Source organism: uncultured Dokdonia sp. (genome assembly GCF_947496725.1).
Taxonomy (GTDB): domain Bacteria; phylum Bacteroidota; class Bacteroidia; order Flavobacteriales; family Flavobacteriaceae; genus Dokdonia.
The window spans coordinates 1-54,345 of sequence record NZ_CANMDS010000008.1 but is presented as its reverse complement, the minus strand read 5'-3'; the positions used below and the strand labels follow the sequence as shown (position 1 = coordinate 54,345).

Annotated in this window: 48 protein-coding genes; 29 read left to right on the top strand and 19 right to left on the bottom strand. The window is 38.5% G+C overall.

What is annotated here, in order from left to right; genetic code table 11:
* Nucleotides 1-594, top strand: a 594-nt coding sequence (locus Q0948_RS14720) for a T9SS type B sorting domain-containing protein (RefSeq protein WP_298354387.1), incomplete at its 5' end; no start/stop codon positions are given.
* A gap of 305 nt (nt 595-899) precedes the next feature.
* Here the strand turns inward: Q0948_RS14720 and Q0948_RS14715 are convergent.
* Nucleotides 900-1,928 (bottom strand): PorV/PorQ family protein, encoded by a 1,029-nt coding sequence (locus tag Q0948_RS14715; protein WP_298354405.1) that lies wholly within the window; start codon nt 1,926-1,928, stop codon nt 900-902.
* Between the two features lie 162 nt (nt 1,929-2,090).
* Here Q0948_RS14715 and Q0948_RS14710 point away from each other — a divergent pair, with 162 nt between their 5' ends.
* Nucleotides 2,091-2,813, top strand: coding sequence for a CDP-alcohol phosphatidyltransferase family protein (locus Q0948_RS14710; RefSeq protein ID WP_298354384.1), 723 nt, complete (start codon nt 2,091-2,093; stop codon nt 2,811-2,813).
* Between the two features lie 46 nt (nt 2,814-2,859).
* Nucleotides 2,860-4,323: an aminoacyl-histidine dipeptidase gene (locus tag Q0948_RS14705; RefSeq protein ID WP_298354381.1), complete on the top strand. Its 1,464-nt coding sequence runs from the start codon at nt 2,860-2,862 to the stop codon at nt 4,321-4,323.
* Nucleotides 4,324-4,397: 74 nt separating this feature from the next.
* Here the strand turns inward: Q0948_RS14705 and Q0948_RS14700 are convergent, their stop codons facing one another.
* From Q0948_RS14700 to Q0948_RS14690, 3 genes are read right to left on the bottom strand one after another with little or no spacing between them, the layout of a single operon-like run.
* Nucleotides 4,398-5,570 carry a peptidylprolyl isomerase gene (locus Q0948_RS14700; protein ID WP_298354376.1) on the bottom strand — a complete coding sequence of 391 codons (1,173 nt, stop codon included), beginning with the start codon at nt 5,568-5,570 and terminating at the stop codon, nt 4,398-4,400.
* 14 nt (nt 5,571-5,584) lie between these two features.
* Entirely contained in the window at nt 5,585-6,139 is a 555-nt protein-coding gene (gldI, locus tag Q0948_RS14695) for a gliding motility-associated peptidyl-prolyl isomerase GldI (RefSeq protein ID WP_298354373.1), read from the bottom strand.
* Nucleotides 6,139-7,152 (bottom strand): bifunctional oligoribonuclease/PAP phosphatase NrnA, encoded by a 1,014-nt coding sequence (locus tag Q0948_RS14690; protein WP_298354370.1) that lies wholly within the window; start codon nt 7,150-7,152, stop codon nt 6,139-6,141. Before Q0948_RS14690 ends, gldI begins: the two co-directional genes overlap by 1 nt.
* A gap of 242 nt (nt 7,153-7,394) precedes the next feature.
* Between Q0948_RS14690 and Q0948_RS14685 the strand changes: the two genes are divergently transcribed.
* From Q0948_RS14685 to Q0948_RS14660, 6 genes are all read left to right on the top strand, one after another.
* On the top strand, nt 7,395-7,811 hold the full coding sequence (locus tag Q0948_RS14685) for a nucleoside-diphosphate kinase (protein ID WP_035329086.1): 417 nt from the start codon (nt 7,395-7,397) through the stop codon (nt 7,809-7,811).
* 372 nt (nt 7,812-8,183) lie between these two features.
* Complete coding sequence (gene typA / locus Q0948_RS14680; RefSeq protein ID WP_035328112.1) at nt 8,184-9,980, top strand: translational GTPase TypA; 1,797 nt, start codon at nt 8,184-8,186, stop codon at nt 9,978-9,980.
* A 125-nt stretch (nt 9,981-10,105) separates the two neighbouring features.
* The gene (locus Q0948_RS14675; protein ID WP_298354365.1) at nt 10,106-11,107 is read left to right on the top strand and encodes a GNAT family N-acetyltransferase; all 1,002 of its coding nucleotides are present in this window, start codon (nt 10,106-10,108) and stop codon (nt 11,105-11,107) included.
* Nucleotides 11,104-12,210 (top strand): DegT/DnrJ/EryC1/StrS aminotransferase family protein, encoded by a 1,107-nt coding sequence (locus Q0948_RS14670; RefSeq protein ID WP_298354362.1) that lies wholly within the window; start codon nt 11,104-11,106, stop codon nt 12,208-12,210. The genes Q0948_RS14675 and Q0948_RS14670 overlap by 4 nt, the downstream gene beginning before the upstream one ends.
* Complete coding sequence (locus Q0948_RS14665) at nt 12,204-13,484, top strand: O-antigen translocase (protein ID WP_298354359.1); 1,281 nt, start codon at nt 12,204-12,206, stop codon at nt 13,482-13,484. The genes Q0948_RS14670 and Q0948_RS14665 overlap by 7 nt, the downstream gene beginning before the upstream one ends.
* Nucleotides 13,477-14,007: a DapH/DapD/GlmU-related protein gene (locus Q0948_RS14660; protein WP_298354356.1), complete on the top strand. Its 531-nt coding sequence runs from the start codon at nt 13,477-13,479 to the stop codon at nt 14,005-14,007. The genes Q0948_RS14665 and Q0948_RS14660 overlap by 8 nt, the downstream gene beginning before the upstream one ends.
* On the opposite strand, the gene Q0948_RS14655 is transcribed toward Q0948_RS14660, so the two are convergent.
* Nucleotides 14,008-15,144 carry a glycosyltransferase gene (locus Q0948_RS14655; RefSeq protein ID WP_298354353.1) on the bottom strand — a complete coding sequence of 379 codons (1,137 nt, stop codon included), beginning with the start codon at nt 15,142-15,144 and terminating at the stop codon, nt 14,008-14,010. It lies immediately after the preceding gene.
* Between the two features lie 32 nt (nt 15,145-15,176).
* On the opposite strand from Q0948_RS14655, the gene Q0948_RS14650 reads away from it, so the two are divergent.
* Nucleotides 15,177-16,256 (top strand): glycosyltransferase, encoded by a 1,080-nt coding sequence (locus Q0948_RS14650; protein WP_298354350.1) that lies wholly within the window; start codon nt 15,177-15,179, stop codon nt 16,254-16,256.
* Nucleotides 16,253-16,642: an FdtA/QdtA family cupin domain-containing protein gene (locus tag Q0948_RS14645; protein ID WP_298354347.1), complete on the top strand. Its 390-nt coding sequence runs from the start codon at nt 16,253-16,255 to the stop codon at nt 16,640-16,642. The genes Q0948_RS14650 and Q0948_RS14645 overlap by 4 nt, the downstream gene beginning before the upstream one ends.
* Here the strand turns inward: Q0948_RS14645 and Q0948_RS14640 are convergent.
* From Q0948_RS14640 to Q0948_RS14630, 3 genes are all read right to left on the bottom strand, one after another.
* Nucleotides 16,631-17,563, bottom strand: coding sequence for a glycosyltransferase family 2 protein (locus Q0948_RS14640; RefSeq protein ID WP_298354345.1), 933 nt, complete (start codon nt 17,561-17,563; stop codon nt 16,631-16,633). The two genes, Q0948_RS14645 and Q0948_RS14640, sit on opposite strands and share 12 nt — an antisense overlap.
* Nucleotides 17,556-18,434 (bottom strand): glycosyltransferase, encoded by an 879-nt coding sequence (locus Q0948_RS14635; RefSeq protein ID WP_298354342.1) that lies wholly within the window; start codon nt 18,432-18,434, stop codon nt 17,556-17,558. Before Q0948_RS14635 ends, Q0948_RS14640 begins: the two co-directional genes overlap by 8 nt.
* Nucleotides 18,435-18,518: 84 nt before the next feature.
* On the bottom strand, nt 18,519-19,202 hold the full coding sequence (locus Q0948_RS14630; protein ID WP_035329092.1) for an ATP-binding cassette domain-containing protein: 684 nt from the start codon (nt 19,200-19,202) through the stop codon (nt 18,519-18,521).
* 282 nt (nt 19,203-19,484) lie between these two features.
* On the opposite strand from Q0948_RS14630, the gene Q0948_RS14625 reads away from it, so the two are divergent.
* The 7 genes from Q0948_RS14625 (at nt 19,485) to Q0948_RS14595 (ending at nt 27,877) form a co-directional block, all read left to right on the top strand.
* Complete coding sequence (locus tag Q0948_RS14625; RefSeq protein ID WP_298354339.1) at nt 19,485-22,505, top strand: tetratricopeptide repeat protein; 3,021 nt, start codon at nt 19,485-19,487, stop codon at nt 22,503-22,505.
* A gap of 64 nt (nt 22,506-22,569) precedes the next feature.
* The gene (locus Q0948_RS14620) at nt 22,570-24,348 is read left to right on the top strand and encodes a TonB-dependent receptor (RefSeq protein ID WP_298354336.1); all 1,779 of its coding nucleotides are present in this window, start codon (nt 22,570-22,572) and stop codon (nt 24,346-24,348) included.
* 67 nt (nt 24,349-24,415) lie between these two features.
* Complete coding sequence (locus tag Q0948_RS14615; RefSeq protein ID WP_298354333.1) at nt 24,416-24,886, top strand: hypothetical protein; 471 nt, start codon at nt 24,416-24,418, stop codon at nt 24,884-24,886.
* 11 nt (nt 24,887-24,897) lie between these two features.
* Nucleotides 24,898-25,338 carry a hypothetical protein gene (locus Q0948_RS14610; RefSeq protein WP_298354330.1) on the top strand — a complete coding sequence of 147 codons (441 nt, stop codon included), beginning with the start codon at nt 24,898-24,900 and terminating at the stop codon, nt 25,336-25,338.
* A 59-nt stretch (nt 25,339-25,397) separates the two neighbouring features.
* On the top strand, nt 25,398-25,952 hold the full coding sequence (locus tag Q0948_RS14605; protein WP_298354328.1) for a hypothetical protein: 555 nt from the start codon (nt 25,398-25,400) through the stop codon (nt 25,950-25,952).
* A gap of 48 nt (nt 25,953-26,000) precedes the next feature.
* Nucleotides 26,001-27,635, top strand: coding sequence for an amidohydrolase (locus tag Q0948_RS14600; RefSeq protein WP_298354325.1), 1,635 nt, complete (start codon nt 26,001-26,003; stop codon nt 27,633-27,635).
* Nucleotides 27,635-27,877, top strand: a complete 243-nt coding sequence (locus tag Q0948_RS14595) for a DUF3820 family protein (RefSeq protein WP_298354322.1) — start codon at nt 27,635-27,637, stop codon at nt 27,875-27,877. The genes Q0948_RS14600 and Q0948_RS14595 overlap by 1 nt, the downstream gene beginning before the upstream one ends.
* A gap of 5 nt (nt 27,878-27,882) precedes the next feature.
* Here Q0948_RS14595 and Q0948_RS14590 read toward each other — a convergent pair whose 3' ends face one another.
* The 4 genes from Q0948_RS14590 to Q0948_RS14575 form a co-directional block, all read right to left on the bottom strand.
* Nucleotides 27,883-28,608, bottom strand: coding sequence for an SAM-dependent methyltransferase (locus Q0948_RS14590; RefSeq protein WP_035328140.1), 726 nt, complete (start codon nt 28,606-28,608; stop codon nt 27,883-27,885).
* Nucleotides 28,609-28,729: 121 nt separating this feature from the next.
* Nucleotides 28,730-29,188, bottom strand: coding sequence for a low molecular weight protein-tyrosine-phosphatase (locus Q0948_RS14585; protein ID WP_298354316.1), 459 nt, complete (start codon nt 29,186-29,188; stop codon nt 28,730-28,732).
* A gap of 148 nt (nt 29,189-29,336) precedes the next feature.
* Entirely contained in the window at nt 29,337-30,617 is a 1,281-nt protein-coding gene (locus tag Q0948_RS14580) for an ammonium transporter (protein WP_298354399.1), read from the bottom strand.
* A 48-nt stretch (nt 30,618-30,665) separates the two neighbouring features.
* Nucleotides 30,666-31,709: a porin gene (locus Q0948_RS14575; protein WP_298354313.1), complete on the bottom strand. Its 1,044-nt coding sequence runs from the start codon at nt 31,707-31,709 to the stop codon at nt 30,666-30,668.
* Nucleotides 31,710-32,149: 440 nt separating this feature from the next.
* Here Q0948_RS14575 and gltB point away from each other — a divergent pair, with 440 nt between their 5' ends.
* Nucleotides 32,150-36,688, top strand: coding sequence for a glutamate synthase large subunit (gltB, locus tag Q0948_RS14570; RefSeq protein ID WP_298354309.1), 4,539 nt, complete (start codon nt 32,150-32,152; stop codon nt 36,686-36,688).
* A 3-nt stretch (nt 36,689-36,691) separates the two neighbouring features.
* A complete protein-coding gene (locus Q0948_RS14565; protein WP_298354306.1) occupies nt 36,692-38,155 on the top strand; it encodes a glutamate synthase subunit beta in 1,464 nt (487 codons plus the stop codon).
* Between the two features lie 89 nt (nt 38,156-38,244).
* Here the strand turns inward: Q0948_RS14565 and dnaA are convergent, their stop codons facing one another.
* Nucleotides 38,245-39,672 (bottom strand): chromosomal replication initiator protein DnaA, encoded by a 1,428-nt coding sequence (gene dnaA / locus Q0948_RS14560; protein WP_035328159.1) that lies wholly within the window; start codon nt 39,670-39,672, stop codon nt 38,245-38,247.
* Between the two features lie 203 nt (nt 39,673-39,875).
* On the opposite strand from dnaA, the gene Q0948_RS14555 reads away from it, so the two are divergent.
* On the top strand, nt 39,876-40,268 hold the full coding sequence (locus Q0948_RS14555; RefSeq protein WP_298354301.1) for a thioesterase family protein: 393 nt from the start codon (nt 39,876-39,878) through the stop codon (nt 40,266-40,268).
* Here the strand turns inward: Q0948_RS14555 and Q0948_RS14550 are convergent, their stop codons facing one another.
* Together Q0948_RS14550 and Q0948_RS14545 are read right to left on the bottom strand one after the other, a co-directional pair.
* Nucleotides 40,269-40,883, bottom strand: coding sequence for a YigZ family protein (locus tag Q0948_RS14550; RefSeq protein WP_298354396.1), 615 nt, complete (start codon nt 40,881-40,883; stop codon nt 40,269-40,271).
* Nucleotides 40,884-40,909: 26 nt separating this feature from the next.
* Nucleotides 40,910-42,484 carry an ABC transporter substrate-binding protein gene (locus Q0948_RS14545; RefSeq protein ID WP_298354394.1) on the bottom strand — a complete coding sequence of 525 codons (1,575 nt, stop codon included), beginning with the start codon at nt 42,482-42,484 and terminating at the stop codon, nt 40,910-40,912.
* Nucleotides 42,485-42,609: 125 nt separating this feature from the next.
* On the opposite strand from Q0948_RS14545, the gene mtaB reads away from it, so the two are divergent.
* The gene (mtaB, locus tag Q0948_RS14540; RefSeq protein WP_298354298.1) at nt 42,610-43,953 is read left to right on the top strand and encodes a tRNA (N(6)-L-threonylcarbamoyladenosine(37)-C(2))-methylthiotransferase MtaB; all 1,344 of its coding nucleotides are present in this window, start codon (nt 42,610-42,612) and stop codon (nt 43,951-43,953) included.
* A 35-nt stretch (nt 43,954-43,988) separates the two neighbouring features.
* Here mtaB and Q0948_RS14535 read toward each other — a convergent pair whose 3' ends face one another.
* The gene (locus tag Q0948_RS14535; RefSeq protein ID WP_038600287.1) at nt 43,989-44,579 is read right to left on the bottom strand and encodes a GNAT family protein; all 591 of its coding nucleotides are present in this window, start codon (nt 44,577-44,579) and stop codon (nt 43,989-43,991) included.
* Nucleotides 44,580-44,645: 66 nt separating this feature from the next.
* Nucleotides 44,646-45,179 (bottom strand): hypothetical protein, encoded by a 534-nt coding sequence (locus Q0948_RS14530; protein WP_298354293.1) that lies wholly within the window; start codon nt 45,177-45,179, stop codon nt 44,646-44,648.
* A 79-nt stretch (nt 45,180-45,258) separates the two neighbouring features.
* On the opposite strand from Q0948_RS14530, the gene Q0948_RS14525 reads away from it, so the two are divergent.
* The 5 genes from Q0948_RS14525 to Q0948_RS14505 all read left to right on the top strand — a co-directional run bounded on the left by Q0948_RS14525 (nt 45,259) and on the right by Q0948_RS14505 (nt 49,965).
* Nucleotides 45,259-45,678, top strand: coding sequence for a hotdog fold thioesterase (locus Q0948_RS14525; protein WP_298354290.1), 420 nt, complete (start codon nt 45,259-45,261; stop codon nt 45,676-45,678).
* Nucleotides 45,678-46,805, top strand: coding sequence for a chorismate-binding protein (locus tag Q0948_RS14520; RefSeq protein WP_298354287.1), 1,128 nt, complete (start codon nt 45,678-45,680; stop codon nt 46,803-46,805). Before Q0948_RS14525 ends, Q0948_RS14520 begins: the two co-directional genes overlap by 1 nt.
* A gap of 94 nt (nt 46,806-46,899) precedes the next feature.
* Entirely contained in the window at nt 46,900-48,618 is a 1,719-nt protein-coding gene (gene menD / locus Q0948_RS14515; protein WP_298354284.1) for a 2-succinyl-5-enolpyruvyl-6-hydroxy-3-cyclohexene-1-carboxylic-acid synthase, read from the top strand.
* 79 nt (nt 48,619-48,697) lie between these two features.
* The gene (locus Q0948_RS14510; RefSeq protein ID WP_038600301.1) at nt 48,698-49,039 is read left to right on the top strand and encodes a DUF2853 family protein; all 342 of its coding nucleotides are present in this window, start codon (nt 48,698-48,700) and stop codon (nt 49,037-49,039) included.
* A 92-nt stretch (nt 49,040-49,131) separates the two neighbouring features.
* Nucleotides 49,132-49,965, top strand: a complete 834-nt coding sequence (locus Q0948_RS14505; RefSeq protein WP_298354278.1) for a S1-like domain-containing RNA-binding protein — start codon at nt 49,132-49,134, stop codon at nt 49,963-49,965.
* Between the two features lie 40 nt (nt 49,966-50,005).
* Here Q0948_RS14505 and Q0948_RS14500 read toward each other — a convergent pair whose 3' ends face one another.
* Nucleotides 50,006-51,145: a C1 family peptidase gene (locus Q0948_RS14500; RefSeq protein ID WP_298354390.1), complete on the bottom strand. Its 1,140-nt coding sequence runs from the start codon at nt 51,143-51,145 to the stop codon at nt 50,006-50,008.
* Between the two features lie 43 nt (nt 51,146-51,188).
* Here Q0948_RS14500 and Q0948_RS14495 point away from each other — a divergent pair, with 43 nt between their 5' ends.
* Complete coding sequence (locus Q0948_RS14495; protein ID WP_298354275.1) at nt 51,189-52,028, top strand: 1,4-dihydroxy-2-naphthoyl-CoA synthase; 840 nt, start codon at nt 51,189-51,191, stop codon at nt 52,026-52,028.
* 97 nt (nt 52,029-52,125) lie between these two features.
* On the opposite strand, the gene Q0948_RS14490 is transcribed toward Q0948_RS14495, so the two are convergent.
* Complete coding sequence (locus Q0948_RS14490; protein ID WP_298354272.1) at nt 52,126-53,214, bottom strand: M42 family metallopeptidase; 1,089 nt, start codon at nt 53,212-53,214, stop codon at nt 52,126-52,128.
* Nucleotides 53,215-53,322: 108 nt separating this feature from the next.
* Between Q0948_RS14490 and Q0948_RS14485 the strand changes: the two genes are divergently transcribed.
* Nucleotides 53,323-54,003, top strand: a complete 681-nt coding sequence (locus tag Q0948_RS14485; RefSeq protein WP_035336335.1) for a DUF4294 domain-containing protein — start codon at nt 53,323-53,325, stop codon at nt 54,001-54,003.
* Nucleotides 54,004-54,345: the final 342 nt, after the last annotated feature.

The following is a 54,345-nucleotide window of genomic DNA, read 5'->3' as shown; positions in this document are numbered from 1 at the left end:
CAGGTGCTGGTCACAGCTACGTATGTAGATGGTACGGAGTGTGATTACCTAGCAGAGGCGGTATATACGGCAGAGAGCGCACCGGTGTTTGAGGCGATTGTACTAGAACCTTCTTTTAACAGTAGCGGATTGTACACGGTAGAGGTGATAAACATCACAGGCGTAGATCCTACCTCTGAGTATGAGTTTGCACTAGATGATGGGCCGTTCCAGAGTAGTACAACTTTTACAAATGTGACTCCGGGGACGCACACCATTTTTGGGAGACTAGCAAGTGGTAACTGTTCGATCTCTGAGTTTGAGATAGGGATTATCGATTACCCTCGTTTCTTTACACCTAATGCAGATGGTTTTCACGATACGTGGAATATCATAGGGCTAGGGGTAGATCCTAACCTGAATGCGAAGATCTTTATCTTTGATAGATACGGGAAGCTCTTAAAACAACTGAGTCCTACAAGCCCAGGATGGGACGGTACCTTTAATGGCCAACCGATGCCGAGTAACGACTACTGGTTTAGAGTAGAGTTTACAGAGGTAGATGACCTAGGGACACAGAGAACGGTTAATGGTCACTTTACGTTGAAGCGATAAGAAATATATAAAACCGATTATTAAAAGCTCTCAGTATTTAATACTGAGAGCTTTTTTAGTTATGGTATGAGGTGTAAATTATAATCTAGTCGCGGAGTAATTCGATTGTTGTGATACTGATTTGGCAATGTGCAATGAAAGTTAGCAGCGATTATTTTTTTGCGTGAGGGATAGTAGTGGTTACCCTGCAGTGTTGTGGAGCGATAGCGTAGCATCACGAAGCGTATGAACGTATAGCCCGGTCACTATACTTGAAGAATGAAATGATGAAAGAATAGGGGCACGCCCTAGAAGGAAGAAAGAGACTATCTAAAAAGTTCCCAATCTAGTTTTACAGAAAATACGTTAGAATATATAGCAGCGCTCTGATCACCTATGTCTGTGAGTGCATAATCTACGTGAATGCCTTTGTACTTAAAACCTACGCCTATATTAGGCTGGAAGCCCACTGTAGTACTATTATCTAGTGCTGTGAGTTCTTGAAAATTACCTATACCTGCTCGCACATACACCAGCTCTGCATAACCAAATTCAAGGCCTAGGGCAGGAGTAGCACTTACAGACGAGCTAGAGATGATATCATTAGTTTGAGTAAATCTAAAATTCATATCCAGTTCTGCTCTTAAGGAGTAGTCGTAATGGAAAATCCACTGTCTACCCATACCTATTTGAAGTTTTGGGATGGTGATTTCTGTTTTTTCTGGAAGTTCTTGATTTTGCCCTTCTACGGCATCGCTTATGGTAGCAAACTGCTCTTCATCTATGCTCCACGCATTTACGGTAGTGGTAATATCACGCGCCATAAGTCCAAAATCCCAGTCGCCTCTCTTAAATTGTAGTCCCACATCAAGGCCAAAACCCCAACTATTTGCAAAGTCGCCTATCACACGACGTACCACCTTTGCATTCACCCCTAGATTTAAACCATCTAGTGGCAGCGCGCGTGCATAAGAGACCGTAAAGGCATAGTCCGCAGTAGAAAATAAGCTTATACGATTGTAATCTATATTACCTTGATCATCTATGAGCTGTGTGGTGTTTAAAATATCGTCTACCCCAAACCTTATGATAGAAATACCTACGGCACTTTTATCATCTAGTGGTTTTGCAAAGCCTATGTAGTCGTAGTTTGCAATGTTTGCAAAGTAAGAAGCGTGCATTAAAGAGATCTGGTTATCTTCTAGATTCACTAGCCCTGCAGGATTCCAGTAGCCCGCATTTACATCACTTGTACTTGCCACAACCGCATTACTCATACCAAGAGCGGCAGCGTCTACACCAATATTCAAAAACTCATTTGAGTATGAACGTACCGCTTGAGAAGCAGCAGTCATTGTAATAAGTATAGATAGTATGGTAAGCGATTTTTTCAATAGCAGGATTTGTGAGACAAATATCTCACTTTTAGTACACATTGTAAACAATAAAACCGTCTAGATATTGCCTGTAGTCACATTAGTATAGATATCTTCCCTATTTTTACCGAAAATTATAAAATGTCTATAAAGAGTTACGTACCTAATGCCATCACAATGGGCAACCTTTTAAGCGGTTGTGTCGCAGTCGTATTTGCTGTAAATGACAGGCTTGAACTTGCTGCAATATTTGTAGCTCTTGGGATTTTCTTTGATTTTTTTGATGGATTTTTTGCGCGTATTCTCAATGCCTCTAGTGAGGTAGGATTGCAACTAGACTCACTGGCAGATATGGTGACTAGTGGTGTAGTGCCTGGTGTGGTGATGTATCAACTGCTAGAAGATGCTAGCGGTATCCCTTGGGGAGCGGCACTTGAAGAGCAGCACTTTCACTTAGGGTATATAGGCTTTGCAATAACGATGGCTTCGGCATATAGGCTAGCAAAATTTAATGTAGATGATCGTCAGACTAATTCTTTTATAGGACTTCCTACGCCTGCAAATACCTTATTTATACTAAGCTTGCCGCTTATAATAATGTTTGAGGAGTACGCTTTCGCGAAAGCGTTATTAGAAAACCCATATGTCCTTATATTACTTACCGCATTAAGTTGTTTTATGCTCAATGCAGAACTTCCTTTATTTGCGTTGAAGTTTAAAAACTGGTCTTTTGGCCAAAATAAAGTGCGCTACTTATTCTTACTAGCCAGTGTATTATTACTGGTGTTCTTTCAATTTTTAGGAGTTCCTCTTATTATTATCTTATACATTCTTCTTTCCTTAGTTTTTAGGGAGCAATCATAGGTCTAGCTTATTTCAAGCTATTATCTTTGTGAAAAATTTGAACACAATGGATAATCAAGAAATAAGAAATCTCGAGCCAAAAGCACTCTGGAATAAATTTGCCGATCTTAATGCCGTACCACGACCTTCTAAAAAGGAGGAACGTGTGATTGCGTTTATGAAAGATTTTGGGACTAAGCTTGGCCTAGAAACGATAGAGGATGAAGTAGGGAATGTGATCATAAGAAAACCAGCTACTGCAGGTCACGAAGATAAAAAGATGATTGTGATGCAGTCACACCTTGATATGGTGCATCAAAAAAATAATGATACCGAGTTTGATTTTGACAATCAAGGTATTGAGATGTATGTAGATGGTGACTGGGTACGTGCAAAAGGCACTACACTAGGAGCAGATAATGGTCTTGGAGTGGCAACCATAATGGCTGTGCTTGAAAGTACTACCATAGAGCATCCTGCTATTGAGGCGCTTTTTACAATAGATGAAGAGACTGGGATGACAGGAGCAATGGGTCTTAAAGGAGGAATTCTTAAAGGCGATATCTTACTTAACCTTGATACAGAAGAAGATGATGAGATAGGTGTAGGTTGTGCAGGTGGTGTAGATATCACGGCTACACGTACCTATACAGAAGAGGGACTAGATGACGGTCTTGTAGGTTATGAAGTAAAAGTGGCAGGTCTTAACGGAGGTCACTCTGGGATGGATATTATAAAAGGCCTAGGTAATGCAAATAAGATGATGAACCGTCTGTTATACAATGCCGCAGAAAATTTTGAAATACGTATATCTAGTATAGATGGCGGTAGTTTGCGTAACGCGATACCAAGAGAAAGCGTAGCTATCATAGCTGTAGACGAAAATCAGAAAGCTGCTTTTGAAGCAGATTTTACAGATATGGCGGCAGCAATACACGGTGAATATGCTTCACTAGAAAAAGAGCTAGAGCTTTCTATCAAGCAAATAGATCTAGATGATAATGTGATGAGTCTTGAGTCACAAGCACAGTTGCTCAAAGCTATCTACGCGGCACATAATGGTGTGTACAGAATGAGTCCAGATATAGCAGACCTAGTAGAGACATCAAATAACATAGCAAGAGTTATAGTAAAAGATGGAAGTATAAAAATAGGATGTCTTACTCGTTCATCTGTAGATAGCTCTAAAGATGATCTTGCAAATACACTTACAGCTACTTTTGAGCTTGCAGGTTTTGATGTAGCGCTTTCTGGAGATTATCCAGGATGGGCGCCTAATATGGATAGTGCCATTTTAAAAGTGCTTGAAGCAAAGTATAAAGAAATAAATAATGAAGCTCCGCACGTAGCTGCTTGTCACGCAGGATTAGAGTGTGGTATTTTAGGTCAAAACTATCCTGAGATGGATATGATATCCTTTGGGCCTACTATAAAAGGAGCGCACTCTCCAGATGAGAGAGCAAGTATTTCAAGTGCTCAGAAGTACTGGGATTTTGTTATTGAGATATTAGAGGATATACCAGTGGCTTAGTAGGTTACTTGTGTTTATATATAAAAAGGGAGTCATAATTATGACTCCCTTTTTTATGCTTGTAAGATTTATGCTTACTTAACAATTTCTAATAATTCTATTTCAAAAACTAAGTCAGACTTAGGAGGTATAGCTCCTGGATAACCTTGTTCTCCGTATCCTAAGTGATAAGGGATAAACAATGTTGCTTTGTCACCTACAGACATTTTTTGGAGTCCTTCCTTAAAACCAGCTATGAGTCTAGCTTCTGGACTGTATACAGTCTCTAGCGGGTTGTATTGCCCTACGGCTTTACGACGCTCGTCTAGTTTATTGTTTTTCTCTGCGATTTCTGCACTACTTGTGTCAAAAAGTTCTCCCGTTGTAAAATACCCAGCGTACTCAACTTTAACTTTTTGTCCTGTATTAGGTTGTACACCTCTTCCTTTTTTGTCAAAGAAGATGGCAAGACCACTTGGTAAATCTTCTGCCTTGTCTCTTTTTGCAAAGATTTCGGTTTTCTTTCCTGCAAATTGTTTTGCTCTTTCTGCAGCTTCTGCTACTTTTCTATCTTCAAAAGCAGCTAGTTCTTTTGTAAATGTTTCTGCAGCGTTATAATTTTTTACAGCGCTACCTTTACGTATGATGTTTACTTCTTGAATATAAACAGGGTCTTTAGGTTTTCCTGCCCTTGGATCATTCATAGATACACCAGCGATAGCATCTACCACTTTAAGACCATCTACTACCTGCCCCCATACTGTATGACAGCTTACGCGTGGGTTCTCACAGTTTTTAAGATCGCCATTTGCATCATACCCATCAAGGTGTGGTGTTGCTTTATGAGTGATAAAAAACTGACTACCGTTTGTGCCGTAACCAGAGTTTGCCATAGAGAGTGTCCCTACAGAGTCGTGACGACGCTCTGGAGATAACTCGTCAAAGAATTTGTAACCTGGCCCGCCAGAACCTGTTCCTTGTGGGTCACCACCTTGTATCATAAAGTCCTTTATAATTCTATGAAAGGTAAGACCATTGTAAAAAGGCTTCCCAGCATAAGCACTATCTACTAGAGGGTGTGTACCCTCTGCTAGTGCAACAAAATTTGCTACAGTAGCTGGAGCATCTTCATAATAAAGCTCTGCAACGATGGTTCCCTTATCTGTTACAATCTCTGCATACAGACCATCGTTTAGATCTGGATACTTGTCGTTGCAAGAGAAAAGTGATAAAATGACTGCAATTAATAACATACCTGTTTTTTTCATTGTTAATGATTTACTTAATCGTTTGATTGGTTTTTAATTTCTAGCAAAGTAACGGTACTACGCACCGGAGTATTGCTGGGCACTCTATTTTCAACACCATAATAGCCATAAGCTTTATGGCTAGGAAAAAGAAAAGTTACTGTCTCTCCTTCTTTCATAAGTTTAAGACCTTCTCTTATACCAGAAATGAGGTCTTGATTGCTTTGGTCTATTTGAGTAACCGTATTACCTATCTCTTCTTGAGATACAAGTACCTTGCCATTTATAGCGGCAATATTGTAATTAAATAATACGAGGTCTCCTACCTGAGGTGTAGGTTTTGATAAGGTGTCTTTTTGTACGTATGTATACCAAAAACCACTAGCCGAACTTTGATAATCATTTATGGTATCAGACTCAATAACTTTTTTTAAAGCTTTCTCTTCTTGAGCAACACGTTCTATATTACGGGTGATAGTTTTTGTCTTAACATAAGACCCAGACTTTTGAGTAACTGGCCTTCTTGCTACAGTTTCTGAACAAGAGATGGTAAGCAGTGCTATACAAAGTATTACAAATATGTATCTCATTATGTTAACTGTTCTTTATACGTAGGTAATAATGCTTTAAACTGCGCTACGGTTTCTTCAAGAGATTCATCACTTTTACCTCCCGCTGCATTTGTATGTCCTCCACCGTGGTAATGTGCTCTTGCAAGTTCATTTACAGAAAAATCACCTTTAGAACGCAGTGACATTTTAATGATACGATCTGCTTTATTTTCTATAAATATAACGGCAAATATAATGCCCTCTAGTGAAAGACAGTAATTTACAAACCCCTCTGTATCTCCTTTTTGAAATTTATGATCATCTAGTTCCTTTTGTGATATGGTGATGTATGCCGTACGATATTCACGTAAGACTACAAGATTGCTTAGTGCAACGCCTAGTAGTTGCAGTCTAGACTCACTATTAGTGTCATAAATGTTTTGATGTATCTGGTCATTATTTGCTCCTTTCTTAATAAGGGCTGCAATTACCTCGTGTGTTGTAGCTGTGGTAGACGGAAATCTAAAAGATCCCGTATCTGTCATAATACCTGTATACAGACAGCTAGCCATATCTGCAGTAATCACATCCTCATCGCCTAGTGATTTTATAAAGTGATATACCATCTCACACGTACTACTCATACTTGTGTCACTATAGGTTACAGCCGCATAAGTGTCTGGCTGCTGGTGATGGTCTATCATTATAAAGGGAGCACTTACTTTATCTAGTTCTGCCTCAAGGTCGCCTGCACGAGAGAAGTGGTTAAAGTCTAGTGTAAAAATAAGATCTGCTGTTGTGATAGCTTTTCTCGCATTGCCTGTATTTGAGGTGTAAAATAATACATCACTATCTCCCGGAAGCCATTTTAAAAAATGTGGATACTCATTAGGAGCAACGACTACAGCCTCGTGTCCCTTTTTATTAAGGTATGCTGCAAGGGCAAGTGTGCTTCCCATAGCATCTCCATCTGGGTTTTTGTGGGGTATAATGGCAATTTTTGTTGAGTTAGAAAGTAACTCTTTTGTGGTTGTGATTTGCGTAGGATTCATAGATAGCGAAGATACAATTTCTCTTGTGCTTGTTTTCTGCTTGTGATTAATTATTTGGGATTTTAGGTAGTTGTAAACTTAATATTGTGATAACATTAAAAATCGGTATTTTTGCACGCGATTTCAAGAAGGTATTTACGCTTTCGCGAAAACAAATAAGTTATTCTCACATATGTGAGGGTTTTTGACAACACAAATTGCTTAGGCACATAAACGTACAGCCTTTGCAGAAAATGAAAGATATGACAAATAGAACTTTTACAATGATTAAGCCTGATGGCGTTGAGAATGGACACATCGGAGCAATTTTAGAAAAAATCACTGCTAGTGGTTTCCGTATCGTAGCGATGAAGCTTACTCAAATGACAAAGGCAGATGCTGAGACGTTTTATGCTGTACACAATGAGCGTCCATTCTTTGGAGAGCTTGTAGAGTTTATGACACGCGGACCTATCGTTGCAGCGGTACTTGAAAAAGAAAACGCAGTAGCAGATTTCCGTACTTTAATAGGAGCTACTAACCCTGCAGATGCTGCCGAAGGTACTATACGTGCACTTTATGCAACTTCTATGGGAGAAAATGCAGTACACGGTTCTGATAGTGATGAGAATGCAGCTATAGAAAGTGCTTTTCACTTTGCTGGACGTGAGATGTTTTAATTGCTAGCGCAGTTACAAACTACCATATAAGGTGTTTTACACCATACTTTAAAAGCCTCTCTATAAACGAGAGGCTTTTTTTGTGCCTTGATTTTTTTGCGTTAAGGATAGCAGCGGTTACCCCACAGGAGTGCAGCAAGTGGAGGGACGACACTTGTGTAGCGACGAGGAGTATGAGCGTATAGCCTGCCTCGTAGAGGAACGCCCAAAAGTGTCAAAACAACTTCATAACTGTGGGTTATAGAACGATAAAAATGAGATTTACAACGTTTGAAATTGCGTTAATGTATATCTATTAATGTAATAGCAAATAAATTAATTAATTATAGCTATTTTTGCACCGCCAAAAACACGGCATTAATACAACCTATTATGGACATAAGGAATATCGCGATTATCGCCCACGTAGACCACGGTAAAACAACCCTGGTAGACAAAATTATGTATCACTGTGAGCTTTTTAGAGAAAATGAGTCTAAAGGTGAGCTTATATTAGATAACAATGACCTGGAGCGTGAGCGCGGGATTACTATTACTTCAAAAAACGTTTCTGTAACCTACAAGGGTACTAAGATTAATATCATTGATACTCCTGGTCACGCCGATTTTGGTGGAGAGGTAGAGCGTGTTTTAAATATGGCAGATGGTGTGTGTCTACTTGTAGATGCCTTTGAAGGACCTATGCCACAAACACGTTTTGTATTACAGAAGGCAATAGACCTTGGTCTTAAGCCTTGTGTGGTTGTAAATAAAGTAGATAAAGAAAACTGTACTCCAGAGGAGGTACACGAGAAGGTTTTTGACCTTATGTTTGAACTAGGTGCCGAAGAGTGGCAACTAGACTTCCCTACTGTATACGGAAGTGCAAAAAATAACTGGATGTCTGACGACTGGCAGAAGGAAACAGACTCTATCGAGCCATTATTAGAAATGGTGATGGAGCACATCCCAGTACCAGAAACTAAAGAAGGAAACACACAGATGCTTATCACATCTCTAGACTTCTCTTCTTTTACAGGGCGTATCGCAATAGGACGTCTTAACCGTGGTGAGCTTAAAGAAGGTATGCAAGTATCTCTTGTAAAGCGCGATGGTACTATCAAGAAAACTCGTATCAAAGAACTTCACACTTTTGACGGTTTAGGTCGTATTAAAGTAGAGTCAGTACAAGCAGGTGATATCTGTGCGATTGTAGGTCTTGAAGGATTTGAGATAGGTGATACTGTAGCAGATTTTGAAAACCCAGAAGGTCTTGCAACGATTGATATTGATGAGCCTACAATGAGTATGTTATTCTCTATTAACGATTCTCCTTTCTTTGGAAAAGACGGAAAATTTGTAACATCACGTCACATTAAAGATCGTCTTACTAAAGAACTAGAAAAGAACCTTGCCCTACGTGTAAACGATACAGATAGTGCAGATAAGTTCTTAGTATATGGTCGTGGGGTAATGCACCTTTCTGTACTTATCGAGACAATGCGTCGCGAGGGGTATGAATTACAGATAGGACAGCCTCAAGTAATTATAAAAGAAATAGACGGTGTAAAATGTGAGCCGGTAGAAGAGCTTACTATTGACCTTCCAGAAAATGTTTCTGGTCGTGCAGTAGAGTTTGTAACAATGCGTAAAGGTGAGATGCTTTCTATGGAAGCAAAAGGTGAGCGTATGATTATAGAATTCTTAATCCCATCACGTGGTATTATAGGATTACGTAACCAACTTCTTACTGCTACTGCTGGAGAAGCAATTATGGCACACCGCTTTAAAGAATACCAGCCTTTTAAAGGTGATATCCCTGGACGTATTTCTGGATCACTTGTATCTATGGAAAACGGTACAGCTATCCCTTACTCTATAGATAAACTTCAAGATCGTGGTAAGTTTTTCGTATCACCAGGTGAAGATATCTATGAAGGTCAAGTAATAGGTGAAAACTCTCGTCAGGATGATATGAATATCAATATCACAAAAGCAAAGAAGCAGTCTAACGTACGTTCTTCTGGAGCAGATGATAAGGCTAAGATTGTACCTGCAATTAAGTTCTCACTAGAGGAAGCACTAGAATATATTCAGAAAGATGAGTATGTAGAGGTAACTCCTAATCACTTAAGACTACGTAAGATTTACTTAAAAGAAGTAGACCGTAAGCGTAACAAGATTGCTTAAGGATTTAGTATTCTTATAAATCATAAACCCCGCTTTATAAGAGTGGGGTTTTTTTATGCGCTTTCGCGAAAGCGTAATTTAATCTCTTACCATATCCTATAGAATTAAAAATAGTTTTACTTTTATTGAAATATCCTAAAACTCGCAACCAAACTATCTATACTGTAAAAAAATATCAATCCGCAGATGTCCAGCGCTGGAACAAATTTGTAGCACAGGCAAAAAATGCGACCTTTCTACACGACCGTTCCTTTATGGAGTATCACAGCGATAGGTTTACAGATTACTCGCTGCTGGTTTATAAAGGTGAAAAACTTATTGCGCTCCTTCCGGCTAATGCAGACGGGAATGATCTATACAGTCATCAGGGATTAACGTATGGTGGTATTTTGCTTTCGCGAAAGCAAAAACTACAAGATGTCATAGCAATTACTCAAGAAATATTAAAGTATGCGCAGCAGCAAGGCTTCATATCTTTATATCTAAAACAGCTTCCCACGTTTTATGCGGTGATGCCCAGTGATGAGTTTGAGTATATCGCACAATTACTTAGTGCTAGCTGTTACCGGGTAGATACTGCGTCTGTGATAAATTACAGGAATAAATTATCCATACAATCTAATCGTATGGAAGGAGTAAAAAAAGCAGACAGAGCAGGTCTGGTTATAAAAGAGGAAGTAGGTTTTGACAACTTTTGGAACGAGATACTCGTACCTAACCTAAAGCAAAAACATCAATCACAACCCACACATACACTAGAGGAAATAAAAAAGCTACAAGCTTCTTTTCCAGAAAACATAAGGCAGTTTAATGTCTACCATAATAATACGATAGTAGGAGGAGCAACTATATTCGAGACTAAAACCACGGCACACGTTCAATATATTTCGGCAGGAGAGAATAAGCAGGAGTTAGGAACGCTAGACTTCTTGTTTTATGAGCTCATAGAGCAAACCTTTGTACATAAAGACTATTTTGATTTTGGTATTTCAAACGAAGAGGGCGGCACAAAACTCAATAGTGGCTTATCTTACTGGAAAGAATGTTTTGGAGCACGTACCCACGTTCACAAATTCTATAAAGTTGCCGTACAGAATCATTCACTACTTAAAGATGTCTTGATATGATTCCAATTTTAGACTTAAAAGAGATAAACGCACCTTATGAAAAGGAGCTTAAAAATAAGTTCGATTCTTTTTTAGAGAAGGGATGGTACATTCTGGGCAACGAGGTGACTGCTTTTCAAAAAGAGTACGCGGCTTACTGTGGCACTCAATTTTGTATAGGTACAGCAAATGGTCTTGACGCCTTGAGACTCATTCTAGAAGGCTATAAAATACTAGGTAAACTACAAGTGGGCGATGAGGTGCTTGTTGCGAGTAACACCTATATCGCAACCATCATTGGTGTTAAACAAGCGGGATTAATACCTATACTAGTTGAGGCAAATCTTGATACATTCAACTTTGATTATAGCGATTTAGAACAGAAGCTCACGTCAAAGACAAGAGTGATTATGCCTACACATTTGTATGGCAGACTTACAGATATGGATAGGGTTAACGCTTTCGCGAAAGCGTACAACCTACTCACCGTTACAGATTGTGCACAATCACACGGGGCAATTACAGCTTCTGGTAAGCGCAGTGGCTCTCTGGCAGATGCGAGCGGTCATAGCTTTTACCCCACAAAAAATCTAGGTGCTCTAGGTGATGCGGGAGCAATCACCACAAATGACAAAGCGCTAGCCGAAGTTGTAGAAAAATATAGAAATTACGGTTTTAAAGAGCGTTATGTCGCACAATATACTGGAGTAAATAGCCGCCTCGACGAACTGCAGGCTGCTTTTTTGAGAATAAAACTTAGAGATCTAGACACGCAGAACAGTAAGCGTATTGCGATTGCAAAGCAATATCTTGAAGGGATAAATAATGAACACATTATTTTGCCACAATGGTCTGAGGGTAAGGATCACGTCTGGCATCTATTTGTAGTGCGCTGTGCACAGAGGGATGCGTTACAAGAACATCTCAAGGCAAATGGTATCGCAACGATTATACATTATCCTGTGCCTCCACACAAGCAAGAGGCTTTACAAGAGCTTGCATCTATGTCCTTACCGGTTTGCGAGCAGTTGCATAGTGAGGTGCTCAGTTTACCTATCAGTCCATCGCTTGCTAAAACGGAGATTACCCAGATTATAAAAGCCATAAACGACTTTAAATGCTAGGTAAACTACGTAGCGGCATTGCAAATAATCTTTTACTTAAGATTACTTCTTTTAATGCAATAAGTGTGGGCTTACAAATACTGGGAGGCCTTATCACGTCAAAGCTTATCGCTATTTACCTGGGAGAACGCGGTATGGCATTGCTGGGTTATTTGCGCAATTTTATGACTACCACGCAAGCGGCCGGTAATCTAGGTTTGTCTAACGGTATAGTAAAGTATATTGCTACAGGTGATGAGGAGCGTCATCCATTATCAAAGTTATTGTCTACTGCTGTCATCGTTAGTTTTATTGCTACCATAATTGTTTCGACGATTTTATATGTAGGGGCTGCTTATTTTAATACTCAGATTTTTGGCGATGGGGCACAGTACACATATGTGTTTAAATGGCTGGCAATAGCGCTACCTTTTATAACACTTAACGGAATTTTGCTGGCTGTTATTAATGGGCAGTCGGCTTATAAGAAGGTGGTGAAGATTCAAATCTTTTCTAACTTGATAGGTCTTGCCATAACTATCTTAAGCATCATATACTATGGTGTACAAGGAGCACTAGTTGCGCTTGTTGTTAGTCCGGCGGTGATACTAGTGATTACGCTAGTTGCTTTAGGAAAAGAAGGTAGCGTATTGAAAAACATCTCATTCTCAAAATTTGACACAGGCGCTTTGCGCAAACTAGGGTCTTACACGCTTATGGCCTTATTCTCTATGATTGTGTTACCGCTTGTATATATCGCGATACGTAGAGAAATAGGAGAGGGAGCTGGTTACTGGGATGCTATGACGCGTGTGTCAGATTACTATTTTAAGTTTGTAGCGACATTAATGACCCTATATATTTTGCCTCAATTATCAAAAGCCACCACAAGCAGTGCTTTTAGAAAAGAGATTTTCGGGTTTTATAAAACCATCTTACCCCTGTTTGGGCTCGGGTTGTTGCTTATTTATTTTTTGCGTTCATTTATTGTTCAGTTATTATTTACTGAAGATTTTATGCCTATGACCTCATTGTTTAAATGGCAGTTGCTAGGAGATTTTTTTAAGGTTGCCTCACTAGTGATAGGCTACCAAATTATTGCCAAAAATAATCTCAAATTATTCCTCATTACCGAGGTGATCTCCCTAGTTATAATCTATACTTCTGGAATATACTTTGTACAAAATTTTGGTGCAGAGGGTGCTACAATGGGACATTGTTTAAGTTATTTTATGCATTTATTGGTATTACTGTTTATCTTTCGGGAACCGCTTTTTACAAAAACGAATGAGTAGCCTAGGTAACATATTGCAATCATTTAGAATCTGGAAGTACAAGTTGCTCTCACAGACTACCTATGTAGACGGCAAACCTATGCTTTATCAACCCGCACAACTTAATGGGAAGGGTGTGATACGCTTTCGCGAAAGCGTACAAATAGGTGTCATTAATTCTCCATCATTTTACAATACCTATGCTTATATAGAGGCAAGAAAGGAGGGAAGTGAGATTGTTTTTGGGAACAACGTTGCGATAAATAATAATTTTTGCGCCATAGCAAACGAAGGAACGATTGTGATAGGAGATGATACAACAATAGGGCTTAATTGCTCCATTTATAATTGTAATTTTCACAGTCTTGACCCCACCAGACGCCGAACCGATGCTGGACCAAGTGCCGCAGTAACGATAGGTAAAAACGTTTTTATAGGCAATAATGTGAGCATCTGGAAAGGTGTGTCCATAGGTGATAATGCCGTGATTGCTGCTGGAAGCGTTGTGACATCCTCGGTAGCTGCGGGAGTTACATTCTTTTAGTTAGGTAGCTTGCCAGGTCTTAAGATATTGCTGGGCGACTTTTGTGTAGTGGTGATGGGTTTTTATAAAGTGATGTGCGTTCTCACTTATCTCTTCAAGAAGCGCAGGTGACGCTATGAGCTTTTCTAGATTTGCCACAATTTCATTTACATCTGGTGTCGCATCTATTGCCACCGTTTTATCTAATTGATATTGTGCTTTAAAATGCGGGCCAGCACCAGTAAAGACCACCTTACCTTTTGCCATAGACTCCAGCGCATTGTAACCTTGATCGTGGGCATAAACTTGATCTAGCACAATATGTGCTTTATTGTAAGCGGTAATATATTCATCATACGGTAGATTTTCTGTGGTGATGATGTTTACTTTTTCGTTGTACTTCTTGTTTATAATAGCAAGCGCTTGCTCAAAAAGGTCATTTCCTTTTTTGTAATAGTTATTTCTATTAATCCCGTGGAAGATGGTAATAGGATACGTAAATGCAATCTCCTGCTTAGGTATCTTATCTATGTTAATAGGGTTTGGGATGAGCCCTTTGTATAAACGATGAATTTTAAGAGGGAAATGATAATCAAGATCTGTAGCAATCACACCATCTACAAGCTTATATAGTGCCGTGTGTAATTTTTTATAAGCGGGTGCTAGGTACTTAAGTGCTGGGGCAAACGATGTTTTTGTGAGTTTACCCTCCATATAAGGTGTGGCAATTGTGTATGGCAGTTCGTCTGTAAAAGCGTGGGTAACACTTATGTGATCTGTACCGCAAGAGAGGAGAAAGAGTTTTTTATTATGCGCCTTGAGATACTTTGCTATCTCAAGTTCTAATGACGGTGTGGTGTTAAAACTAGACTCGTTAATAAGTTGCACCACGTCATAACCAGAAAGTTGAGGTTTTAATTTTGTAAAGTGGTTATGCAGTGATTTTTCTGAAATATCAATGCCGGCTAATTTAAGAATGCTCAGTTTTAGCTTCTTTTTCCAGCCAGAGGTGTAACCTCTTTCTAGTGTAATGTCTACGGGAAACTTTTTAAAACCATCACCAGAACCCACAAGGGTAACCTCGTGACCTAATGCGGTGAGACCTTCTTTGAGAGAATTATGAAGTCGGCTGTATTCGCCTACGAGTAAGATGCGCATTGATTATATTTGGTAAACAAAAACTCCTTCTGTTGCCGAAAGATACTCATAAAAAAATTGCACTTGTTACAATCTCCCTATCTGGGGGTGGTGCAGAGCGGTCTACGGCATTTTTATCACAAGTACTCACAGGTCTTGGGCATACGGTACATATCATCTGTATAAGAGATGGAGTTTCTTATCCCTATGAAGGGACATTATTTAATCTAGGCGCAGATAAGCGTAAGGACGACGGCCTAGTAACAAAGTATAAGCACCTCAAAAGATTAAAGAATTACTTACATAATGAGCAGTTTGATCTTGTTATAGATAGCAGGTCTCGATCTTCTGCCTTAAAAGAATGGGTATACATAAAGTACATTTATAAAGCCCAAAGGATACTTTATATGGTGCGAAGTGCTCGATTAGAAACATATTTTCCAGCACCAGATATGCTTGCAAAATGGTTTTATGGTAAGAGTCACTTTGTAGGAGTTTCAAAAAGTATTGCTGCAAGAATTAAAGCGAGATACGGCTTTAAACATATTCACCAGGTGTATAATCCTATACCAAAAATGACTTTTGGCAAGAGCAATGTAAGTCTTCCAGAGACGTATCTTTTAGGGTATGGACGACTGGTAGATGATGTGAAGAACTTTAGTTTGATGATTTCCGCTTTCGCGAAAGCGAACTTAAAACTACCTCTCGTGATTATGGGAGATGGTCCAGATGCCAAAAAGCTAGCAACACTCTCAAAATCTCTTGGAATAAATGATAAAGTCATCTTTATAGGGTATCAATCTAATCCCGCGCCTGTAGTGGAGCGAGCCTTGTGCACCTTACTCACTAGTCATTACGAAGGCTTCCCAATGGTACTTGTAGAGTCACTAGCGCTAGGTACTCCGGTTATAAGTGTGGATTGTGACTCAGGACCAAAAGAGATTGTGCAAAACGGTATAAACGGTATGCTAGTAGCAAATTATGATGAGGTGGCTTTAAGTACCGCCATTCGTACATTTGTGCTAGATGGCGAGCTTGCTAGTAGATGTGAGAAAAATGCGCAAAAAAGTGTAAAACATCTAGCCGCAGAACACATTGCTCTAGACTGGAAAAAATTACTAGATAGCTTATGAAAAACCTTATTGAAATACCAAGAATTACAGACCCTAGAGGTAATCTAGCCGTGATAGAAAAAGAGGTGTTACCTTATGCTATTAAGCGTGTTTATTATCTACACGATGTGCCTAGTGGAGCATATAGAGGAGGTCACGCTCATAAGGAGTGTAAGGAGTTGCTCATTGCTGTAAGTGGGAGTTTTGAAGTAGTGCTTGATAATGGAAAAGAAAAGGAGCGTGTAATGCTTAATAAGCCAAATCAAGGTTTACTCATAGATGTAAATATCTGGCGAGAGTTAGAAAACTTTTCTTCTGGAGCAGTATGTCTCGTGCTGGCATCTCACGAGTATGACGAAGATGACTATATACGTAACTATGAGAATTACAAGTCCCTAAAAAGCTGAGAATTTGAGTCCAGCTCTTTCAAGCAAGCTTTGACTCTTAAAAGCAAGACGTAAGGCGTAGGTGGGTAGACTTAATAAAAACCGTTGTTTATTATTAAGGTTATTTATATCAAGATGCTCTAGATAGGTATTTACTTCTTTCTCTTGACCCCAAAGTCGCGCTCTTATGATGAGCGAGTACCTATTGAGATCTATGAATCTTTTGAGGCCTTTGTTTGTTTTTTCTTCTTCTAAATATGCTAGATAGTCTGGTCTATCTTTTACATAGCGAGTTCCTTTATAAAGGCTTTGTGGAGCATAGCGATAGGTTGCACACGCTTTTGTGCTAAAGGCTATTCTGTATTGTAAACCTATGCGTATCCACAAGTCGGTATCTTGACCGCTTTTTATCTTTTCATTAAAATAGCCTACATCCTCACATACAGAACGGTGAAAAACTGTTGAGCTGCTTGTAAGAAGTGTGTTTTTATAACTGCTTGTAAAGTAATCAAGGTCTAGAAAAGGTTTGTTGTCTGGATTTTCAAAGCTATAACTGTTAGGTCTTGTTGAGTTTTTATATTCCTTAAGCACGGCTGTTGCAAATACATAGTGCTCGGGATATACATTAATAAGAGCTGTGATTTCTGCTAGGTAGGAGGGAGCCCATAAATCATCACCATCTAGCAGTGCGATAAACGATCCTCTGGCAGATTTTATGCCTATGTTGCGTGCAGCACCTGCTCCTACATTTTCTGCAAGCGGGAGATATGTAAGTTTTTCTGAGGCTATAGATTTTATGACAGTATCACTACCATCTGTAGAGCCATCGTTTACTACTATAATCTCAAAGTCTTGAATGCTTTGATTTAGTACACTCTCTATGGTCTCCTTTACAAAAGAGGCTTTGTTATATACTGTAATGACCACAGAGAATTTAGGCATTTTTTCGACTTTTTATATAGTAGTTGAGCCTGAATAAGTCAAATAGAAATAACGAAGGTCTATTACTCACGATGTTGTTTTGTATGCCTAATTTAAAGAGACTAAAAATTGTAGGATATACAAAGTCTAGACGGAGTTTTTTTAATTTTTGATACGCTTGTTGTAGTGATGTGAAGTCTCTGCTTACACTCCCGCTACGCTCATAATGTATGAGTGTGTCAATAGCCTGTAGTGACTTGTCTAGAAATATCAAATTCTCTTCAAGACCCGTATGTACAATAGGATTATCTATGTGTAAAACAGTAATTTTTTGATGATAAATCTGGTAAGAGAATATATTGTCAAGTCCGTAGCGCCTGCTCTCTACAATGTTTAGATTAAAGAATATTTCTTTTTTTACAAGTATATTTTGAGAGATAATATACGATGGGTTTTCCATTCGTATTTTGGCATTTTTTGCCTCTCGTTTTATACCGTATTTCCAGCGTAGCTCTTTGTTTTTTGGTGGTACGTCTATATATGAAGTACCACCTACTATGATAGAGTCATCGCTTGGTAATGCTGTCAGGTAGTTTTTGATGAATTGATCGTTATCTATAAGCACATCTGCATCAAGAAAGAGAAGCCAGTCATACTGTGCGTTTTTGGCAAGCTTTGACCGTGTGGCTGTTCTTCCTAGGTTGGTTTTATTTATAAGTGCTTGAACGTAGGGTTGTGCGGTGAGTGCACTATTTTGCTCTTGGTATAAGGTTGAGGCATCCTCACAAAAAATAAGTTCATAGACTACTCCTGCCTCTCGTGTCTGATCAAGAAGTGATGTGACAAGTGCAGTAATGTCTGTATTATATGTAGGGATAAGAATGGAAAGCATACCTGCAAACGAAAATACAATATTAAGATGATGTATGACTACGCTTATAAAAACGATAGCCGGTAGCTTGTTTTGATAAAAAGATTATACTGTCTTCTGTACAACCTCAAAAACCTTGTTACCGTCACACTTTAATGTCTTAGAAGGGTATTTAAGTAAAAGTGCATAGTCGTGTGTTGCCATAAGGATGGTATTGCCGTTTTTATTAATCTCCTGCAATACTTCCATAACCTCTACACTTGTTTGTGGGTCTAGGTTACCTGTAGGCTCATCTGCCAGAATAAGTTCTGGGTCATTAAGCAAAGCACGAGCAATGGCGATACGTTGCTGCTCACCTCCAGATAGCTGGTAAGGATATTTAAAGCCTTTACTTTTCATCCCTACTTTATCAAGAACGGCATCTATTTTTGCCTCCATAGCTGTTTTATCTTTCCAGCCGGTAGCCTTGAGTACAAATTTTAAATTATCTATTACCGTACGGTCATTAAGCAATTTAAAATCTTGAAAAACAACGCCCAGTTTACGACGTAAGAAAGGAATATTCTTTTCTTTAAGTCCGTTAAGGTCTACGCCTACTATGTTTCCTTTACCCTCTGTAAGTGGGAGGTCACCGTAAAGCGTTTTCATAAAACTACTTTTTCCAGATCCCGTTTTACCTATGAGGTACACAAAGTCACCTGGCTCTATGGTAACATTTACTTCAGAGAGAATGAGGTTTTCTCGTTGGTAAATTGCGGCGTGTGATAATTGAAGTACGGGTTGTGACATAAGTTTTGGTCTGAGTTTCAAAGTAACGGAATTTAGATGAAAGTGTTTTATGACCTTCTAAAAATTTCTTTAAGTATCTCAGTTATATGATGCTCAGCGCTATTTTGAGCTATTAAACAAGATTGTTAAAAACCCTTTTTACAACTTCACATAATTAACAAAGATTTAGGTCGTTATCTTACTGTAAGAAAGATAACTTTGAACAGGCTAGAAAAGGGCGTTTTTACGCTTTCGCGAAAGCGTAATTCTTCCCACATAACATCAATAAAACAACTCATAACTATGCACAAAATCAAGTACGTACTTGTTGCATTATTTTTATACACCAGTATTGCGGTAGGGCAACAATCTGCAATTTATACAAATGACCTCGCTCAGTTTAATAAAGCACTGTCGTTATACAATAGCAAGCAGTACCTAGCATCTCAAACACTTTTTGAAGAAGTAAAAGCACAAACTGATGATACAACAGTACAAGGTGACTGTGCTTATTATATTGCAAATGCCGCTGTGAGACTTAACCAGCAAGGAGCAGATAATTTGATGCTTGCTTTTGTGACAGAGTACCCTACAAGTACAAAACGCAATAGTGCTTTTCTAGACGTAGCGCAGTATTATTTTGAAAATGGCAAATTTGCTTATGCACGTAAATGGTATGATCGTGTAGATGAGGCAACGCTCACAGAGGGAGAGAAGGAGACTTTTTACTTTAATAATGGGTATGCTTATTTTAAGAGTAAGCGTTTTGACGAAGCAAAAAAATACTTAAATCGTGTGCGCGATTCTCAAAAATACGGGGCACAGGCTAAGTATTATATCGGTTTTATGGCATATGAGGGGGATGACTATGAGCAGGCAAATGAACTTTTTGATGAGGTAGAAGCAGAGAGTGGTGGTGCATATAATGAAGACCTTGCCTATTTTAAAGCAGACCTCAATTTTAAACTAGGAAAATTTGACCAAGCCATCTCAGAAGGTAAATCTCAGCTCGCAAATGCAAACCCAAAAGAGAAGTCTGAGCTTAACAAAATAATAGGTGAGAGTTACTTTAACCAGAATAAATACAGCGAGGCATTACCATATCTTAAAGAGTATAAAGGTAAACGCGGGAAGTGGAATAATACAGATTACTACCAGCTAGGATATGCTTATTACAGGCAAGGAGATTATGCGAGCGCTGTAAATGAGTTTAATAAAATTATAGACGGTAATAACAGCGTTGCACAAAATGCTTACTATCACCTTGCACAATCGTACATAAAGCTTGATAAAAAACAAGAGGCACTTAACGCATTTAAAAATGCGAGTGAGATGGACTATAATGAGACTATAAAAGAAGACAGTGGTCTCAATTATGCAAAGCTTAGCTATGAGATAGGTAATGCATATAAGCCTACACCTACTGTTATAGCAGATTATATGGAGGCGTACCCAAAATCTCCAGCAAAAAGCGAGCTAGAGTCATTACTTATAGATTCTTACATCACCTCAAAAAACTATAAGGAGGCAATGCAATTGCTTGAGAGCAATAACAGCTTTGATAACAAGAAAGCTTACCAGAAGGTAGCCTTCTTATATGGGCTTGATTTATATAACGAAGGAAAATTTCCAGAGGCTAGCGCAGCCTTTACAAAGTCGCTTAAAGAACCACAAGATCCATTATACGTTACAAGAGCAACCTACTGGAAAGCAGAGAGCGATTATATTGCAAATGATTTTAAGGAAGCCATCATAGGGTACAAACAGTTTTTGGGAAGCAGTAATGCTGCCAGTACTCCAGAATATGGTGATATAAACTACAACCTGGCCTACGCATATTTTTCTGATAAAAATTATGAGCAAGCAGCCAGCTATTTTGAAAATTATACAAAAGGAAATGTACAAGATAGAGCACGACTTAATGACGCCTTTCTTCGTCTGGGAGATAGTCGCTTTATAAGCAGTAAGTACTGGCCAGCGCTAGAGGCATATAATAGTGCGATTGCACTTAATGAGACAGATCAAGATTATGCGACTTTTCAAAAGTCTATGAGCTACGGTTTTATAAAAAAGAATAGTGACAAGATAGCGGGTCTTAAAAGTTTTGCAACTAAGTTCCCGAGATCTACCTATCGTGATGACGCTTTATACGAGCTAGGTAATATGTATGTCTCACAAAATAATAATGACCAGGCCATTGCGGCTTATGATAAACTTGTAAGGGATCTACCGGGAAGCTCATACGTGTCAAAAGCACTGCTCAAAAAAGCACTTATTCTTGATAATAACAATAACTCAGATGAGGCGTTGCGTATACTACGTGGCGTTGCGGCAGATTATCCTGGTACGCCAGAAGCACTACAAGCAGTGACTACTGCAAAGCTTATTTATATAGACCTAGGTCGTGTAGATGAGTACGGCCAGTGGGTAAGCACGCTAGATTTTATAGATGTTGAAGATGCAGAGCTAGATGATGCTGCATATGCCTCTGCAGAGAAGCAGTATGTAGAAAATAATATAAACCAGGCATCACGACTCTTTGAGGAGTACCTTACTAATTATCCTAATGGTCAGCACGCGTTACAAGCTCATTTTTATGTAGGTCAGATCGCTTTCGCGAAAGCGGAATACCAACAAACCATACCACACTACAAGTTTGTAATAGACAAAGAGCGTAGCGAGTTTACAGAGCAGGCACTGGCAAGACTGGGACAAGTATACCTTACTGCCGAAAATTATGTAGAAGCCATCCCAGTATTACAAAGACTAGAAAGAGAAGCAGACTTCCCACAAAACATCATTTTTGCACAATCTAACCTTATGAAATCATACTATGAGGGCGATGATTATAATCAAGCGGTAATCTATGCTTCAAAAGTGCTAGCAAACTCAAAAATAGACAACACTGTAAAAAGTGATGCTCAAATTATTATTGCACGTTCTTCTATAAAAACAGGAGATGAGGTAAGAGCAAAAACAGCCTATGCAGAGGTGCAAAAAATTGCAACAGGTTCTCTAGCGGCAGAGGCTTTGTATTATGATGCTTATTTTAAAAATAAAGCAACAAGCTATGAAGCGTCTAACGTTGCTGTTCAAAAACTAGCAAAAGATTATAGTGGTTACAAAGAGTATGGAGCAAAGGGTCTTGTTCTTATGGCAAAAAACTTTTATGCGCTAGGTGATGCTTATCAAGCTACTTATATACTTGAGAGTGTAATCACAAACTTTGCAGATTATCCAGAAACGGTAGAAGAAGCACAAACGCAACTTGCTATTATAAAAGAGGCAGAGGCAAGAACAAATGCTTCGGTAGAGAAAGGATAATAGTAGTAGTACAATATATATTTAAACACGTTAGTCTAACAACGTAAAAAATAAAACACATTTTATGAATAGTTCATTTCATACATCATATAAACTTATAGTTGCTGTGATAGCACTTCTAGCTGTGCAAGTAAGTTATGCTCAAGAAGAAGAGTCTACTATAGGTACAGAAGTGGTAAATGTGGTAAAGGCATACACGCCTACCATACGCGACGCTTTTAAGGTAAAGGCTACGCCGCAGCTTAACGACTCTATTACTACAGCAAAGAAAAAAGTGACTTACAGTATCTTTTCTGTACCTGTAGCGAGTACGTTTACACCAGCAAAAGGTAAGGCGGCTGTTGTAAAAAAAGCAAAAAAAGAAAAGTTATATGATAACTACGCAACCTTAGGTTTTGGAAGTTTTACATCTGTACTAGCAGAGTTTTACAGCAATTTTCAAATAAGCCGTACAGAAGATTTTGGAGTATTTTTAAATCATAACTCTTCACAAGGAGGCATAGATGGTACTGTGGTAGACGATTTCTTTTACGATAGTCGTCTCAATCTCAATTATGGAGCAAGAGAGCGTGATCTTACTTGGCGTGCAGATCTAGATGCTAAGCATCAAGTGTATAACTGGTATGGTATACCGGAGGAGCTTAAGGAATTACAAGGCCCAGCAGATGGTCCTTTATTTACAGAAGATTTTGATGTAACACATTCATATCTCACAGCTGGTCTTAATGGTTCTATAAGTCTTAAAGATTCTTTCTTTAAGGAGGCTACGGGAATGGTGCGTTATTTTGGTGATGACCTAGAGAGTACAGAGCTTAGAGCAGTGGTAGCACCTACGGTTGAGTTTCCTATAGCAGGTGAGTTAATTACAACAAAACTGTCTGTAGATTACCTGAGTGGTTCTTTTGCAAATAGCTTTGGTACCACAGGGACAGAGATTAACTATAGCTTTTTAAACGCAGGTATTAACCCAAGTCTAGTAATTCTAAGAGATGACCTAGAGGTAAAGCTAGGGGTAGAAGGTGTTGTATCTCTTGATACAGAAAATAGTGAGACAGACTTCTTTATTTACCCAAAAATCGCTGCATCTTATAGAGTAGCGGGCGATTACTTTATTGCTTATGGAGGACTTGAAGGAGGTCTTATACAGAATAACTACCACGACTTTGCTCAAGAAAACCCTTTTATATCACCTACACTTATAGTAGCCCCTACAAATAAGCAGTATGATGGATTTTTAGGTATGAAAGGAAAACTCTCTGAAGCCCTAAGTTATAACTTACGTGCTAGCTACGCATCAGAGAGTGGGAAGGCGCTATACCAGCATAACCCTTACTCGCAGAGTGGTAACAACTTTGGGCAAAATGGCTATGAGAATGGAAACTCTTTTGGTATCGTCTATGATGATGTTAATACATTAGGTGTTTTTGCAGAGCTTAACTTTGATGTAAATGCAAATTTTAAAATGAAGCTCAACGGGCAGTTTAACTCATATACTACAGATATAGAAGCAGAGGCTTGGAACCTTCCAGACCTACAAGCCTCATTATTTGCAGATTATCAGATTACAGAGCAATGGTTTGCTGGAGTAAACTTATTTTTTACAGGAGAGCGTCAGGATCTTGTATTTAGTCAAGACCCGGTAGATATATTAACGCCTAGCTCTATAGAAACATTAGAAAGCTATTTTGATGCAAATGCGCACGTAGGTTATCGCTTTAATAATCGTCTATCTGCCTTTGCTAGAGTTAATAACATACTAGATAGTAACTACCAGAAGTGGCTTAATTATGAAGTGCAAGGACTTCAAGGTATGGTAGGTGCTACTTATAAGTTTGATTTTTAGTAAAAATAACACCCATCACAAAGCAACCTTTCTCTAGTACCTGCATCCTTTATGTAAACCCTATATAATGAAAAGAATGTTAGGCATTGTTGCCTTGTTTATAGCTACTGTTTCTTGCAGTTCTGATTTAGATTCTGCTAGTCTTTCAGATTGTAGTCTTGTAGATTGTGCCTCTGGTAATTTACTATTACAATTTTTAGATAGTGAGACAGAAGAAGATGTGTTTTTTAACGGCACTTATAATCTTGAAGATGTAGTTATAACAGATCTAGAAACTAATGAGGATTTTGTATTCTTTACAGGTACCTCTCAAGAGTTTGAAACTGCACAAATAGCGCTTAATACTTTTTTTGAAAGTCGTAACAATGTGATGCTTCGTATAGCCGTGCCAGATGGCTTTGAGACTACCTTATCATTTGATGTGACATTTATAGAGGGAGAATGTTGTAATGTAAATAACTATACAGACGTATCATTTACAAATGTGACTAGCGTAGATGATAGTGATGGAGATCTCATATATAAAATATTCTTATAAAACACTTAGGTATGAAAAAGCTACTTGTTCTTATCATATTAAGTTTGTCACTAGTTACTTGCGACTCAGATGATCTAGATTGTGCAAACGTACTCTGTGCGCCAGGCCCAGCGATGGTAATAACCTTTTTTGATGCCGAAACTGGAGAGCAATTATACACAGATACAGATGGAGAAGCTCCAGAGGGATTTGCTGTAACCGTACAAAATGACTTAGAGCTTTTATATAACCAAGGTTACGTTTTTCAAAATGGAGAGCTTGTCATATATGTTTTTCCAGAGGTGGCTACCATCGTTCAAGAAGGTGTTTTTGATGTGACAATAAATGCAACAGTACAAACACAAGAATCTTCAGGGTGTTGCCCAGATTATAGCATAAGTAACATTAATTCTACAGGTGGGGATATTACCATAACACAATTACCAGAGTTGAGGTTGCGCATAGATTTTTAGAAAAAAATCGAAACTAAAAAACAAGAGGTTTTGTACATTAGTGCAAAACCTTTTTTCTTTTGAATAACACTTGGCACTGCGAGCTCTGTAACCACCAGCGTAAAAACCTAAAAGAAGGTTCTATTTGCAATCTTACAAAGCAAAAACCAGCCTTTAATCGTACCTGCTCAAAAAAACTGTTTTCTACAAAATTTAAGAACCAACTTAGAGAAGTAAACGTTGTTTATGAGCACGCTATAAAAGATAAATGGTGGAACTACAGCTATACTATAATATTTGGCTTGCTAGGTGTGGGAGTCACTTGTTTGGCTGCTTATTCTATAGTTTACATAAATGATCTTAATAATTCATTTCATTCATCAAGCTCTTATAGTTTAAGAATATACTTAATACCATTTATAATTTTTGGAATTGCCCTTAAGATTATATCACAAGCAATAGGGATGTACAATATGTACGTACTAAAATCTCGAGAGGCAAAACTTAAAAAAGATCGGGTAGATGCCGTGCTTGCTTTATATGGTATCACCTATGATATAGACGTACAACTACACTCTAATTATAGGTTTCCTCAAGATGCTCAAGTAGATTTACAAATTAATAATCTTAGGTAATCACTTATAACTTCTCTTTCGTATTTTTATGCTTTAAACCATATTTTGATGCGTAAACTTTTATTTTCTTTATCAGTTCTTAGTCTTTTCATTTCTTGCGATAACAAGCAGGAGGCAGACCTTATTGTCACAAATGCAAATGTGTATACGGTTAATGACGCTTTCGCGAAAGCGGAATCCTTTGCCGTAAAAGATGGAAAGTTTATTGCCGTAGGAAGCACAGCAGATATAACAACACAATATCAAGCCACCGAAACTATAGACGCTACAGGTAAAACCGTTTTACCAGGTCTTATAGACGGGCACTGTCACTTTTATGGACTGGGGCAAAACCTACAAATTGCAGACCTCGTAGGTACCGAAAGTTATGATGAGGTTATAGAAAAGGTAACCGCTTTTGCCAAAGCAAATCCAGAAGCAACCGTTATACGAGGAAGAGGTTGGGATCAAAACGACTGGGCGGTAAAAGAATTTCCTACTAAAGATAGGCTAGATGCTCTTTTTCCAGATACACCAGTGGTACTAGAGCGTGTAGATGGTCACGCATATCTTGTAAATCAGAAAGCGCTTGATCTCGCAAAAATAGATAACACCACAAAGGTAAGTGGTGGAGAGATTGTGCTGGTAGATGGTAAAGTGACTGGCGTACTTATAGATAACCCACAAACGCTTGTAGATGCCGTAATGCCTCAAGCCAGCGTAGCCGAAAATGCTCAAGTATTACTAGAGGCGCAAGAACTTTGTTTTTCTTACGGGCTTACTACGGTAAATGACGCGGGTCTTAATAAAGATATAGTAGAGCTTATAGACAGCTTGCAACAGCAGGGAGACTTAAAAATGCGCATCTACGCGATGTTGTCTAACAATAAAGAAAACCTAGATCACTACTTAAGCTCTGGTAAGATTAAAACAGATCGTCTTAATGTGCGTTCTGTAAAGGTGTATGGTGATGGTGCTTTAGGGTCTAGAGGTGCTGCGATGCGAGAGTCATATAGTGATAAAAAGGGTCACTTTGGGGCAATGGTAACACCAGTAGATGAAATTAATGAACTTGCAGAGCGTATCGCTGCTGCAGACTTCCAGATGAACACGCACGCCATAGGTGATAGTGCAAACGTGGTTGTACTACGAGCATACGATAAGGTTCTTACTTCAAAAAAAGATCCTCGCTGGAAGGTAGAGCACGCTCAAGTAGTGTCTACAGAAGATTTTGACGTTTTTAGTGATAAAATTTTACCTTCTGTACAGCCTACGCACGCGACAAGTGATATGTACTGGGCAGAAGATAGAGTAGGAGCAGAACGTATAAAAGGCGCTTATGCTTATAAAGACTTACTTAAACAATCTGGGCTTGTTATTTTAGGAACAGATTTTCCGGTAGAGCAGGTGTCACCTTTTTACACATTTTATGCAGCAGTGGCTCGTAAAGATTTAAAACAATATCCAGAAGGAGGCTACCAGATGGAAAATGCATTGTCTAGAGAAGAAACCTTAAAAGGAATGACTGTATGGGCAGCCTACTCAAACTTTGAAGAAGCAGAAAAAGGAAGTATCGAGTCAGGTAAGTTTGCAGACTTTATCATTATGGATCAAGATATTATGACCGTAGATGAAGATGCAATACCTAATCTTGAAGTGGGTGCAACATACGTAAACGGCGAAAACGTTTATAACAAGCTATAATGAAGTCACAACAAGATCACCTCATTGAGCTTGCTCATTACAGAATGCCTTTTGGGAAATATAAGGGTAAATACCTGGTAGACCTGCCTGAGTCGTATTACGTATGGTTTAGGCAACAAGGCTTTCCAGAAGGGAAGCTAGGTAGGTTGCTACAAGAAATGATGGAAATAAAAGTTAATGGACTAGAGCCTATGGTGCGTAAAATACAGCGCGGTTTCCCTAAGCCTATTAATTTGAGTTAGCTAAATTAAAACCCTTTGTGTATTATAAAAATAGCAGGTCTTTTATGTAGGTCTGGCGCATTAGATTTCCAGAAAGAAGCACTTTTTGTGATAATATATTCCGTAGGTAAGGTGATATCACAGGCTATACAAACTTGTGTATCTGGGTGTACTGTAGCACAAATATCTTCTAGCATTTTATTATTACGATACGGTGTCTCTATAAAAAGTTGCGTCTGGTTGTGCTCAAATGAGAGGCGTTCCAGTCTTTTAAGCTCTTGTTTGCGCTCTTTTTGATCAATGGGAAGGTAGCCGTTAAAGGCAAAGTTTTGTCCATTCATACCACTACTCATCATTGCCATAAGTATAGAAGACGGCCCTACTAGTGGTACTACTTGTATTCCTTTTTGATGGGCTATTTTTACCACTTCTGCACCGGGATCTGCAACCCCAGGAACGCCAGCCTCAGAGAGTAAACCTACAGACTCACCTTGTAAACAAGGCTCTAAGTATGAAGGTATCTCAGATACGTCTGTGTATTTATTGAGTTGAAATAGCGTGAGTGACGGCTGTGACTTGCTAGGCGAGATAGCCTTAATAGAACGGCGTGCCGTTTTTTCATTTTCTACTATATACGTATCTATAAGTTCTACCACTTTCTTTACAGAGATAGGCATCACCTCTAGAGCACTTGTATCGCCTAGAGTAGTAGGTATGAGATATAATTTTCCGGTAGTTGTAAATGTGCTCATAGATAAGTCTACGGTCAGTCATATGGTTGGGGAGCTGATCGTGATAGACGCAATATAAATAGCTTTACCTAGATGCACAACCTTAAGCGCATATTCTATTGCTGCTCACAAAGAAGATTTATTACTGTAGCTGTCCTACAATCTCTTCACAGGCTTGGTCTAGCATCTCATAAACTCTTTCAAAATCTTCTTGCATACCATTATAAGGATCTGGAACATCTACCTTCTCACCGGGAAAAACGGTGTCCAAAATCATTATAACCTTTCGGCGTTCCTCATCTGTACTGGCAAGCGTTAGTACATCTTCTAGGTTGTTTTGATCCATCACATAGATATGGTCAAATTTTTTAAAATCGCTCTTTGCTATTTGCCTCCCTTTTAACTGTGAGATGTCTAAACCATTATCTCTAGCTACTTTTATGCTTCTAGTATCTGGAGCATTTCCTACGTGCCAGTCACCAGTACCGGCAGAGTCTATTATAAATTGCTCGCTATCTAGTTTGTTACGTAAGATACCTTCGGCTAGGGGAGACCTACATATATTACCTAGGCACACCATAAGGATATTTGTTTTTGACATCTGTAAAATTTTGAGCCGAAAGATAATTATTTTGAGTGCGCTTTCGCGAAAGCGTACCCCGTTTTATAAAAAATATAAAGCCCCGACTGTATATAGTCGAGGCTCTATGATTAAGGTTAGTTAGTATTAAATGTAAGTGAGAATTTTGTTACTCACCTCTATTTCTTTTTCCTGGGTATGCAATAGTACCGTGCTCTGCTAGATCTAGTCCTAGCTCTTCTATCTCCTTACTTACACGTAAACCGATAGTTTTCTTGAGTATAAATAGGATAACAAATGATAGCCCTATAGACCAAGCAGCATAAGCAAAAGCTCCTAGAGCTTGAACACCTAGCTGGCCAGCGCCACCACCGTTTAAAAGACCTATGCCTGTATCTCCATCTATACCCCAAAGACCAATAACAATAGTTCCCCATACACCTACAACACCGTGTACAGAAACAGCACCTACTGCGTCGTCTATTTTAAGTTTTTTCTCAATGATTTCAATAGAGAAAACAACTAAGATTCCTCCAAGAAGTCCTGCTAAAGCTGCTCCGCCAGCACTCATATTACCACATCCTGCGGTAATACTTACTAAGCCTGCTAGGGCACCATTTAAAGTTTGTGCAAGGTGTGGTTTTCCATACCAGATCCACGTAGTGATGAGGGCACCAAGTCCACCTGCAGCGGCAGATAGGTTTGTAATTAATACCACATTTGAAGCTCCTATGGCATCTGCACCACCCCAAGCGAGTTGTGATCCACCATTAAAACCAAACCATCCTAACCAAAGGATAAATACCCCTAGCGTTGCAAGTACTTGGTTATGTCCTGGAATTTCCAACACTTTTCCATCAACAAATTTTCCAATACGTGGTCCTACTAGTATAGCAGCTACTAAAGCAGCCCATCCACCTACAGAGTGTACAATAGATGATCCAGCAAAGTCTATGAAGCCTAAGTTAGATAACCAGCCTTCTCCTTGCCATTGCCATCCACCAGAAATAGGGTAGATAACTGCTGTCATTATTAAAGAGAATATGATATAGGTAGAGTATTTTGTTCTACCAGCAATCGCTCCAGAAACGATAGTTGCGGCAGTTGCGGCAAACATAGTCTGGAAGAAAAGATCTGCACCTTCACCTTGAAAAAGACCACTCCAGAAAAACCATCCGTTAGAAGTGTCTCCATACATAAGTGAGTATCCTACAATCCAGTAGGTTAAAGAACCTACACAGATGTCTAGTAGGTTTTTCATAGCAATGTTTACAGCATTTTTTGATCGGGTCATCCCAGATTCTACGAGTGTAAAACCAGCTTGCATAAAGAATACGAGTATTCCAGATAAGAGCATCCAGAGCATTCCTAGGTCTCCATTAATCCCTGAGATGGCATTTTCCAAATCTTCAGGGCTCACAGTATCTTGTATTAACAGGAGGTTAGGCATTATTGAGTTTAATAGTTGTAACATAATTAGTAATGAGTAGTTAGTTTATTAAAATTTATATATTCCGGCAATTACAAAAGATGATAAAGAATTGCTAGGATCTTGATCTGTGTCTAAAAATGTGTCTTCACTAGCGCTATCTAGACGAAATTCTGGTTTTATAGTAAGATCTCCTACGCTGTAGCTACCTGTAAGTGTTACTGCCACTACAGAGGCATCACCTTCTAGGTCATAACCTCCTATTGCTCCAGCACCACCTTCACCTTCTGCAAAGTACTCACCACGTAAACCTAGGGTGAATGCGTCAGAAGTTTTGAACTGTGGGTATAGTGCTACGCCATAAAAAGAAGCACCATCTGTATCATTATAAGTTGCGTTAAGTCCTAAGAAAAAGTCGTCAGATAAGTCATATCCAGTAGTAAGGTCTACTTGAAAAGTACTTTCTGAGCTACCACCTTGCTTACCGTATAAAAAGTTTAAGTACGTGCTCTTGTATCCTAGTTGAGCTCCTAATGTATAGTCGTTATCAAAGTTAAACTCTGTTGCATCTGTCTGGTTAAGTACTGCAAGCATCGCACTAAAATCTTCAGAGAGGGTGAAGTCTGCCTTAATACCCGTGTGAGAAAAAGGTCCATAAGAAAACATATACGAGGTAGAGTAGTTGAAGTTTGCAGTAGGTGATATCACCTCATACCCTAAGAAGGTATTAAAGTTACCCAGTGTAAGTTTTACTTTTTCTGATACGTTCCAGTATACATAAAGTTGGTTTACAATGTTAGAAGAAGGTCCAGAGAGGAAGACTGCTTCTTCACCACGAGGTCCAAAGACAAGATCTGCCACGGCACCTACTTTTCCGTTTTCACTTTCAAAAGAGCCTATCACATTTGCCATACCTAGTGCAAATCCATTTCGGTTTGCAAAAGATGTGTTTGGAGCGATAGCATCTTCACCATTGGGTCCAGAAATATTTTGTCTAAAATAGACATCGACACTACCTTCTACGGTAAATTTTTTCTTGTCTTCTGTTTCTTCTTGAGCAAACATAAATGTTGTGCTTATGGTTAGTAATAAAAGCGTGCAAATAGATTTCATAAAAATATAATTTTCAGTTGATTTGACGTTAAAAGTATCTTAAAAAAATATTAACATATTAATTTTTAGGGGTTATGTGTAAATTTTTATCATAATTTCAAATTGACCCCCTTAATTTTAGGGGTATCATAAATAAATACTGTTTTTACTGAATATTTGTTCTTCTCAATTTTCTATTTTTATTAATAAATAGCCTTTTTTAATGTGAATAATTCATAATTTTTAGAAATAGATTGAAATTGCGATAACGTTTTCGCATATTTTAACAAAAATTAAGGTTTGCAAATTCTCAATTTTGCAAGGCAAAAAATATGTAATTAGAAATTTGACTAGGGTCAAAATGTGATAGTCATAATTATGATTACCATTTTTTGAGACTTCAATAAGTAAATTTATCTTGAGCATAAGTAATAATGGTTTTACCATATAAATAAGGAGTTATGCTAAGAGATCAAGGGTTATATTTAAGGGAGTTTGAGCACGATGCGTGCGGTGCAGGATTTATATGTAGTCTTAAAGGAGTAAAGTCTAATGATATTATTCATAAGGCACTTGAGATACTAGAAAAACTTGAACACAGAGGAGCTGTAAGTGCAGATGGTCGCACAGGAGATGGAGCAGGTATATTAATAGACATCCCTCACGATTATTTTCAAGCCACTTGTGACTTTACATTGCCTAAAGAAGGAACGTATGCCGTGAGCAATGTTTTCTTACCTCGTAAAGAAAATCAACGTGCATATTGTATTTCGGTTTTTGAAAAAAGCCTTACAGATCAAGGTATCAATATTTTGGGCTGGAGAGATGTGCCGGTAGATCAATCTATACTGGGCGAGATTGCCCAAGTTTCTGAGCCTTTTGTAAAGCAAATCTTTGTGAGTTATGAGAGTAAGGGAGATAATTCCGCTTTCGCGAAAGCGCAACAAAAACCTACACCAGAGTTTGAGTTTAACTTAAAACTATTTACTGCTCGTAAAATCGCCGAGCATACTATCTACAACTCAAAGTTATCTGAAAGCTCATTCTTTTACTTACCTAGCTTCTCAACCAAGACCATTATTTATAAAGGACTATTAATGCCCCAACATATTAAGGTATATTATAAAGACCTTATGGATCCTCGTGTGGTGACTAGACTAGCGCTTGTACACCAGCGGTTTTCTACTAATACATTCCCTACTTGGGATCTGGCGCAACCTTTTAGGTATATGTGTCACAATGGAGAGATCAATACCTTAAGGGGTAATGTGACCAGAATGTATGCGCGTGAGGAACTTATGGAAAGTGCACTATTTGGGGAGGAGATAAAGAAAATACTTCCAGTTGTATTACCAGGTAAGTCAGACAGTGCCTCTATGGATATGGTGGTAGAGCTCTTACTTATGACGGGTAGATTATTACCAGAAGTAATGATGATGCTCGTGCCAGAAGCGTGGGAGAAAAATGATGATATGTCTCCGGCAAAGCGTGCTTTTTATGAGTTTAACTCTTGCCTTATGGAGCCTTGGGATGGTCCAGCCTCTATACCATTTACAGATGGTAATTATATAGGTGCCGTTTTAGATCGTAATGGATTGAGACCTTCTCGATACTCTGTCACAAAAGATGGTTATGTGATAATGTCTTCAGAAATTGGAGTGGTAGAGATAGAACCACAAAATGTACAGATGCACGGTCGTCTCGAGCCAGGTAAAATGTTTCTGGTAGATATGGCGCAAGGTCGTATTATAAATGATGAGGAAATAAAAGAAGAGATTGCAACACGTCACCCATATCAAGAGTGGCTGGATAATAACCTTATTCACCTTAAGGATATACCTTATAATGAGTGCCCTTTGTTTTTAAATGAAGCACCACTTAAGGAGCGTTTACTCACCTTTGGGTACACGCAAGAAGATATAAATACGATTATATTGCCTATGGCTGCAAAGGCAAAAGAGCCTATAGGGTCTATGGGTAATGATGCTCCTATAGCGGCACTTTCTGAGAGGCCACAATTAATCTATAATTATTTTAAGCAACTCTTTGCACAGGTTACAAACCCACCTCTAGATGGTATACGAGAGGAGTTAATTACAGATATCTCACTCACGCTGGGTGCAGACTCAAATATTTTTGAAATAAACGGAGAGCATTGTAAGAAGCTAAAAATTCAAAATCCTGTTATCTCAAAACAAGATTTAGATAAAATCAAAAGTTTAGATAACGAGAGCTTTAAGGTAGTCTCTGTGCCTATTTTATATAAGGTAGAAAAAGGACACAATGGCTTGGAGGATGCTTTAGAAAACTTACTTCAAGAGGTTTCTCAACAGCTAGATGAAGGTGCAAACATCATTATCTTGTCAGATAGAAACACATCTCAAGAGCTTGCACCCATACCAGCATTACTTGCGTGCTCTTATGTAAATAATGGGCTAGGCGGCAATAAAAAGAGATCCAGTTTTAGCCTCATTATAGAGTCTGCAGAGCCTAGAGAGGTGCATCACTTTGCTTTATTATTTGGATATGGTGCTAGTGCCATAAACCCATATATGGTTAATGAGATTATAGAAAACCATCCAGAAGATTTAAAACTTGCAAATGTTGATGTAGAGGAAGCAATACAAAATTTTAATAAAGCCGTAGGCAAAGGAGTCCTCAAGGTGATGAATAAAATAGGTATCTCTACCCTTAACTCATACCGGAGCTCACAACTTTTTGAGTGTATAGGTATCAGTAAAAAGGTAGTAAATCAGTACTTCCCGCGCACGGTTACGAGAATAGAAGGTGTAGGGCTACACCAGTTAGAAGGTGAGATAAGTAAAAGGCATAAGACAGCATATCATACAAAAGATATCGCAGCAGATCTTCCTCTTGAGATAGGTGGTGAGTATAGATGGAGAAGAGATGGAGAGGCACATTTATTTAATCCGCTTACCATTGCAAAGCTTCAAGAATCTGTGCGTAGCAATAAGCCTGTTATTTATAAAGAGTATGCAGATCGTGTAAATAATCAAGCTAAACAGCTTATGACCATACGTGGTCTATTTGAGTTTACTAATTATGATCCTATAGATATTGATGAAGTAGAACCGTGGACAGATATTGTAAAGCGTTTTAAAACAGGTGCGATGTCTTATGGTTCTATTAGTAAGGAAGCTCACGAGACACTTGCCGTAGCAATGAACCGTATAGATGGTAAGTCTAACTCTGGTGAGGGAGGAGAAAATCAAGAGCGTTTTTATAAGGACGTAAATGGCGATTGGAAAAACAGCGCCATAAAGCAAGTGGCTTCAGGGCGTTTTGGGGTAACCTCAAACTACCTAACAAACGCTGCCGAGATACAAATAAAAATGGCGCAAGGAGCAAAACCTGGTGAGGGCGGACAGTTGCCTGGACCTAAGGTAAATCCTGAGATTGCAAAAACACGTAATTCTACACCATATGTAGGGCTTATATCGCCACCACCACATCACGACATTTACTCTATAGAAGATTTATCGCAGTTAATTTATGATCTCAAATCTGCAAATAGAGAAGCGCGTATTAATGTGAAGCTAGTGTCTGAAGTGGGTGTAGGTACTGTAGCAGCTGGAGTTGCAAAAGCAAAAGCAGATGTAATACTTATATCTGGACACGATGGAGGTACAGGAGCAACACCTCTTACCTCGCTAAAACATACCGGTTTACCTTGGGAACTAGGTCTAGCAGAAGCACAGCAAACCCTTGTGATGAATGATTTACGTGGGCGTGTACGACTTGAGTGCGATGGTCAGCTCAAAACAGGCCGAGACGTAGCAATTGCTTGTTTGCTAGGAGCCGAAGAGTTTGGCTTTGCAACAGCACCGCTAGTAGCCTCTGGATGTATAATGATGCGTGTATGTCATTTAAACACTTGTCCGGTAGGGATTGCTACTCAAAACCCAGAACTACGTAAGCGTTTTAAAGGAAAACCAGAGCACGTAGTAAACTTTATGTATTTCGTAGCGCAAGAGTTGCGTGAGATTATGGCAAAGCTTGGATTTAAAACGGTAGATGAAATGGTAGGTCAAGTGCAAAAGCTGGATCGCAATAACTCCATAGAGCAGTACAAAGCGTTAGGCTTAGACCTTACCCCTATATTACATAAGGTAGACACTTCAAAAGGACAGCCTTTGCATAATGTAGAAAAGCAAGATCACGACCTTGAGAAAGCGCTTGATTTTAAAATTATATCACAGGCGCACCCGGCACTTTTTAGAAAAGAAAAAACCACACTAGATCTTAAGATTACAAATGAAGATAGAGCAGTAGGAGCTATATTAAGTAATGAGATATCTAAGATTTACGGTGTGAATGGATTACCAGAAAACACTTTAAAAATTAACTTCGAGGGTTCTGCAGGGCAGAGTTTTGCAGCCTTTGCGACGCACGGACTCACACTGGCAGTTACTGGTAATACAAATGATTACATAGGTAAAGGACTTTCTGGGGCCAAGGTAATAGTGAAGGTTCCGGTAGAGGCGACCATTATACCAGAAGATAATGTCATTATAGGTAATGTAGCATTTTATGGTGCTACCGCTGGTGAGGCATATATAAATGGTAAAGCTGGAGAACGTTTTTGTGTACGTAATTCTGGAGCAAAAGCCGTTGTAGAGGGTATAGGTGATCACGGTTGTGAGTATATGACAGGAGGTATTGCAGTCATATTAGGCGAGGTGGGAAGAAACTTTGGCGCTGGTATGAGTGGCGGTATTGCTTATGTGTATGACACAGCAAGTACGCTTTCGCGAAAAGCAAACACAGAGGGGCTTAACTTCCTTAAAGTTGAGGAAGATCAAGATAAGAAAGAGCTTAGGCAATTAGTTGAAAATCATTACAACGCCACGCTCTCTCCACTGGCTCAACGACTGTTAGAAAACTGGGATACAGAGATTAAAAATTTCACGAAAGTGTTACCAGAAGAGTACCGCAAGGCATTGATAAGATTAGAAGAAGAAAAAACATTAGCAAACTAGAAGATGGGGAAAGTAACAGGATTTTTAGAATACGATCGCAAAGACGAAGGATATATAGCGCCAGAAGAGCGTGTTAAAAATTATAAGGAGTTTACTGTACCGCTAGAAGAAGCAGATTTAAAAGAACAAGGCGGCCGCTGTATGGATTGTGGTATTCCGTTTTGTCACTCGGGATGCCCGCTGGGCAATCTCATTCCAGATTTTAATGATGCAGTCTATAAAGGAAGGTGGAAAGAAGCGGCAACTATACTACACGCGACAAATAATTTTCCAGAATTTACAGGGCGTTTATGTCCAGCACCTTGTGAAGAGGCTTGTGTTCTAGGTATAAATGCAGATCCCGTAAGTATAGAAAATATAGAAAAAAATATAGTAGAACGAGCTTTTGACGAGGGATGGATTGTCCCACAACCACCGCAAAAACGTACACACAAATCGGTTGCAGTGATAGGGTCTGGCCCTTCTGGACTAGCCGCTGCACAGCAGCTTAATAGGGCTGGGCACACTGTGACCGTATTTGAGCGCGATAGTAAAGTAGGAGGTCTCTTAAGGTATGGTATTCCAGATTTTAAGATGGAAAAAAATGTGATAGACAGACGCCTGGCTGTACTTAAAGATGAGGGTATAACTTTTAAAACAAATGCAGATGTAGGGCATACCATAAGTGTAGAGACGCTTCAAGATGAGTATGACGCGATTGTACTCTGTGGTGGTGCTACTTTGAGGAGGTCTATACCTATAAAAGGGGCGCATCTTAAAGGAGTGTATCAAGCAATGGACTTTTTAAAACAAAACAATGAGCGACAAGATGGTATAACTGAGTGGGATGAAACTATTGTAGCTACAGATAAAAACGTGATTGTTATAGGTGGTGGTGATACAGGCTCAGACTGTATAGGTACTAGTAATAGACAAGGAGCAAAAACCGTTACAAATTTTGAGATTCTTAATAGACCTACTATAGAGCGACCTACAGAGCAACCCTGGCCTTATTACCCTATGCGCTTGCGCACCAGTTCTTCTCACAAGGAAGGGGTAGAAAGAGTTTTTAGTATTTCTACAAAGGAGTTTGTGGGTGATGCCAGTGGTAATCTCACGGGACTTATAACCTCAGAGGTAGAGTGGGTTACAAATGACAATGGAAGACGTGAGCTTAAAGAATTACCAGGAACAGAAAAGGAGTGGCCTTGCGATATGGCTTTCCTTGCACTAGGCTTTACAGGGCCGGAAAAGACACTTATAGACCAGCTACATTTAGATACAGATATGCGTGGTAACGTAAAAGCTACGTCATATGCGACTAGTGTTTCAGGTGTATTTGCTGCTGGAGATATGCGTAGAGGGCAATCACTCATTGTGTGGGCAATCTCAGAAGGAAGACAAGCTGCACATCACGTAGATGCATACTTGATGGGAAGTTCGCAATTGCCACTTAAAGATGAAGATAGTGACTTACCTAGACGCTAGTTTATAGTAGTTAGTACGCTTTCGCGAAAGCATAAAAAAAAGCCTCAAAACATATATTTTGAGGCTTTTTCTATTTTATGATTCTGGTTTTAAACTGAGAGTTTTTTGCCAAGGTCTTCTACATATTTTCTAAACTGCTTATCTGTACTCGCTAGATTATCTACCGTTTTACAAGCGTGAAGAACTGTTGCGTGGTCGCGCTGTCCTATCTGTGAACCTATGCTTGCTAGTGAAGCTTTAGTAAGCTTCTTTGCAAAGAACATTGCTAGTTGTCTCGCTTGTACGATATGTCTTTTACGTGTTTTAGACTGTAATGTTTCTACATCCATCTGGAAGTAATCTGAAACAATCTTTTGGATATAGTCTATAGAGACCTCTCTCTTAGTATGTTTTACATAGTTGTCTACAATCTTTTTTGCAAGGTCGAGAGTGATCTCTTTCTTGTTAAAAGATGAGTGTGCTATAAGTGATATAATTGCACCTTCTAGCTCGCGTACATTAGTTTTAATGTTATTTGCAAGAAACTCTACAATCTCTTCTGGCATTTCAACACCATCTTGATAAAGCTTTTGCTTTATAATGGCGATGCGTGTTTCAAAACTAGGGTGTTGTAGCTCTGCACTTAATCCCCATTTAAAACGTGATAAGAGACGTTGCTCTATATCTTGCATATCTACAGGAGCCTTGTCTGAGGTAAGGATTACCTGTTTTCCGTTTTGGTGTAGGTGGTTAAAAATGTGGAAAAATACATCTTGTGTACCTGCCTTACCACTTAGTAGTTGAATATCATCTACAATAAGAACGTCTATAACTTGATAGAAGTGAATGAAGTCATTTCTATTATTCTTTTTTACAGACTCTATATATTGTTGTGTGAACTTCTCTGCAGAAATGTATAAAACAGTTTTTGCAGGATACTTATCTTTTATCTGTACACCTATTGCGTGAGCAAGGTGTGTTTTACCTAAACCTACTCCTCCAAATATTAAAAGCGGATTAAAAGAAGTCCCTCCTGGTTTATTTGCCACGGCCATACCTGCAGATCTTGCAAGACGGTTTGAGTCTCCTTCTAAAAAGTTTTCAAAATTATAGTTAGGGTTGAGCTGTGATTCTATTTGTAAATTTCTTATTCCAGGAATTACAAAAGGATTTTTAAGCTCTGGATTTTTATTTTTAAGCGGAGCATCTACCTCTTGTGATTTCATAGTGCTACGATTTGCACTAGGAATTCTTTCTGTAAAAGGTTGATTGTTTCCGTAGGTATTTTCCATCTTGATCACATAGACCAGTTTGGCGTTTTCACCTAGTACTTTATTGAGAGCAACTTTAAGGAGCTTTACGTAGTGTTCTTCAAGCCACTCGTAAAAGAATTTACTAGGTACTTGAATACTTAGTGCGTTATCTGTGAGTTTGACCGCCTTAATCGGTTCAAACCACGTTTTGTATGCTTGGGGTGTAATGTTGTCCTTTATAAAGGAGAGACAGTTATCCCATACAGATTGCGCAGTTAGAGTCATTCGTTTAGTTAAATTATTAGGTTTTCGGTTGTCTAGAAAGCCTTTTGAAAGGTTTATCGTCGTGTTGATAAAGTACCCTTTAAAAGCATCACAAATATGTGAACAAAAAAAGTAATAAAAAAACTGAATAGGGGTTGTTTTTTCGCAATTTTTGTTGCAATATGAACTGAGGATTAAAACTACGAAAAAATACCGTTTACTCTGTGAAAAATCATATTACTTTTCTGAAAGTTAGATATTCTGAAACTGACCAAATGGGCTTTGTCCATCACAGTAACTATGCACAATACTTGGAAGTGGCTAGGCTTGAGTGGCTTGAGAAATTAGGAATCTCTTATAAGTGGATGGAGGAGAACGGAGTGATGCTACCAGTTTATAATTTAAAAACTACGTTTAAGAAGTCTGCGCTCTTTGATGATACCCTAAAAATTGTTACAAGCTTGCGCGCTACACCGACGGTGAGAATAACATTCGATTATGAGGTTTTTAACCAAGATGATGATTTATTAACAATCGCAAGTACAGAATTGATCTTTATTAATACCGAAACTGGCAGACCTATGAGATGTCCGCAATACATACTTGATAAGCTATAATTAATCTTCGTCTTCTAGAAGTGTTATTCCATACACTTCATTAAAAGCATTAATCACTTTTTTAGACTCTTTTCTACGTATGGCGAGTGTAAAAATACAGTTCATTTCCATATGCTGGTTAATGATAGTCACTTTGTAATCATTTATTAACCGCATTACTTTATTAAGTAGTGGGTACTCAAATTGTACTTTAAAGGGGATGTCTATTGTTTTTTCTACAATATGAGAAGCCTCTAGTGCATTTTGAGCTCCTGTACGATACGCATTTATTAAACCACCTACACCAAGCTTTGTCCCGCCAAAATAACGCACGACTACAACAAGCACATTTGTAACATCATAAGACTGTAGCTGTCCATAAATAGGCGCTCCAGCACTGTTAGACGGTTCTCCATCATCATTTGCTCGGTATTGCTCGTACTCTTTACCTAGTACATATGCATAACACCAGTGACGCGCTTGGTAATGTTGTTTTTTAAGACCTTCTATATGCTCTTTTACTTCGGCCTCTGATGTCACCGGAAATGCGTAGCCAAAAAACTTGCTGTTTCTATCCTTAAATAGTGTCTCTTCAGATGGGGTTAGTATTGTTTTATAGGTGTCTTTTGGTGCGATGGCTATTGATTTTTATTGATGAGGGGTTATAATTTTTGCTTCTTCACATATTTCAACACAAGAAAGTTTTGTGCATTAGGTTCAAAACCAGAAATCGTTTTTTGAGTAAAGCGCACTACCTCGTCATAATAAAGCGGTATAATAGGAGACTTGTCTATTATAAGAGAATCCATAGTGCGATATAATTTTTTGCGCTGGCCTATATCTGTAATGCTCAAACTATGCTCGTATAAACTATCATAGGTTGCACTTTTAAAATGCGTGTAGTTTGGTCCATTTGGCGTGAAGTTCTTACTATAAAATAAGCTTAAGTAGTTTTCGGCATCTGGATAATCTGCAATCCAGCTTGCTCTAAAGGCATCTAGCTCTCCGCTACTCTTCATCTGTCGTAGCGTAGATGGAGGCATCACGTCTATATTTACTTTTAAACCTACCTTTTGTAACTCTCGTTGTATGTACTCACAGATATCTAGGTACTGGCTGTTTGTGCCTATGGTGATTTCTGGAGATGTGTCTCCTGTTTCTTTAATGTATTGTGCTATGAGCTTTCGCGAAAGCGTACCATTATAATTATATCCTTTTATATGATCATAGCCAGGTAGCCCTTTAGGTATAAAACCATTTACAGCCGGCTTGCCGATACCATTGCGCAGGTACGTAATCATTTTTTTACGATCAAAACCGTAGTTTACCGCCTTGCGTAGTAAAGCAGATTGTACCTCTGGCGTGTCACTGTCTAAGTAAAAGCCTATGTACTCTGTATTAAGCCACGGTACTTTTTCAAGCTGTACGCGATCTTGATACTTTGCTCTTAAAGTGCCAGAAGCGGTAAGAATCTCATCTTTATATGATGGATCTAAACTATTAAGGTAATCTATATTGCCTTGTGCAAATTGTAAAAACTCACTTTGCTTATCTGGTAAAAATGTAATGGCGACCGCCTCAAGATAGGGTAGCTGGTTGCCATCCTCATCTTTTTCATAGTAGAGCTCATTTTTACGTAATACTAGTTTTACACCTTCTTCCCAGCGTTTGAACTTAAATGGCCCAGTGCCTATGGGGTGAGATCTAAACTCGTTACCATAATGTGTAGTAATCTCTTTAGGAACAACAGAGCAGTAGCGCATACTAAGTAAACCTAGATAAGCGGGAAAGGCCTTCTTTAATGTAATGGTAAATGTGGTGTCATTTACAGCGCTGTAACTTGCCACATTGCCCAATACCCAGCTCCCAGGTGAGGCAATTTTTGGGTCACGTAGTCTATTAAAGGAGTAAACAAAATCTGCAGCGGTTACTATGCGTGTACTGTCTTTAGTGTTAAAAGCAGGGTGTTTATGAAATCGCACGTCATCACGTAGTATAAATGTATACGTAAGCGCATCTTGAGATATTTCCCAAGACTTTGCAATATCTGGTTGTACATTAAGATCATTATCTAGTTGTACCAGACCATTAAATAGCTGGTTAACCGGCCATATTATAGGAGGGTTACGAGCAAAAGCAGGGTCTAGTGTAGAAATTTGATACTGCTCGTTATATCTGAAAACTTGATGATCACGATCACTCGTATCACCTTTGTCACAACCTATAGTACTAAGTATGCAAAGTATAAGTAAGGAATAATTGAGTAAAAGTGAGCGGGTGTTTTTCAATTTGAGTAAGCAAATAATTAAGAGTATCTTTGCCCACCTTTTTTAAGGCTAAGCAGTACACAAATATAGTCCAAATGTCTTCTACAAAGAAAGTCGCTTTTTATACCTTAGGTTGTAAACTTAATTTTTCTGAAACCAGCACCATCGCGCGCAGTTTTGGCAAGGAAGGTTTTGATAAGGTAGACTTTTCTGAAGCCGCAGATGTTTATGTGATAAACACCTGTAGTGTTACAGAAAATGCAGATAAACGTTTTAAAAACATTGTAAAGCAAGCTCAAAAAGCAAATCCAGATGCTGTAAAAGTAGCTGTAGGGTGCTACGCACAACTCAAACCAGAAGAACTTGCTGCGGTAGACGGAGTAGATCTTGTACTAGGAGCTACAGAGAAGTTTAATGTAACAAGCTACATAAACGACTTGCTTAACAATCCAGACCGTGCCCGTGATGGAGGAGAGGTACACGCCTGTGAGATACAAGATGCAGACTTTTATGTAAGCTCTTACTCTATAGGTGATCGTACACGCGCTTTCTTAAAAGTGCAAGATGGTTGCGATTATAAATGTACCTATTGTACCATACCACTAGCACGTGGTATCTCTAGAAGTGATACTTTACAGAATGTACTGGATAATGCGGCCAAAATCGCTACACAAGATATCAAGGAGATTGTCCTCACAGGTGTAAATATAGGTGACTACGGTAAAGGAGAATTTGGTAACAAAAAACACGAGCACACTTTTCTAGAACTCGTACAAGAGCTTGATAAGGTAGACGGTATAGAGCGACTACGCATCTCATCTATAGAGCCTAATCTTCTTAAAAATGAAACCATCGAGGTCGTGTCAAATTCACGCACCTTTGTGCCTCACTTCCATATACCCCTACAAAGCGGGAGTAATAAAATATTAGGTTTAATGCGACGTCGCTACCAGCGAGAACTCTACGTAGATCGCGTTGCAAAAATTAAAGAAGTGATGCCTCACGCCTGTATAGGTGTAGATGTGATTGTAGGTTTTCCGGGAGAGACAGATGAAGATTTTCTTGAGACCTATAACTTTCTTAACAGCCTAGATATATCATACTTACACGTATTTACTTATTCTGAAAGAGATAATACGCCAGCAGCCACAATGGATGGTGTGGTACCAAAAAATGTGCGTAGCAAACGCAGTAAGATGTTGCGTGGCCTTTCGGCAAAAATGAGACGTGCCTTTTATGAATCACAGCTAGATACCAAGCGCACAGTACTTTTTGAAAGTGAAAATAAAGAGGGATATATACACGGCTTTACAGAAAACTATGTAAAAGTAAAAGCTCCTTGGAACCCAGAGCTTGTAAACCAGCTACACGAGGTACAACTTACCAGTATAGATGATGATGGTATGGTGCGATTTGACTTTGTGGGTGTAGAGGCGTAGTGTTTATACGCCTTCGCGAAAGCGTACTCTTAACCCTATTCTTCACTACGGTTAAGCACTTCTACAAAGCGAGTGTTTTTAATATCTTCCCACTCATCTCTTAAAATTGAGTAGCAGCAGGAGTTGCGCCTACGGCCATTTTTTGTAATAATGTCCTTGCGTAAAATTCCTTCTAGGGTTGCGCCCAGCTTTTCGACGGCTTTTCTTGATCGTGTGTTACGCTCATCTATACGAAACTCTACTCGCTCATACGAGAGTTTTTCAAAAGCATAGCGCAGCATTAAAAATTTAATATGCTGGTTGAGACCGCTTCCGCGAAAATCTTCTCCAAGCCACGTCCATCCTATATGAACGACTTTGTTAACCTTATCTATATTTCCAAAACGAGTAGAGCCTGCAAACTTACATAGCTCCTTGTCAAAAATGATAAATGGGAGCGCAGTACCTGCTTGACGTCTGGTAATGGCGTCTTTGATATACTTCTTTAATTTTGGCCCTGTTGAAATATCTGAGCCTCCATATGCATTAAGGTCTACCTGACTTGATAGTGGTAGTAAATCACGATAGTGATAACTCTCCAGGGTGAGAAGTTTTGCACGCTTGTTTTCGAGAGTTTTGATTTTCATATATAAAAAAATGTGTCGCACTTTAAAAGTACGACACATTTTTAAGAAGTGATAGGTGTTATAAGATTATAGTCCTAAAATCTTTGCATCTACTCTAAATCTTGTATAAATCTCAATCTCGTGATCAGACTCTATGGTTTGATCTGTAGTAGTCTCTGTGCGCAATGTGTATGTATCACCTTGTATATAATCTTTAAGCTCTGTATTTACTACGTCTAGATCTAATGTTCTAGCCCCATCTTCTGGTATACTTGTACTAGAGGCAATGAGGCGCTCTTCTAGTCCATCTGCATTTATGTAGATAGCTATGTCATTAAGAAAATCAAAATCACCAGACTCTGGCGTTTGTAAGTTTAATGTGAGTTTTGTGAGTTTCACACTCTCTACTAGGTCTGCATTTGTATTATTATTTTCAAACTCTTGTTGAGAGTTTGTAGTAGTTTCTGGTGTAACAATATCAAATGGAGCGTCTAGTATACTTGTAGACTGTATTGTAATGTTTGTGGTGTAATCTATATTAAACTTTGTTAACTCATCTAGCTTATCACAGGCTATAAAAGTTAAGAGTAATACGGTAATTGCTATGGTCTTTTTAATCATAATTAAGGGAATTTGTCCGCAATATTAACGAAATTTGAATACAGAAAGTTCTGCATAGAACATTATTTAACATATTACTATGAATTACACAAAAGACGAAGTGCTTGCACGCCTGGCAGAAAGCTGCAAGAATACATTAATGGAAACTTTAGACATTGAGTATATAGACTTTGGTGAAGATTTTTTGACAGCACAAATGCCTGTTACCCCTAGAGTTCACCAGCCAGACGGTGTTTTACACGGCGGCGCAATGGTGGCTCTTGCAGAGAGTGTAGGTAGTGCAGCTAGTTTTATGTTTTTAGACCAGGCACATACGATAAGAGGTATTGAAATCTCTGCAAATCACGTAAAGAGTAAACGTGAAGGAATGGTGTATGCAAAGGCAACATTTATTCATAAAGGTCGCACCACTCAGCTATGGAATATTGATGTGGTAGATGAAGAAGATAATCTTATTTCAAAGTGTAAACTTACAACGATAGCCCTGCCTAGAAAGTAATGGATCAAAACGCATTCTTTATAGAGATTCAAAATCATTTTGATGAAGCATTACCCTTTGTGGTATACAGGAAGCCAAACCAAAAAAAGGTTACTGCTTTGCTTCAAGAAGAAGATGAGTTATATACTGTTTCAGACTTTATTGAGAGTGGATTTGTGTTTGCTCCTTTTGACACAACTACGTCAGAAACCATATTGATTCCGCAATCACAGTCTTATGAGATGCGTCTAGATGTGTATGTAACTACTCAATCTAACGAGGAGAATGTAACAACTTCGGTTGAAGCGGCTCAAGGAGCAAAAGAGCAACATATTGCACTTGTAGAAAGTGGTATAAATGAGATTGAAACTACTGGATTGAAGAAAGTTGTGCTTTCGCGAAAGCAAAAAATAAATCACAACTATGAGTCACCTATATCTATTTTTAAAAGATTGCTGGACAGCTACGCAACAGCTTTTGTGTATTGCTGGTATCACCCTAAAGTAGGATTATGGCTAGGCGCCACACCCGAAACCCTTCTCTCGGTCGAAAATAGAAAGCTTTATACAATGTCGCTAGCTGGCACACAGAAGAAAGAAGATACTCTAGAGGTAAGCTGGGGAGCAAAGGAAATAGAAGAGCAGCAGCTTGTTACAGATACTATAGCATATAATCTTAGAGATGTAGTAGAAGACTTGAAAGTGTCTGAAACCCATACGCATCAAGCTGGTACTTTATTGCATCTTAAAACAGATATTACTGCTATAGTACACGATAATGATGCTAAGCTTGCATCTATAATACAAGCACTGCACCCTACGCCAGCCGTATGTGGTTTGCCTAAGCTTGAGGCCAGAGATTTTATCTTACAAAATGAGAATTATAATAGATCATATTATACTGGTTTTTTAGGAGAGCTCAATATAAAGACAGAAAAAAAACGAGCAAGCACACGTCGTAATGTTGAGAATCTAGCCTACGGCGCTGTGAAAAAGCATACGCATCTATTTGTGAATCTACGCTGTATGGAAGTAGATGCTCAGGGCGCACAATTATATGTAGGTGGTGGTATAACCGCTTCTAGTAAGCCGGCGTTAGAGTGGGAGGAAACTGTAAATAAATTGCAGACAGTTGCAACTGTTTTATAGTCATTGTATGTGTTTACTATTCTAATAGAAATTTCAATAAAACTGATTTTTTCTACTAGTATACTGCGGTGTAGAAGTCGTATTTTTGTAATTAATGATTCATTCAAAAATTCCAGTTGCACAATCTATCGTACACCTTTGCTTGAGTAAAGGTATTGATACGGTTATTATATCACCGGGCTCACGTAATGCGCCACTTACGATAGAGTTTACAAAGAATCCTAAAATCAAGGCATATAGTATAGTAGACGAGCGATGTGCTGCTTTTGTAGGTTTGGGCATAGCTCAACAAACGGGTAGACCTGTCGCGCTGGTATGCACATCTGGAAGCGCCTTGCTTAATTACTATCCAGCAATCTCAGAGGCTTTTTATAGTGACATACCGCTCATAGCAATAAGTGCAGACAGACCCATAGAGCGCATAGATATAGGTGATGGACAAACTATACGACAAAAAAATGTGTTTGAAAATCATATCCTTTATTCGGCAAACTTGTATTCTGAGTTAGTTCCTACAGATGATGTAACAGATACAAAGGTGGCTCAAAAAATAAAGGAAAGCCAGCGTCATAATAATCAAGAAATCAATAAAGCGCTTAATGTAGCAATTGAACAATCTGGACCAGTACATATTAACGTGCCATTTTATGAGCCATTATATGAGATGACAGATGTATCTATAGATACTCCTATAGAAATTGCACCTAAGCTTATAGAAAAAGAACTTTCTAATAAAGAATTACTGCCTTATGCTCAAGACTGGAGTAAGGCAACTCGTAAACTTGTAATTATAGGAGTGCAAGATCCAGATACAATGTCTCCGGCATTGCTAGATTTACTAGGTAATGACCCAAGTGTTGTTGTGTTTACAGAAACTACGTCTAATGTAGCACATCCTAATTTTTTTACACGTATAGATAACATTATAGGGAGTCTAGACGATACTGGATTTAAAGACTTGCAACCTGAGATCCTTCTCACCTTTGGAGGGATGGTGGTGTCAAAAAAGGTAAAAGCGTTTTTAAGAAATTATCAACCTGAGCAACACTGGCACGTAGATACTAAGAAAGCATACGATACATATTTCTGTCTTAATAGGCACTTTGAGGTAAGTGCTTCTTTCTTTTTAGAAAAACTGCAGGCACTTACCGAGCCTAAAGAAAGTACTTATCAAGAAAGTTGGCTCGCTGTACGGGCAAAGAGAGATAGATTGCATAGTGAGTACATTGCACAAATGGATTGGTGTGACTTTAAAGCCTTTGATCACATATTAGAGATAATTCCAGATCACTCTGTATTGCAGTTAGGTAATAGTAGTACGGTAAGGTATGCACAACTCTTTGACGTAAATAAAACACTAGAGGTATATTGTAATAGAGGTACGAGCGGTATAGATGGTAGTACGAGCACAGCGATAGGTGGTGCGATGGTAAGTGATAAAATTACAACCTTAGTAACGGGAGAGCTTAGTTTCTTTTACGATAGTAATGCATTATGGAATCAATATATTCCTAATGACTTTAAGATTATAGTTATTAATAATAGTGGTGGAGGTATATTTAGAATTTTACCTAATGAGGATAAGAACACAAATAACTTTGATGAGTTTTTTGAAACAACACACCACTTAGCCGCAGAGAAGCTTTGTGAGATGTATAATTTTAGATATATCAAGGCAACAAACGAAGAGGAATGTGTAGCAGCAAAAAAACAGCTATATGCATCTTCATCTCAACCTACGCTGCTAGAAATCTTTACACCGCGCAAAATTAACGATGAAGTGCTTCTTGACTACTTTAAGTTCATAAAATAAATTTTTTTAAGAGAGTTTAACTTTTTCCTTATCTTTAAAGTGAATTAATAATTTAATCAACAAGTAACTATAAAAAATTATGAGCAAAAGAGCAGAACTCATCTCAAAATATGCAGATGATTTAAAGAACAAATGTGGTATGACCGCAGATATGGATCTCCTTACTAAAGTAACAATAGGATGTGGACCATCAATTTATAACAAAGACTCATCAACAGTATCAGGAAGTTCTGAAACAGAAATTGCTACTGTAAAGAATAACTTTTTGATTAAAAAATTAGGTCTTGCAGATAGCGCAGATCTTGATAAAGCTATAGACAGTGTTCTTGAAACTTACGGAAAGTCTAATCGTAATAAATACCGTGCAGTAGTATACTATATGCTTACTAAGCACTTCAAAAAAGAGTCTGTTTATAAATAGACTACTTTATAATGTATGTAGAAAGCGCTTTGACTCACGTCAAGGCGCTTTTTTCTTTGTAGTAGTTGTACTTTTGCATTTTACAAAAGAATATGTTAGAAATAGGAAAATACCACATAATGAGAATAGACAGAGAGACAGAGCCAGGGCTCTTTCTTTCTAATGAAGCAGGAGATGATGTCTTGTTACCTAATAAGTACGTGCCAGAAGAGTATAAAATTTGGGATGAACTTAATGTATATGTTTATTTAGATCACGAGGAGCGACCAGTAGCAACTACACTAAAGCCTTATATAGAGCTTAATAATTTTGGGTACTTACGTTGTACTGCGGTAAATAATGTAGGAGCCTTTTTAGACTGGGGATTAGAAAAAGAACTTTTTGTTCCTTTTGCTCAACAAGCAAGACCTATGAAGGTAGGTAGCTGGTACATAGTTTATATGTATCTAGATGAGAAAACAAATCGCCTTGCAGCGACTAGTAAAACAATGAAGTACCTCTCTAATGATAATATAGAGGTGAAGAAGTTTGATAAGGTAGACATCATTATCTCACATATTACAGATAGAGGAGCAAACGCTATAGTAAACGGAAAGCACAAAGGGCTTATATATAAAGAAGACATCTTTGAAGATATAAGAACCGGTGACAAGCTAGACGCTTGGGTTAAAAAAGTACGACCAGATGGTAAAATAGATCTTATCTTACAAGAAGAAGGTTACAAAAGTATAGAGCCTAATGCGCAATATATCTATGAAGAGTTACAGGCTAATGATGGTTTTATGCCGCTACACGATAAATCAGATCCAGTAGATATTCAAAATCAACTTGGTCTTAGTAAGAAGAGCTTTAAAAAAGCAATCGGGACGCTATATAGAGATCGTAAGATTTTAATAAAAGAAGATGGGATTCATATAATTGATTAACCCAAGTTCTTTATACTATATAAATGAGCAAAAACTATAACTAGTTTTTGCTCATTTTTTTTGAGGTAGCTTTATCTAGCCCTTCTTTATGCATAAGCACAGAGATAGCTTTGAGACGTATGTAGGGCACACTCATATATATGTAGCCATCATACTTCGTTCTTCCAGTTTCTGTACCCCACGAGTTTTTTACTTTATAATAGACATTACCATTTTGATCTGTTGCTTTCCCTGTAATATGCATCAAGTGGTCATCTGTAGTATTGTAGTTTTCAAACTCATCTTGACGGTATTGTTGTGTAATTGTTTTTTCTAGCTCTGGTCCTAGTACAGCGAGCTTCTTATTACTTTCATTGTCTGGAATTACAGCTACACCGTGTTTTGAAGAAAAAGATAACTCACTCACATCACAATCTAGCGTTACTGTAAAACCGTTGCTCAATGCGTTATCTATATTTAAGACAAACTCATCTAGCGGAAGATTATACATCGCACCATTAGAAAAGTTATCAGGAATATTAAGGATGAATGATTTGTAAAATGGCTGGTGAGTAAAAGAAGTTAGTGTTACATAATCGCTAGGCACTATCTTCATTGTATTTGCAAACTCATTAGGAGTGTATGTTTTGCCATCATAAGAAAAATTAGTAATATTCTCACCTAGATAAACATCCAGCACCTTATCTACTGCGGTTTTCCACTTTTTGCTTAAAGTTCTTCCTGGATTATCTATATAAGTGTCTAGCATACTATGTATAACGGCCACCATTTCGGCGTGGTTATGTTTGGTGTCTGTAAGTGTCAGGCCGGTGTAGGCGCTGTTTGGTGCTAGGCCATAACGCGTAACACTATTAATGACATCGTGCGCGAGTCCGCCTTCAGAAAATTGAGCCTTTCCTTGACGCATTACATAATTTTCAGCTTTTGACGGGTAAGTATTCCTTACTGTGTACATTTCCGAAAGATCTACCATTTTACCAGTAAGTCTAGCAATCTCGCTTTCTAAAAATGAAGATGTACTAAAACTCCAGCACGTTCCTGTTACTCCTTGACTTATGACTGGTGTAGCCTGTAAATCAATAGTATCTGTAAAAATGTAAGAACCCGTAGTGTTTTCTTGTGCGTAATACGCTTTCGCGAAAGCAAAAACAACCACAATACTTAGTAGTACTTTTTTCATCATCTAGTAATAAAGAATTATTTTTACGTAAAAATAGCATATTATGGATAAGCCAAACTGGCAAACAGCCAAAGAATATAAAGACATAACTTACAAAAAGAGTAACGGTGTTGCTCGTATAGCGTTTAATAGACCAGACGTGCGCAACGCGTTTAGGCCTAATACTACAAAGGAATTATATGATGCCTTTTATGATGCAAATGAAGATACATCTATAGGAGTCGTGTTACTCTCTGCCGAGGGGCCATCTTCTAAAGACGGTATTTATAGTTTTTGCTCTGGAGGAGATCAAAAAGCGCGTGGTAAAGAAGGGTATGTAGGTGAAGATGGATACCATAGATTAAATATACTTGAGGTGCAACGTCTCATACGTTTTATGCCTAAGGCAGTAATTGCTGTTGTCCCGGGATGGGCAGTAGGAGGTGGGCATAGCCTGCACGTAGTTTGTGACCTAACTCTTGCAAGTAAGGAACACGCTATTTTTAAACAAACAGATGCAGATGTAACTTCTTTTGACGGTGGATACGGAAGTGCTTACCTCGCAAAAATGGTAGGTCAAAAGAAAGCGAGAGAGATTTTCTTCTTAGGTAGAAACTATTCTGCTCAAGAGGCTTATGAGATGGGTATGGTAAATGCAGTGATACCTCACGCAGAGCTAGAAGATACTGCCTACGAGTGGGCGCAAGAGATTCTTGCAAAATCACCTATATCTATAAAGATGCTCAAATTTGCGATGAACCTTACAGATGACGGTATGGTGGGACAACAAGTTTTTGCTGGTGAGGCAACGCGTCTGGCATATATGACAGATGAGGCCGTAGAGGGTAGAAATGCATTTTTAGAAAAAAGAGCACCTAACTTTGACAAGAAGTGGATTCCTTAATGAAAGGAGTAGTTTAATAGTATACATAAAAAATCCCGCTCTATATTATAGAGCGGGATTTTTATTAAAAACGCTTTCGCGAAAGCGTAACTACTACTTATTCAAAATATGAAAACGTCTCACCATCTTCTATAGTAAGCAGCGTTTCATAAATAAGTTTTATTACATTCTCTACATCTTCACGGTGTACCATCTCAACAGTAGTGTGCATATATCTTAATGGTAATGATATAAGAGCAGAGGCAACACCACTACCGCTATAAGCAAAAGCATCTGTATCTGTACCCGTAGCACGGGATAGTGCAGCTCTTTGGAAAGGAATCTCTTTCTTCTCTGCAGTCTCTGTAATACGGTCACGTAGTTTTTGCTGTACAGCAGGAGCATAAGCAACTACAGGACCTTTGCCTATCTCTGCGTGTCCCTGTTTTTTCATATCTATCATAGGTGTTGTCGTGTCGTGAGTAACATCTGTGACAATGGCAACATCTGGTTTTATGCGCTCTGCAATCATTTGTGCTCCACGTAGTCCTATCTCTTCTTGTACTGAGTTTGTGATGTATAGTCCAAAAGGTAGTTTCTTTTTATTCTCGTGTAAAAGTCTCGCTACCTCTGCAATCATAAAACCACCAGCGCGGTTATCTATCGCTCTACACACAAATTTATCGTCATTAAGAATATGGAAGGTGTCTGGATATGTAATTACACAACCTACGTGTACACCCATTTTTTCTACCTCCTCTTTATCTTTTGCTCCTATGTCTATAAAGATATTGCCAGGTTTTGGTGCTTCTTCTTTTGCTTTATTACGAGTATGTATTGCTGGCCAGCCAAAAACTCCTTTTACAATTCCGTTTTTAGTATGCACGTTTACAATCTTAGAAGGTGCAATCTGGTGATCACTACCACCATTGCGTATTACATAGATAAGACCATTATCTGCTATGTAATTTACATACCAAGAGATTTCATCTGCGTGACCTTCTATTACAACCTTATATTTTGCCTCAGGATTTATTACCGCAACCGCCGTACCGTAGGTATCTGTGATAAACTCATCTACATATGGTTTGAGATAATCCATCCATAATTTCTGTCCATCCCACTCATAGCCTGTAGGAGCTGCGTTGTTGAGGTAACTCTCAAGAAAGTCTAAAGACTTTTTATTTAAAATGCTTTTTGAAGCCATAGAATAATATTTTTTTTAAAAGTAAGAATATTAACCAAGAGTTAATGACGTTATAGCACTCTAATCTTTAATTTTGGAATGATTTTAGCTTAAAGCGAAATAAAAAAGATGCGCATACATAATCTCCTATATATAATAGTATTCATAGCAGGGCTTGCACAAGCTCAAGAAACTCCTGTAGATTCAACAGAAGTTGAAATTGAATATTACATAATTCAAGGGGACACCATTCCAAGGAGCGCTATAGATCTTAATGAGGTAATTGTTTTTAAAAGGCTAAAATTTGATAATAAGCAAGACCGAAGACGATACCTAATACTGCGCCGTAAAACCAGAAAGGTTTTTCCTTATGCAAAACTCGCTGCAGATAGGCTGGTCGCGCTTAATAATAGACTTGACTCCATAGAAGGAAAACGTGCTAGAAAGAAATACACAAAAATCATTCATAAGTACCTAGAAGGCGAATTTTCGGCAGAGCTTAAGAAACTCACACGCACAGAGGGGCAAATACTTATTAAACTCATACATCGTCAAACAGGTGAGACAGCCTTCGAGTTAATAAAGAGACTACGCAGTGGCTGGAGAGCATTTTGGTATAACACCACCGCAAGCGCTTTTGATATTTCACTTAAGAGAGAATTCAATCCAGAACAAGAACAAGAGGATTACCTTATAGAAGATATACTACAGCGTTCTTTTCAATCAGGTATACTTGAGCCGCAGCCTAGTGTGTTAGATTTTAAATTTCTCGAATTATCAGATAAGTGGAAGAATAAAGGAGTAGAGTAGTACCTATATACTTTAGAGTAGTGTACCTTTTACGCTTTCGCGAAATAATATCCTCGACTATTTCCCCTCCATAGTACACGTTTAATTACTGCAATATTAGCCTCATTCTAAAAGAAGATATAATTCATATTGTTTAAGGTAAAGAAGGTCAGTGGTTTGTAAATTATTTTGAAATTTATTTAAAAAATACTTGTCAGACTTGAACTTCTGTGTATCTTTGCCACCCGTTTGACTGCAAGCGGTAGTTCTTATAAATGTTTGTTTGATTGGCTTTAAAATTTATTTCAAATTATTTTCAAAAGATAGTTTGTAAAGTCAAAAAAGGTTGTAGTTTTGCAGCCG

Coding starts and splice junctions, on each gene's coding strand:
- Q0948_RS14610 (WP_298354330.1), top strand. CDS start 24,898: ATGAAAAAGCTACTTGTTCTTATCATATTAAGTTTGTCACTAGTTACT.
- gldI (WP_298354373.1), bottom strand. CDS start 6,139: ATGAGATACATATTTGTAATACTTTGTATAGCACTGCTTACCATCTCT.
- Q0948_RS14575 (WP_298354313.1), bottom strand. CDS start 31,709: ATGAAATCTATTTGCACGCTTTTATTACTAACCATAAGCACAACATTT.
- Q0948_RS14485 (WP_035336335.1), top strand. CDS start 53,323: ATGCGCATACATAATCTCCTATATATAATAGTATTCATAGCAGGGCTT.
- Q0948_RS14625 (WP_298354339.1), top strand. CDS start 19,485: ATGCACAAAATCAAGTACGTACTTGTTGCATTATTTTTATACACCAGT.
- Q0948_RS14600 (WP_298354325.1), top strand. CDS start 26,001: ATGCGTAAACTTTTATTTTCTTTATCAGTTCTTAGTCTTTTCATTTCT.
- Q0948_RS14620 (WP_298354336.1), top strand. CDS start 22,570: ATGAATAGTTCATTTCATACATCATATAAACTTATAGTTGCTGTGATA.
- Q0948_RS14645 (WP_298354347.1), top strand. CDS start 16,253: ATGAAAAACCTTATTGAAATACCAAGAATTACAGACCCTAGAGGTAAT.
- Q0948_RS14665 (WP_298354359.1), top strand. CDS start 12,204: ATGCTAGGTAAACTACGTAGCGGCATTGCAAATAATCTTTTACTTAAG.
- Q0948_RS14615 (WP_298354333.1), top strand. CDS start 24,416: ATGAAAAGAATGTTAGGCATTGTTGCCTTGTTTATAGCTACTGTTTCT.
- Q0948_RS14510 (WP_038600301.1), top strand. CDS start 48,698: ATGAGCAAAAGAGCAGAACTCATCTCAAAATATGCAGATGATTTAAAG.
- Q0948_RS14660 (WP_298354356.1), top strand. CDS start 13,477: ATGAGTAGCCTAGGTAACATATTGCAATCATTTAGAATCTGGAAGTAC.
- Q0948_RS14585 (WP_298354316.1), bottom strand. CDS start 29,188: ATGTCAAAAACAAATATCCTTATGGTGTGCCTAGGTAATATATGTAGG.
- Q0948_RS14705 (WP_298354381.1), top strand. CDS start 2,860: ATGGATAATCAAGAAATAAGAAATCTCGAGCCAAAAGCACTCTGGAAT.
- Q0948_RS14580 (WP_298354399.1), bottom strand. CDS start 30,617: ATGCCTAACCTCCTGTTAATACAAGATACTGTGAGCCCTGAAGATTTG.
- Q0948_RS14505 (WP_298354278.1), top strand. CDS start 49,132: ATGTTAGAAATAGGAAAATACCACATAATGAGAATAGACAGAGAGACA.
- gltB (WP_298354309.1), top strand. CDS start 32,150: ATGCTAAGAGATCAAGGGTTATATTTAAGGGAGTTTGAGCACGATGCG.
- mtaB (WP_298354298.1), top strand. CDS start 42,610: ATGTCTTCTACAAAGAAAGTCGCTTTTTATACCTTAGGTTGTAAACTT.
- Q0948_RS14490 (WP_298354272.1), bottom strand. CDS start 53,214: ATGGCTTCAAAAAGCATTTTAAATAAAAAGTCTTTAGACTTTCTTGAG.
- Q0948_RS14535 (WP_038600287.1), bottom strand. CDS start 44,579: ATGAAAATCAAAACTCTCGAAAACAAGCGTGCAAAACTTCTCACCCTG.
- Q0948_RS14495 (WP_298354275.1), top strand. CDS start 51,189: ATGGATAAGCCAAACTGGCAAACAGCCAAAGAATATAAAGACATAACT.
- Q0948_RS14670 (WP_298354362.1), top strand. CDS start 11,104: ATGATTCCAATTTTAGACTTAAAAGAGATAAACGCACCTTATGAAAAG.
- Q0948_RS14690 (WP_298354370.1), bottom strand. CDS start 7,152: ATGAATCCTACGCAAATCACAACCACAAAAGAGTTACTTTCTAACTCA.
- Q0948_RS14530 (WP_298354293.1), bottom strand. CDS start 45,179: ATGATTAAAAAGACCATAGCAATTACCGTATTACTCTTAACTTTTATA.
- Q0948_RS14655 (WP_298354353.1), bottom strand. CDS start 15,144: ATGCGCATCTTACTCGTAGGCGAATACAGCCGACTTCATAATTCTCTC.
- typA (WP_035328112.1), top strand. CDS start 8,184: ATGGACATAAGGAATATCGCGATTATCGCCCACGTAGACCACGGTAAA.
- Q0948_RS14710 (WP_298354384.1), top strand. CDS start 2,091: ATGTCTATAAAGAGTTACGTACCTAATGCCATCACAATGGGCAACCTT.
- Q0948_RS14630 (WP_035329092.1), bottom strand. CDS start 19,202: ATGTCACAACCCGTACTTCAATTATCACACGCCGCAATTTACCAACGA.
- Q0948_RS14520 (WP_298354287.1), top strand. CDS start 45,678: ATGGATCAAAACGCATTCTTTATAGAGATTCAAAATCATTTTGATGAA.
- Q0948_RS14565 (WP_298354306.1), top strand. CDS start 36,692: ATGGGGAAAGTAACAGGATTTTTAGAATACGATCGCAAAGACGAAGGA.
- Q0948_RS14525 (WP_298354290.1), top strand. CDS start 45,259: ATGAATTACACAAAAGACGAAGTGCTTGCACGCCTGGCAGAAAGCTGC.
- Q0948_RS14715 (WP_298354405.1), bottom strand. CDS start 1,928: ATGACTGCTGCTTCTCAAGCGGTACGTTCATACTCAAATGAGTTTTTG.
- Q0948_RS14685 (WP_035329086.1), top strand. CDS start 7,395: ATGACAAATAGAACTTTTACAATGATTAAGCCTGATGGCGTTGAGAAT.
- Q0948_RS14700 (WP_298354376.1), bottom strand. CDS start 5,570: ATGAAAAAAACAGGTATGTTATTAATTGCAGTCATTTTATCACTTTTC.
- dnaA (WP_035328159.1), bottom strand. CDS start 39,672: ATGACTCTAACTGCGCAATCTGTATGGGATAACTGTCTCTCCTTTATA.
- Q0948_RS14635 (WP_298354342.1), bottom strand. CDS start 18,434: ATGCTTTCCATTCTTATCCCTACATATAATACAGACATTACTGCACTT.
- Q0948_RS14500 (WP_298354390.1), bottom strand. CDS start 51,145: ATGAAAAAAGTACTACTAAGTATTGTGGTTGTTTTTGCTTTCGCGAAA.
- Q0948_RS14590 (WP_035328140.1), bottom strand. CDS start 28,608: ATGAGCACATTTACAACTACCGGAAAATTATATCTCATACCTACTACT.
- Q0948_RS14640 (WP_298354345.1), bottom strand. CDS start 17,563: ATGCCTAAATTCTCTGTGGTCATTACAGTATATAACAAAGCCTCTTTT.
- Q0948_RS14595 (WP_298354322.1), top strand. CDS start 27,635: ATGAAGTCACAACAAGATCACCTCATTGAGCTTGCTCATTACAGAATG.
- menD (WP_298354284.1), top strand. CDS start 46,900: ATGATTCATTCAAAAATTCCAGTTGCACAATCTATCGTACACCTTTGC.